Annotated in this window: 44 protein-coding genes and 1 pseudogene (1 of these 45 only partly in view); 31 read left to right on the top strand and 14 right to left on the bottom strand. The window is 27.1% G+C overall.

Annotation, left to right across the window (positions count from 1 at the left end; genetic code table 11):
* From SY27_RS03170 to SY27_RS03290, 25 genes are all read left to right on the top strand, one after another.
* Window positions 1-1,033, top strand: the 3' portion of a protein-coding gene (locus SY27_RS03170; RefSeq protein WP_045967312.1) for a bifunctional UDP-3-O-[3-hydroxymyristoyl] N-acetylglucosamine deacetylase/3-hydroxyacyl-ACP dehydratase. Its footprint begins 359 nt before the window's first position; the window shows 1,033 of its 1,392 coding nt (coding positions 360-1,392); its start codon lies off the left edge, out of view; it ends in the stop codon at window positions 1,031-1,033.
* 4 nt (window positions 1,034-1,037) lie between these two features.
* Window positions 1,038-1,826 carry an acyl-ACP--UDP-N-acetylglucosamine O-acyltransferase gene (lpxA, locus tag SY27_RS03175; RefSeq protein ID WP_045967313.1) on the top strand — a complete coding sequence of 263 codons (789 nt, stop codon included), beginning with the start codon at window positions 1,038-1,040 and terminating at the stop codon, window positions 1,824-1,826.
* A gap of 29 nt (window positions 1,827-1,855) precedes the next feature.
* On the top strand, window positions 1,856-2,416 hold the full coding sequence (gene efp / locus SY27_RS03180; RefSeq protein WP_045967314.1) for an elongation factor P: 561 nt from the start codon (window positions 1,856-1,858) through the stop codon (window positions 2,414-2,416).
* A gap of 71 nt (window positions 2,417-2,487) precedes the next feature.
* Window positions 2,488-3,429 (top strand): UDP-3-O-(3-hydroxymyristoyl)glucosamine N-acyltransferase, encoded by a 942-nt coding sequence (locus tag SY27_RS03185; RefSeq protein WP_045967316.1) that lies wholly within the window; start codon window positions 2,488-2,490, stop codon window positions 3,427-3,429.
* Window positions 3,419-3,781 (top strand): hypothetical protein, encoded by a 363-nt coding sequence (locus SY27_RS03190; protein ID WP_045967317.1) that lies wholly within the window; start codon window positions 3,419-3,421, stop codon window positions 3,779-3,781. The genes SY27_RS03185 and SY27_RS03190 overlap by 11 nt, the downstream gene beginning before the upstream one ends.
* Before the next feature lie 91 nt (window positions 3,782-3,872).
* Window positions 3,873-4,745 (top strand): succinate--CoA ligase subunit alpha, encoded by an 873-nt coding sequence (gene sucD, locus SY27_RS03195; RefSeq protein ID WP_045967319.1) that lies wholly within the window; start codon window positions 3,873-3,875, stop codon window positions 4,743-4,745.
* 211 nt (window positions 4,746-4,956) lie between these two features.
* Window positions 4,957-5,703 carry a 3-oxoacyl-[acyl-carrier-protein] reductase gene (gene fabG / locus SY27_RS03200; RefSeq protein WP_045967321.1) on the top strand — a complete coding sequence of 249 codons (747 nt, stop codon included), beginning with the start codon at window positions 4,957-4,959 and terminating at the stop codon, window positions 5,701-5,703.
* A 31-nt stretch (window positions 5,704-5,734) separates the two neighbouring features.
* Window positions 5,735-7,762 carry a hypothetical protein gene (locus SY27_RS03205; RefSeq protein ID WP_045967323.1) on the top strand — a complete coding sequence of 676 codons (2,028 nt, stop codon included), beginning with the start codon at window positions 5,735-5,737 and terminating at the stop codon, window positions 7,760-7,762.
* 681 nt (window positions 7,763-8,443) lie between these two features.
* Entirely contained in the window at window positions 8,444-8,875 is a 432-nt protein-coding gene (locus SY27_RS03210) for a thioredoxin family protein (RefSeq protein WP_045967325.1), read from the top strand.
* A gap of 48 nt (window positions 8,876-8,923) precedes the next feature.
* Window positions 8,924-9,928, top strand: a complete 1,005-nt coding sequence (locus SY27_RS03215) for an FAD:protein FMN transferase (protein WP_045967327.1) — start codon at window positions 8,924-8,926, stop codon at window positions 9,926-9,928.
* A gap of 2 nt (window positions 9,929-9,930) precedes the next feature.
* Window positions 9,931-10,140, top strand: a complete 210-nt coding sequence (locus SY27_RS03220; RefSeq protein ID WP_045967330.1) for a DUF4266 domain-containing protein — start codon at window positions 9,931-9,933, stop codon at window positions 10,138-10,140.
* Between the two features lie 8 nt (window positions 10,141-10,148).
* A complete protein-coding gene (locus SY27_RS03225) occupies window positions 10,149-11,462 on the top strand; it encodes a DUF3570 domain-containing protein (RefSeq protein WP_045967332.1) in 1,314 nt (437 codons plus the stop codon).
* 10 nt (window positions 11,463-11,472) lie between these two features.
* Window positions 11,473-12,135 (top strand): response regulator transcription factor, encoded by a 663-nt coding sequence (locus tag SY27_RS03230; protein ID WP_045967333.1) that lies wholly within the window; start codon window positions 11,473-11,475, stop codon window positions 12,133-12,135.
* Window positions 12,128-13,516, top strand: coding sequence for a HAMP domain-containing sensor histidine kinase (locus SY27_RS03235; RefSeq protein WP_045967334.1), 1,389 nt, complete (start codon window positions 12,128-12,130; stop codon window positions 13,514-13,516). Before SY27_RS03230 ends, SY27_RS03235 begins: the two co-directional genes overlap by 8 nt.
* Window positions 13,517-13,520: 4 nt before the next feature.
* Window positions 13,521-13,982, top strand: coding sequence for a hypothetical protein (locus SY27_RS03240; protein ID WP_045967335.1), 462 nt, complete (start codon window positions 13,521-13,523; stop codon window positions 13,980-13,982).
* Entirely contained in the window at window positions 13,975-14,682 is a 708-nt protein-coding gene (locus SY27_RS03245) for a VIT family protein (RefSeq protein ID WP_045967472.1), read from the top strand. The genes SY27_RS03240 and SY27_RS03245 overlap by 8 nt, the downstream gene beginning before the upstream one ends.
* A 269-nt stretch (window positions 14,683-14,951) precedes the next feature.
* Window positions 14,952-15,809 carry an ATP phosphoribosyltransferase gene (gene hisG, locus SY27_RS03250; protein WP_045967336.1) on the top strand — a complete coding sequence of 286 codons (858 nt, stop codon included), beginning with the start codon at window positions 14,952-14,954 and terminating at the stop codon, window positions 15,807-15,809.
* Window positions 15,810-15,831: 22 nt separating this feature from the next.
* Complete coding sequence (gene hisD, locus SY27_RS03255; protein WP_045967338.1) at window positions 15,832-17,133, top strand: histidinol dehydrogenase; 1,302 nt, start codon at window positions 15,832-15,834, stop codon at window positions 17,131-17,133.
* Window positions 17,134-17,144: 11 nt separating this feature from the next.
* Window positions 17,145-18,185, top strand: coding sequence for a histidinol-phosphate transaminase (gene hisC / locus SY27_RS03260; protein WP_045967339.1), 1,041 nt, complete (start codon window positions 17,145-17,147; stop codon window positions 18,183-18,185).
* Window positions 18,178-19,314 carry a bifunctional histidinol-phosphatase/imidazoleglycerol-phosphate dehydratase HisB gene (hisB, locus tag SY27_RS03265; protein WP_045967340.1) on the top strand — a complete coding sequence of 379 codons (1,137 nt, stop codon included), beginning with the start codon at window positions 18,178-18,180 and terminating at the stop codon, window positions 19,312-19,314. Before hisC ends, hisB begins: the two co-directional genes overlap by 8 nt.
* A 58-nt stretch (window positions 19,315-19,372) precedes the next feature.
* A complete protein-coding gene (hisH, locus tag SY27_RS03270; protein WP_045967341.1) occupies window positions 19,373-19,954 on the top strand; it encodes an imidazole glycerol phosphate synthase subunit HisH in 582 nt (193 codons plus the stop codon).
* Window positions 19,955-19,983: 29 nt separating this feature from the next.
* Window positions 19,984-20,727 carry a 1-(5-phosphoribosyl)-5-[(5-phosphoribosylamino)methylideneamino]imidazole-4-carboxamide isomerase gene (gene hisA / locus SY27_RS03275; RefSeq protein ID WP_045967342.1) on the top strand — a complete coding sequence of 248 codons (744 nt, stop codon included), beginning with the start codon at window positions 19,984-19,986 and terminating at the stop codon, window positions 20,725-20,727.
* 42 nt (window positions 20,728-20,769) lie between these two features.
* A complete protein-coding gene (gene hisF / locus SY27_RS03280) occupies window positions 20,770-21,525 on the top strand; it encodes an imidazole glycerol phosphate synthase subunit HisF (protein ID WP_045967343.1) in 756 nt (251 codons plus the stop codon).
* Window positions 21,526-21,554: 29 nt separating this feature from the next.
* Window positions 21,555-22,142, top strand: a complete 588-nt coding sequence (hisIE, locus tag SY27_RS03285) for a bifunctional phosphoribosyl-AMP cyclohydrolase/phosphoribosyl-ATP diphosphatase HisIE (protein ID WP_045967344.1) — start codon at window positions 21,555-21,557, stop codon at window positions 22,140-22,142.
* Window positions 22,143-22,193: 51 nt separating this feature from the next.
* A complete protein-coding gene (locus tag SY27_RS03290) occupies window positions 22,194-22,865 on the top strand; it encodes a DUF2461 domain-containing protein (protein ID WP_045967345.1) in 672 nt (223 codons plus the stop codon).
* On the opposite strand, the gene SY27_RS03295 is transcribed toward SY27_RS03290, so the two are convergent.
* Together SY27_RS03295 and SY27_RS03300 are read right to left on the bottom strand one after the other, a co-directional pair.
* Window positions 22,858-23,352 (bottom strand): MepB family protein, encoded by a 495-nt coding sequence (locus tag SY27_RS03295; protein WP_045967346.1) that lies wholly within the window; start codon window positions 23,350-23,352, stop codon window positions 22,858-22,860. The genes SY27_RS03290 and SY27_RS03295 overlap by 8 nt on opposite strands.
* Window positions 23,353-23,362: 10 nt before the next feature.
* Entirely contained in the window at window positions 23,363-23,755 is a 393-nt protein-coding gene (locus SY27_RS03300; protein ID WP_045967347.1) for a hypothetical protein, read from the bottom strand.
* Between the two features lie 161 nt (window positions 23,756-23,916).
* Here SY27_RS03300 and SY27_RS03305 point away from each other — a divergent pair, with 161 nt between their 5' ends.
* Window positions 23,917-24,309 (top strand): acyl-CoA thioesterase, encoded by a 393-nt coding sequence (locus SY27_RS03305; RefSeq protein WP_045967348.1) that lies wholly within the window; start codon window positions 23,917-23,919, stop codon window positions 24,307-24,309.
* Here SY27_RS03305 and SY27_RS03310 read toward each other — a convergent pair.
* The 7 genes from SY27_RS03310 to SY27_RS03340 form a co-directional block, all read right to left on the bottom strand.
* Complete coding sequence (locus tag SY27_RS03310) at window positions 24,306-25,547, bottom strand: mechanosensitive ion channel family protein (RefSeq protein ID WP_045967349.1); 1,242 nt, start codon at window positions 25,545-25,547, stop codon at window positions 24,306-24,308. The genes SY27_RS03305 and SY27_RS03310 overlap by 4 nt on opposite strands.
* Window positions 25,548-25,560: 13 nt before the next feature.
* A complete protein-coding gene (locus tag SY27_RS03315; RefSeq protein ID WP_045967350.1) occupies window positions 25,561-25,830 on the bottom strand; it encodes a DUF3817 domain-containing protein in 270 nt (89 codons plus the stop codon).
* Complete coding sequence (locus tag SY27_RS03320) at window positions 25,827-26,435, bottom strand: YqaA family protein (protein WP_045967351.1); 609 nt, start codon at window positions 26,433-26,435, stop codon at window positions 25,827-25,829. The genes SY27_RS03315 and SY27_RS03320 overlap by 4 nt, the downstream gene beginning before the upstream one ends.
* 130 nt (window positions 26,436-26,565) lie before the next feature.
* Complete coding sequence (locus SY27_RS03325; protein ID WP_045967352.1) at window positions 26,566-26,931, bottom strand: hypothetical protein; 366 nt, start codon at window positions 26,929-26,931, stop codon at window positions 26,566-26,568.
* Between the two features lie 341 nt (window positions 26,932-27,272).
* Window positions 27,273-27,956, bottom strand: coding sequence for an aquaporin Z (gene aqpZ, locus SY27_RS03330; protein ID WP_045967353.1), 684 nt, complete (start codon window positions 27,954-27,956; stop codon window positions 27,273-27,275).
* A gap of 248 nt (window positions 27,957-28,204) precedes the next feature.
* On the bottom strand, window positions 28,205-28,855 hold the full coding sequence (locus SY27_RS03335; protein WP_045967354.1) for a response regulator transcription factor: 651 nt from the start codon (window positions 28,853-28,855) through the stop codon (window positions 28,205-28,207).
* Window positions 28,856-28,862: 7 nt separating this feature from the next.
* Complete coding sequence (locus SY27_RS03340) at window positions 28,863-30,599, bottom strand: HAMP domain-containing sensor histidine kinase (protein WP_161794111.1); 1,737 nt, start codon at window positions 30,597-30,599, stop codon at window positions 28,863-28,865.
* A gap of 347 nt (window positions 30,600-30,946) precedes the next feature.
* Here SY27_RS03340 and SY27_RS03345 point away from each other — a divergent pair, with 347 nt between their 5' ends.
* Window positions 30,947-32,866: a DUF294 nucleotidyltransferase-like domain-containing protein gene (locus SY27_RS03345; protein WP_045967355.1), complete on the top strand. Its 1,920-nt coding sequence runs from the start codon at window positions 30,947-30,949 to the stop codon at window positions 32,864-32,866.
* A 30-nt stretch (window positions 32,867-32,896) separates the two neighbouring features.
* On the top strand, window positions 32,897-33,478 hold the full coding sequence (locus SY27_RS03350) for a PolC-type DNA polymerase III (RefSeq protein WP_235270880.1): 582 nt from the start codon (window positions 32,897-32,899) through the stop codon (window positions 33,476-33,478).
* A gap of 75 nt (window positions 33,479-33,553) precedes the next feature.
* Here SY27_RS03350 and SY27_RS03355 read toward each other — a convergent pair whose 3' ends face one another.
* Window positions 33,554-34,438 (bottom strand): hypothetical protein, encoded by an 885-nt coding sequence (locus SY27_RS03355; RefSeq protein WP_045967357.1) that lies wholly within the window; start codon window positions 34,436-34,438, stop codon window positions 33,554-33,556.
* Window positions 34,439-34,555: 117 nt separating this feature from the next.
* Here SY27_RS03355 and SY27_RS03360 point away from each other — a divergent pair, with 117 nt between their 5' ends.
* Together SY27_RS03360 and SY27_RS03365 are read left to right on the top strand one after the other, a co-directional pair.
* Entirely contained in the window at window positions 34,556-35,587 is a 1,032-nt protein-coding gene (locus SY27_RS03360) for a formimidoylglutamase (RefSeq protein ID WP_045967358.1), read from the top strand.
* A 28-nt stretch (window positions 35,588-35,615) separates the two neighbouring features.
* Window positions 35,616-36,866 (top strand): DEAD/DEAH box helicase, encoded by a 1,251-nt coding sequence (locus SY27_RS03365; protein WP_045967359.1) that lies wholly within the window; start codon window positions 35,616-35,618, stop codon window positions 36,864-36,866.
* Between the two features lie 9 nt (window positions 36,867-36,875).
* Here SY27_RS03365 and SY27_RS03370 read toward each other — a convergent pair whose 3' ends face one another.
* The 4 genes from SY27_RS03370 to SY27_RS03385 all read right to left on the bottom strand — a co-directional run bounded on the left by SY27_RS03370 (window position 36,876) and on the right by SY27_RS03385 (window position 42,797).
* Window positions 36,876-39,083, bottom strand: coding sequence for a response regulator (locus tag SY27_RS03370; protein WP_052705110.1), 2,208 nt, complete (start codon window positions 39,081-39,083; stop codon window positions 36,876-36,878).
* A gap of 144 nt (window positions 39,084-39,227) precedes the next feature.
* Window positions 39,228-40,922, bottom strand: a complete 1,695-nt coding sequence (gene ettA / locus SY27_RS03375; RefSeq protein ID WP_045967360.1) for an energy-dependent translational throttle protein EttA — start codon at window positions 40,920-40,922, stop codon at window positions 39,228-39,230.
* A 284-nt stretch (window positions 40,923-41,206) separates the two neighbouring features.
* Window positions 41,207-42,397 (bottom strand): T9SS type A sorting domain-containing protein, encoded by a 1,191-nt coding sequence (locus tag SY27_RS03380; RefSeq protein ID WP_045967361.1) that lies wholly within the window; start codon window positions 42,395-42,397, stop codon window positions 41,207-41,209.
* Between the two features lie 217 nt (window positions 42,398-42,614).
* Complete coding sequence (locus SY27_RS03385; RefSeq protein ID WP_045967362.1) at window positions 42,615-42,797, bottom strand: CAL67264 family membrane protein; 183 nt, start codon at window positions 42,795-42,797, stop codon at window positions 42,615-42,617.
* Between the two features lie 414 nt (window positions 42,798-43,211).
* Here SY27_RS03385 and SY27_RS18760 point away from each other — a divergent pair.
* Window positions 43,212-44,887 (top strand): annotated as a pseudogene (locus SY27_RS18760) (gliding motility-associated C-terminal domain-containing protein); the annotation flags it as partial.

Raw genomic sequence — 44,887 nt, forward strand, 5'->3', positions numbered from 1 at the left:
TGAGCAAGATGCCGAACGTAAAGTATTTGTTATAAAAGATGTTATTTCTTATACAGATGAAGTTACAGGTAGTGAGATTACAATTATTCCAAGTGATAACTACAGCGTTACTGCTATGGTAGACTTTGGAACAAAAGTATTAGGAACTCAAAACGCTAGTATTAAAAATATTAGTGAATTCAAATCTGAAATTTCTAATAGTAGAACATTTAGTTTTCTACATGAATTAGAAATGTTATTAAATAATGGTTTAATAAAAGGAGGAGATTTAAATAATGCAATTGTGTATGTAGATAAAGACATCTCTACAGAAACAATGGAAAATCTAAAAAAAGCTTTTAATAAAGAATCAATATCTGTAAAACAAAATGGAATTTTAGACAATCTAACATTACATCATCCTAATGAAGCTGCAAGGCATAAACTTTTAGATGTAATAGGTGATTTAGCATTAATTGGTACAAGAATACAAGGAAAGGTTATTGCTAATAAACCAGGTCATTTTGTAAATACTCAATTTGCGAAAAAATTATCTAAAATTATTAAAATCGAAGAAAGAAATCAAGTTCCAGTTTATGATTTAAACAAAGAACCTTTGATGGATATTCATCAAATAATGAAAATGTTGCCACATAGACCACCATTTTTATTAATTGATAAAATTTTAGAATTGACAGATAATGGAGTAGTTGGTTTAAAAAATGTTACAATGAATGAGCCATTCTTTGTAGGACACTTTCCAGATGCACCAGTGATGCCAGGTGTTTTAATAGTTGAAGCTATGGCTCAAACAGGAGGAATTTTAGTTTTAAGTACAGTTCCAGATCCAGAGAATTATTTAACATATTTCATGAAAATTGATAATGTTAAATTTAAACAAAAAGTATTACCTGGAGATACTTTAATTTTTAAATGTGATTTAATTACTTCTATAAGAAGGGGAATTTGTCACATGCAAGCAAATGCTTATGCAAACGGAAAATTGGTTGCAGAAGCAGAATTAATGGCACAAATAGTTAAAAAACAACAATAAGATTATGAATCAACCACTAGCATACGTTCATCCTGGAGCAAAAATTGCAAGAAATGTAGTTATAGATCCATTTACAACTATTCATAATAATGTAGTAATTGGAGAAGGAACATGGATAGGATCAAATGTAACTATCATGGAAGGTGCAAGAATTGGTAAAAACTGTAATATTTTTCCTGGAGCTGTAATTTCTGCTGTACCACAAGATTTAAAATTTGGAGGAGAAGATTCACTAGCTATTATTGGTGATAATACAACTATTAGAGAATGTGTTACTATTAATAGAGGTACAATTGCATCTGGTCAAACAAAAATAGGAGATAATTGTTTAATTATGGCAACAGCACATATTGCTCATGATTGTCAAATAGGAAATAACGCAATTATTGTAAATGGTGTAGCATTAGCAGGACACGTAACTGTTGGTAATTATGCAATTATAGGTGGATTAGCTGCTATTCATCAATTTATATCAGTAGGTGAACATGCAATGGTTTCTGGAGGTTCTTTAGTAAGAAAAGATGTACCACCATTCACAAAAGCAGCAAAAGAACCGTTATCTTATGTAGGTATTAATTCTGTAGGATTAAGAAGAAGAGGGTTTTCAACTGAAAAAATTAGAGAAATTCAAGATATTTATAGAATTTTATATCAAAAGAATTTTAATACAACACAAGCTTTAAGTATTATTGAAGCAGAAATGGAAGCAACACCAGAAAGAGATGATATTATTCAATTTATCAGAAACTCATCTCGAGGAGTAATGAAGGGTTATACTGGTAGCACAATTTAAAATTAAAAAAATAAACATAAAAAAATAAAATGGCAAGTACATCAGATATCAGAAACGGACTTTGTATCAAACACAATCACGACATTTATAAAATTATTGAATTTTTACATGTTAAACCAGGAAAAGGACCTGCTTTTGTGAGAACAAAGTTGAAATCATTAACAAACGGTAAAGTATTAGATAATACCTTTTCTGCTGGACATAAAATTGATATTGTTCGTGTAGAAACACATACTTTTCAATATTTATATGCTGAAGGTCAGGATTTTCATTTTATGAATACTGAAAGTTTTGAACAAATTACTTTAAATAGAGATGTATTAGACGCTCCAGATTTATTAAAAGAAGGTGAAAACGTAATGATTCAAATCAATACAGAAACTGATTTACCATTATCAGTAGATATGGCTGCTTCAGTTATTTTAGAAGTTACATATACTGAGCCAGGTGTTAAAGGAAATACAGCAACAAATGCTACTAAACCTGCTACAGTTGAAACAGGAGCTTCTGTAAATGTACCATTATTTATAAATGAAGGAGACAAAATTAAAATTGATACTGCTTCAGGTAAATACATGGAACGTGTATAAAAAAATATAATAGTAAAAGTGATTAATTTGTATACAGTTAATCACTTTTTACTAATCACTAATCACTCTTTATGAAGTTTAACAGGGAATATAACCTAAAAGAAATTGCGACATTAATAGATGCTAAGTTTGTTGGTGATGAAAATTTTTCTGTTCTAGGGATGAATGAAATTCACGTAGTTGAATCTGGAGATATTGTATTTGTAGATCACCCTAAATATTATGATAAAGCATTAGAATCGGCTGCAACTATTATTTTGATAAATAAAGAAGTTGAATGTCCAAAAGGAAAAGCATTATTAATATCAGATGACCCTTTTCGCGATTTTAATAAATTAACAAGGCATTTTAGACCTTTTAAACATACAAATACTTCAATATCTGATTCTGCTATAATTGGAAAAAATACTATAATTCAACCGAATTGTTTTATTGGAAATAACGTTCAAATAGGTAACGATTGTATTATACATTCAAATGTATCTATTTATGACAATACAATTATAGGAAACAATGTTATAATTAGTGCAGGAACTATATTAGGTGCTGATGCTTTTTATTATAAAAAGCGTCCTGAAGGATTTGATCAATTATTATCATCTGGAAGAGTAGTAGTGGAAGATAATGTAGGAATTGGAGCATTATGTACAATTGATAAAGGAGTAACAGGTGATACAACCATAGGAGAAGGTACAAAAATTGATAATCAAGTACATGTCGGACATGATACAATTATTGGTAAAAAATGCTTAATTGCAGCTCAAACAGGTATTGCAGGTTGTGTAATTATTGAAGACGAAGTTACATTATGGGGACAAGTAGGAACAACTAGTGGAATAACTATTGGATCTAAAGCTGTTGTAATGGGACAAACTGGAGTTACTAAATCAATTGATGGAGGGAAAACCTATTTTGGAACACCTATTGAAGAGTCACGTGAAAAACTGAAGCAATTAGCTAATATAAAAAAGATACCTCAAATTTTAGATAAATTAAAAGGTAATGAAAAATAAAGAACTTATAAATATATTATACCTTCAAGACGGTATTAGAGATGCTAAAATTCTAAAGCAACTACTTAATGATGAAGTTGTATTAGAATGGATTAGTTCTGATGGTATTTTAATTTTTAAAAAGGATGATATTATTACGCTAGCAAATGAGTTAAAGGCAAATTATAAAAAATCAATTATAGAAATAACTCATCAAGTTGAAGAAGGAAATCAAATAGCCATAAAATACGACCATAAAGTATCAACTATTGAAAATCCTGACGAAATAATGTTAATCGCTAAGTTCTTTGTTATTTGGGAATTTAAAGAGAATAAACTTTTTAAAGGCTCTCAAATAAGTCAACCTGTATAAAGTTGAAAAATAAAATCAAAAAAGTTCCTGTTTTTTTTACAAAAAACTTACTTTTGCAACACAATTTAAAAAATAATATAATAATCATATCATGAGTGTTTTAGTAAATAAAGATTCAAAAATAATAGTTCAAGGATTTACAGGAAGCGAAGGAACTTTTCATGCTTCTCAAATGATTGAATACGGTACAAATGTTGTTGGAGGTGTTACACCAGGTAAAGGAGGAACGACTCATTTAGACAGACCTGTTTTTAATACAGTAGAAGAAGCTGTAGTTAAAGCAGAAGCAAATACTTCAATTATTTTTGTACCACCTGCATTTGCTGCAGATGCAATTATGGAAGCTGCTGATGCAGGAATAAAAGTAATTATTTGTATTACAGAAGGAATTCCTGTTGCAGATATGATTAAAGCTTATGATTATATCAAATCAAGAGATTGTCGTTTAGTAGGACCAAACTGTCCAGGAGTTATTACACCAGAAGAAGCAAAAGTTGGAATTATGCCAGGTTTTGTATTCAAAAAAGGAAAAGTTGGAATTGTTTCTAAATCAGGAACATTAACTTATGAAGCAGCTGACCAAGTTGTAAAACAAGGTTTAGGTATTACTACAGCCATCGGAATTGGTGGAGATCCAATTATTGGAACAACTACAAAAGAAGCAGTTGAATTATTAATGAATGATCCAGAAACAGAATGTATCATCATGATTGGTGAAATCGGTGGACAATTAGAAGCAGATGCTGCTCGTTGGGTAAAAGCTGATGGTAACCGTAAGCCAGTTGTTGGTTTTATCGCTGGAGAAACAGCGCCTAAAGGAAGAACAATGGGACATGCTGGTGCAATTGTAGGTGGTGCTGATGATACTGCGGAAGCTAAAAAACGTATCATGAGAGAAAATGGAATTCACGTTGTAGATTCCCCTGCTGAAATTGGTAAAAAAGTGAAAGAAGTTTTAGGATAATTATAAAACTGATTTTAAATATAAAAAAAACCTGTTTATAAACAGGTTTTTTTTATGTCTAATTTTATCCCTTATATGTTTTAAGAACTAAAAAGCAAATTAAATATATCATTATCATAACATAAAAAGATTAAGTGTTAACTATTTCATTATTCTGTTTTATAAACTTTAAATTATTAATATATTTGGCTTTCATTAATAACAAACTAAAATGAGACTATTAGAAGGAAAAGTAGTTATAATTACTGGTGCTAGTCGTGGTATTGGTAAAGGAATAGCAGAAATTTTTGCTAAGAATGGTGCAAATGTAGCTTTTACATATAGTTCTTCAGCTTCATCAGCGCAAGAACTAGAAAATGAATTAACCTCTTTAGGTGTTAAAGCAAAAGGGTATCAATCAAATGCTGCAAATTTTGATGAATCACAAAAATTAGTTGAAGATGTTCTAACAGATTTTGGAACAATCGATATTTTGATTAATAATGCAGGTATCACAAAAGATAACCTGTTAATGAGAATGAGCGAAGAAGATTTCGATAAAGTAGTTGAAATCAACTTAAAATCTGTTTTTAATATGACAAAAGCTGTTCAAAAAACAATGTTAAAAAATAGAGCAGGTTCTATCATAAATATGAGTAGTGTTGTAGGAGTAAAAGGAAATGCAGGTCAAGCAAACTATGCTGCTTCAAAAGCAGGTATGATTGGTTTTACTAAATCTATTGCTCTAGAATTAGGCTCTCGTAATATTCGTTGTAATGCAATTGCTCCTGGATTTATTGAAACAGAAATGACAGCTAAATTAAACGAAGATGTTGTTAAAGGTTGGAGAGAATCAATTCCATTAAAAAGAGGTGGTTCGCCTGAAGATGTTGCAAATGTATGTGTATTTTTAGCATCAGATATGAGTGCTTACGTAACAGGGCAAGTTATTAATGTAGATGGAGGAATGTTAACATAAAAGTTAGACTCTACAATAATAGAAACATTATATGACCACAAGCACTATTTTACTTCTTATTTTATCAGTATTTATAGCTGCTGGTTTGTCTTATTTCCAATATTATTATAAAGCTAGAAATAAATCAAAATTGAGTTTATTTCTAGCTTTTTTACGTTTTTTAGCCTTATTTGGAGTTCTTTTACTATTGATAAATCCAATTATAACTAGAAAATCGTTTGAAATTAAAAAAACACCATTACCCATTGTTATTGATAATTCTGAATCAATAAAAGAATTGAATGATTCTAATCTTAAAACTGATTTTTATACTAAGATAAGTGAAGATAAAGCCTTAAATCAAAAATATGATATTCAATTATATTCTTTTGATGAAGAATTTAAAAACTTAGAAAAATTAGATTTTTTAGGAAAGCAAACTTACATTGATAATGTGGCTAAAAATCTAAAACAACTTTACAGAAACACAAATTATCCAGTAATTTTATTCACCGATGGAAATCAAACAAAAGGGAATGATTATGTATATAGTTTTCAAGATAATTCATCTGTTTTCCCTGTTGTTTTAGGAGATACAACTTCTGTTTTTGACTTAAAAATCAATCAAATCAATGTAAATAAGTATGCATTTTTAAAAAATAAATTTCCTGTAGAAGTATTTCTACAATATAATGGAAATGAATCCTTAACAACAACTTTTTCAATTCAAAATGGAAACCAAATTATACATAAACAAAATGTTTCCTTTTCAGCTAAAGAAAAAGCAAAATCAATTCAAGTATTATTAGATGCTTCAAGTATTGGAGTTCAAAAATATAAAGCATCAATAACTTCATCAATACAAGAAAAAAACAAAATTAATAACAGTAAAAATTTTGCTGTAGAAATCATTGATCAAAGAACTGAAATCGCTATTATATCAGATAATAATCATCCTGATTTAGGAACTTTAAAAAGAAGTATAGAAGTTAATGAACAACGTAAGGTAAACATACTTAAACCTAACGAAATTAAAAGTTTACTAGATTATAATATCTTGATTTTATACCAACCCAATTCTACTTTTAAAGGAATTATTGAGCAAAATAAATCCGTTCAATTAAGTACATTTATTATAACAGGAACAAATACAGATTTTAATTTTTTAAACCAAAATCAATCTGATTTTACTTATAAAATGTTAAGGAAAAAAGAAAACTATTTTGCCAAATACAATTCTGGATTTAATCTTTTTTCACAAGATAATATTGGTTTTAGCTCTTTTTCACCACTAGAAAATAGTTTTGGAACGATTACTCCAAAAACAACAATTACAACTTTTTTAGATGCAACTATTCGAAATATTGAAACAGGAAACCCATTATTAGCCTTTGTTGAAAACGGAAAACAAAGAAAAGCATATTTGTTTGGTGAAAATATTTGGAAATGGAGAATGGAAACATATCTGAAGAAAAAATCTTTTAATGATTTTGATTTATTTATAGATAAATTAATTCAATATTTAAACTCAAATTCATCCAAAAAATCCTTGGTTGTTGACTATGAAAGTTTTTATAATTCAGGTGAATTAATAGAAATAACAGCTCAATATTTCAATAAAAATTATGAATTAGATGAAAATGCTCAATTAACAATACAACTTACTAATAAAGAAACGAAAGCTACAAAATCATATAATTTTTTAAAATCAAACTTAGATTACAAAGTAGCATTTGATAATTTAGAAAAAGGAACTTATAATTTCACTGTTAAAGAAAAAGAATCAAATAGCTCTTTTTCAGGTAGTTTCGAAATATTAGAATTTGATTTTGAAAAACAATTTGTAAACCCTGATAAAACAAGACTAGAACAATTGGCTATAAATACAGCAGGAAAAGTCTATTACCCAAATCAATTAGATACGCTAATTAAATCATTAAAAGATACTGATAAGTATCTACCTATTGAAAAAGAAATAATTAAAAAAACACCATTAATTGATTGGAAATGGTTATTAATTTTTATTGTAGCTTTACTTTCAATAGAATGGTTTACGAGAAAATATAACGGATTGTTATAATTCTTGATACAGTTTGTTTTTTAATGAATAAGTTGCAGTTTGATAAAAAGAAGTACATTCTTTAATTAAATTATTATTGCTAGATTTCATTAATTTCTCTTCATAATATATATTATAATTTGAAGAAACTTTAGAATTCTCAAGTTGTTTTAAGCTAAATTGTTTAGATTGTTTTACAGGAGAAATAATAGTTAAAACATCATTCTTTATATAACCTAAATCCTGACAAGTTGCAATAAAAGTAATTAAACCAATACTAATGAAACAACTCGATAAGATTCCATTATATTTCCAATTACAGTATTAGTATAAATTGAATAATCTACTGCAATAAAATTATAACGCACACCTAATTTATTCCAAAAGAAAAATTAACTAACCGTATTTTGAATCATTATTAAAACAAATAGTTATTGAATTTAAAATTTGATAAAAATAATAAGTACAACCATAGAAAAATCCTCAAGATAAAATTAATTATTAAATAAAGTATAAGAAGATTTTTAAATGGTGTAAGATATTTATACATAGTAATTTAAATATAGATTCAAATTTATTATTGTATTTTTATAACTATCTTAAGAGTCACTTAATACATTCTTAAGTTTCGCTTAATTTATGTTTTTCAAAGCAACAAAGTCTTAAAAAAAGAGTTTAATTTGTGTAAATAAATTATAGTATATGAAAAAGATAGTATTAATTTTAATCATGCTTATTTCAAGTTTTAGTTTTTCTCAAGATTGGAAGTATAATTTTGAAGAAGCAAAAAAAATTGCTGAAACTGAAGGTAAAGATATTGTAATGGTATTTTCAGGATCAGACTGGTGTGCTCCTTGTATAAAACTAGATAAGCAAATATGGCAATCTGAAGAATTTAAAAAAGAATCTTCTGAAAAATGGATTTTAGTAAAGGTAAATTTCCCAAGAAAAACAGCAAATAAATTATCTGAGGAACAAATGAATCATAATAGAGAATTAGCTCAAAAGTATAATAACGAAGGAAGTTTCCCACTAGTAATTTTATTAAACTCAAAAGGGAAAGTTTTAGGAAAGGTAGGATATAAAAATGTAAGTCCAAATGAATATATTAAAATAATTGAATCCTTAAAATAAATTATAGTATTGATTTCTTTTTATCATTTTTAATGCTTTACACAAAATATGGATACAATACGAGGCAACCTTAAAAGTAAAACTATTTTTTTATTCTTAATTCTCATTTCTAACTACTTGAGTGGACAAATAGTGCATAAAAAGAAAGCTTCTCTATTAGGAAGTCCTTTTGAAATTATTGTAGTTGCAATGGACTCCGTTGAAGGAAATCAATACTGTGATTTAGCTATTAACGAAGTTAAAAGAATTGAAAATTTAATTTCAGATTGGATTCCATCATCTCAAATATCAAGAGTAAATCAAAATGCAGGAATACAACCTATTAAAGTTGACAATGAAGTCTATGATTTAGTTGAAAGAGCAGTAAAAGTTTCTAAACTAACAAACGGTGCCTTTGACATAAGTTATGCCTCAATGGATAAAATTTGGAAATTTGATGGAACAATGAAAGAAATGCCTATAAGTGACGAAATAAAGAAATCAGTTGAACGTGTAGGATATCATAAAATCATTTTAGATAATAACCATAAAACTATCTTTTTGAAAGATAAAGGCATGAAATTAGGACTTGGTGGAATAGGTCAAGGTTATATCGCTGATAAAATTAAATTTTTACTACAAGAAAAAGGATGTACATCTGGAATTGTAAATGTTTCTGGAGACATTAATACTTGGGGGCATCAATTAGATGGAAAACCATGGACTGTAGCTATTGTGAATCCTTTAAACAAAAATAAAGTTTTTGCTACTTTTCCTCTCATTGATAGCGCAGTAGAGACCTCTGGAAATTATGAAAAATATGTTACCTTTAATAAGAAAAGATACTCGCATATTATAGATCCAAGAACAGGTTATCCAGCTTCAGGAATTATAAGTGTATCCGTTTTTGCAAAGCAAACTGAAATAGCTGATGCAATTGCAACGGGAGTTTTTGTTCTAGGAGTAGAAGTAGGCTTAAACCTAATTAATCAAATTAATGGAATTGAATGTATCATTATAGATGATCAAGGAAACATACATTATTCAAAAAACATTGATTTAAAACAACAATAAAAATGAAAAAGATAATAATCATTATAATTTTTGGAATATCTAGTTATTCATGTAACACAGTCAAAGAATATGATAAACAATATATCAATGACCCAGATATGAAACTGTCAGCAAAAATAACCGAAAGATTTGAAACTAACTTTCAAGTATATCGTGAAGCTGCGGCTGGAGCCAATGGAGGAAAAACAGGTGGAGGTTGTGGATGTAATTAATAACACATATGAAAAATAAAATTGTATTATTTTTGTGCTTAATCAGCTTATTTTCTTTTTCGCAAGAAAAAGACTCTACTGAAATAACTTATAAAAAACGAGTATTAGAAAGTATTGAAGTTGATTTCTTAGCTAGCTATTATAAGCAAGATGGAATACATTCGGCTGTTTCTGGAGGAAAAGGTATGGAAGATTTAACAGATATTACTCCTACAATTGTAGTAGCTATTCCATTAAATGATGATGATGTCTTAACTGTCGATGTAGGAATCTCTGCTTATTCATCAGCATCTTCAGGAAATATTAACCCTTTTGATAGTAATACACCTAGTCCATGGCAAGCTTCCTCAGGAGCATCTGCGCAAGACGCTCTAACTACATTGGTTCTTAATTATAGCCATAGCTCAGATGATAGGAATACTATTTGGAATGGACATATTTCAGGTTCTATTGAATATGATTATTCATCAATAGGTTTTGGAGGTGGATTAACTAAACTTTTTAATGATAAAAATACAGAAGTAAATCTATCTGCAAATGTTTATTTAGATACATGGAGTCCAATTTATCCAAAAGAACTACAAGATTTTGTATCAAACGGAAATAATTTAAATGGCGGGATTTTTAATAATTTTACTATTACAGGGAACACTATTTATAATCCAGAAAAATTCTCATTTCATGAAAAGAAAAACAGAAATTCTTATGCAGTTTCACTAAGTTTCTCTCAAATATTAACCAGAAAACTCCAATTTTCATTATTTTTGGATGTATTACAGCAGCAAGGATTATTATCAACACCATATCAAAGAATTTATTTTTCAGATATTGCCGATTCTTTTATAAATGAATTTCAATTAGCCGATGACATTGAACGCTTACCAGATACTCGTTTTAAACTACCAATAGGAACAAGATTAAATTATTATATTAATGAGCGTTTGGTTATCCGAACATATTATCGTTATTATACAGACAATTGGGATATAAAATCACATACCGCATCTATAGAATTACCAGTTAAATTGTCAGATAGATTTACAGTGTTTCCAATGTATCGCTATTACACACAAAATCAATCTAAATATTTTGCACCTTATGAAGCACATTTATCAACAGAAAAATATTATACTTCTGATTATGATTTATCTACTTTTGATGCTAATCAATATGGATTTGGAGTAAACTATACAGACATTTTTACAAGCGCTAAAATTTGGAAATTTGGAATTAAAAATATCGATTTGAGATATAATTATTATAAAAGAAGTGATGGTTTAGATGCTAATATTATTTCTTTTGGGATAAAATTTGTTCAATAATAACTTTTATATGCATATTTTAATCATTGAAGACGAAAAAGGAATTGTTAATTTTCTAAAGCAAGGTTTAGAAGAAGAAGATTATACTGTTTCTTACGCAATGAATGGGAAAGAGGGACTTGAAAAAGCACTTTCTTTACCAGTTGATCTAATTCTTTTAGATTGGATGTTGCCAATGATGAACGGAATTGATGTTTGCAAAGCAATACGTATTGAAAATTCAACAGTACCAATTATTTTTTTAACAGCAAAAGATACAGTTCAAGAAACAATAGAAGGTTTAAAATCAGGAGCTAATGATTATATTAAAAAACCATTTAGTTTTGAAGAACTATTAGAAAGAATTAAAATTCATTTTAGAGATAAAAAAGAACTTAAAAATCTTACTCTCGGAAATATTACATTAAATAAGAATAAATTTCAGGTTTTTGTTGATAATACAGAAGTGTATTTAACCCAAAGAGAATTTGAATTATTAGAATATTTAATTAAAAATAAAGGAACTGTTTGTGCTAGAAATAAAATTATAGAAGATGTTTGGAACATCCATTTTGAATATGATACTGGAGTTATAGATGTTTTTATGAATGCTATTCGTAAAAAACTAAACCTTACTAAAGATCAAGAACTTATAAAAACAATTAGAGGTGTTGGATATATAGCAAATGAATAATATTTTTCCTTTTTCTTTTAAAAATAGAATAGCCTTTAATTATTTAGTAAGTGGCTCTTTTTTAATTGCAATTGTTTTTCTGTTTATTTATTCTATAGTAAGATATAGTGTAAACCAACATATAAATGATGAAATTAAGGACGAACTCTATAAACATTTAGATGACGTTAAAATAGATATTAATAATACTTACTTAATACAAGTTGATCAATGGAGAGCTCGCGAACATAACTCTATTAAAGTTAATCCCGTTTTTGTTGAATTCTATGATAATAATAAACAAGTGATTGATAAATCACCAAATCTCAATAATTCAAACCTTAAACTTTTAAACGAATCATTTAATGACCAATTTATAAACTCTTCTTTAAATGGAGTTCCTTTAAGACAAACACAAAAAGAAATATTAAACAAAAATGAAAAAGTAGGATATATTGTTATTGCAATGTCTTTAGAAGACTTTGAAATTGTTGAAATTCTTAAAGATATTTTACTCATTTCATTTCCTATAATTCTTATAGTTCTGTTCTTAATTGCACGATTTTTTGCAGGAAAAAGTATAAAACCAGTAAGCGCAATCATTAAAACTTCAAAAGAAATAACAAAAGATAATTTAAAAACAAGAATACCATTACCTCAAAATAAAGATGAATTATACATACTTTCTGAAGACATTAATAACCTATTAGATCGAATTGAAAATGCAGTTGAACGAGAAAAACAATTTACTTCAGATGCATCTCATGAATTGAGAACACCTTTAGCTGTTATAAAAGGAACCATGGAAGTTTTAATTCGAAAACCTAGAAATCAAAGTGAATATGAATCAAAAATTAATTTTTGCATTTCAGAAGTTGATCGATTAAATCACATGGTAGATCAATTATTACTTTTAGCCCGATTTGAAAATCAAAAACAAAATTTAAAAGTAGAAAAAATCTACCTTAATGCGCTGGTTTTAGATATTTTATCACGATTTTCAGACGATATCAAAGAAAAAGATATCTCAATTAAGACAAAATTTAAAGAAAATTTCTATATAAAATCAGATAGTTATTCATTAGATATTATTTTTAGTAATTTAATCTCAAATGCAATCAAATATTCACCAAAAAAGTCTAATTTGGAGATTCTTTTATTAAAAGAAAACAACACTATAAATTGTGTTATTAATGATTCTGGAATAGGAATAGATGAAACAGATTTAGATAAAATTTATAACTCATTCTATAGAGCTAATGCAACATCACATCCTGAAATAAAAGGAACTGGTATTGGTCTTTCAATTGTAAAAAGATTATGCGATTTATTAAATATTAAAATTACAATTAGCAGTAAAAAAAATATTGGAACATCAATTATATTAACATTTATAAAATAAAAATATGAATCAAGCACATTTACACATGTTATTCAATCATTTTCCTATAATTGGATTATTTTTTGGAATTGGAATTTTAACTTATGGAATTATTAAAAAACAAACTATACTGATTAATACTGCTTATGTCATTTTTATTATTTGTATGATAATGGGAAAAGCAACAATGATGACAGGTGAAGGAGCTGAAGATATTGTAGAAGAATTAGGTATTTCACATAAAATTATCCATGAACACGAAGAACTAGCTGAAGGATTTATGAAAGTACTTTATGGATTAGGATTATTCTCAATTGTAGGTTTAGTTTTAAATAAAAGAAAACATCCAAAAACAATTTATATTACATATATAGTACTTGTTCTATCAATAATTGCAGCTTTTTTGTCAAAATCTGTTGGAACTTCTGGAGGAGAAATTCGTCATACCGAAATTCGTGAAAATAATACTAATGATAACAATGAATAAATCTAAAGACGATTACCTAGATAATCATTACATTCATAGAAGTAATTGGCTTAGAGCTGCTGTTTTAGGAGCCAATGATGGTATTTTATCAACTTCAAGCATAGCAATAGGTATCGCAGCAGCTAGTACAACAAGAGAGTCTATTATTTTAGCAACCTTAGCAGGTTTAGTAGCTGGAGCTTTGTCAATGTCCGCAGGTGAATATGTATCTGTTTGTTCTCAAACAGACGTTGAAAAAGCAGATATTGAAAGAGAAAAATTAGAGTTAAAAGAAATGCCTGAAGAAGAATTACAAAGACTTGCAGAAATTTATCAAAATAGAGGATTAAAAAAAGAAACAGCATTACTTGTAGCTAAAGAATTAACAGAGTATGATGCATTAGGGACTCATGTTAGGGATGAATTAGGTATTAATGAAATCAATCAGGCAAATCCATTACAAGCAGCATTAGCTTCTGGTGCAGCTTTCACTTTAGGAGGTATTTTACCCTTCTTAGTAACACTTTTTCTCCCTTTAAAAGGTATGGAATATTATCTCTATGGTTTTGCAATATTTTTCTTAATTATTTTAGGAGCTTTGTCAGCAAAAACAGGTGGATCAAGTATTACTAAAGCTGTTTTAAGAGTCACTTTTTGGGGAACAATTGCAATGGGATTAACAGCAATGGTTGGATATTTATTTGGTGTAAATTTAGCATAAAGCTCATTTTAAATTATACCAATTAAAATAAAAATTTTATAAAACGCTTGTTTTTAATAAATTAATGTCTTTATATTTGCACTGTTATAAAACAACAAAAATGTTTACAAATAAATTACATCATCATCATCATTTAAACCACGCTCGAGCGAGGCAATGATGATTTTGTAATAATTCAAAATAATTATAAACCCGTTTGAGTATATCAAACGGGTTTTTTATTTCAAAAAGCAATAGTACGATATACTCAAATTATTTAAAAACAAACCATGAGTATCTTAAAAATTGCAATTCAAAAATCAGGTAGACTTTACGAAGAAAGTATCCAACTCTTAAGAGATTCAGGAATCTCTATTTACAATGGCAATGACCAACTAAAAGTAACGGCTTCAAACTTTCCTCTTGAAGTTTATTTTCTACGAAATTCTGATATTCCTCAATATTTAATAGATGGAGTAGTAGATGTTGCTATTGTAGGTGATAATTTATTAGTTGAAAAAGCAAAAAACATTAAAGTAGCTGAAAGATTAGGATTTTCAAAATGCAAAGTTTCTGTTGCAGTTCCTAAATCGTTTAATTATCAATCAATTAATGATTTAAACGGATTAAGAGTTGCAACTTCATATCCAAATACAGTAATCGATTATTTTAATGATAAAGGATTAAATGTAGATATACACCAAATCTCTGGTTCTGTCGAAATTGCTCCAAACATTGGTTTGTCTGATGCAATTGTAGACATTGTTTCAAGTGGAAGTACTTTATTTAAAAATGGATTAAAAGAAGTAGAAATTATTCTTAAAAGTGAGGCTGTTTTAGCCATTTCACCAGAAATATCATTTGAAGCGTCACAATTATTAAATAAACTACAATTTAGAATTCAAGCTGTATTAAGATCAAGAAAATCAAAATATATTTTGATGAATGTGCCAAATAATAGAATAGAAAAAGTAAGTTCTATTTTACCTGTTTTAAAAAGTCCAACAATTATGCCTTTAAGTGAAGAAGGTTGGAGTAGTCTTCATTCCGTTATTGAAGAAGATACTTTTTGGGAAGTAATCGATCAATTAAAAGAAGCTGGGGCGGAAGGAATACTAGTTTGTCCAATAGAAAAAATGGTACTTTAAAAATATTAAAAACTTAAAAATAATGAATAAAATATACAATCCACAACCTGAAACTTGGTCATCAATATTAAAAAGACCAACTCAAACATTTGATGATATTGAAACAACTGTCAAAGGAATTTTTAAAGAAGTTCAACAAAAAGGAGATCAAGCCGTTCTAAAATATACATCGCTTTTTGATGGTATTGTTTTAGAAAACAATATTGTAACTAATGAAGAAATAGAAAATAGTTTAAATCTAGTTTCAGAAGACTTAAAAGAAGCTATTAAGTTAGCAAAATCTAATATTGAAAAATTTCATACAGCTCAAATATCAAGTAAAATCGAAATAGAAACAACAGAAGGAGTAATTTGTTGGCAAGAAAAAAGACCTATACAAAAAGTAGGATTATACATTCCTGGTGGTTCAGCACCATTGTTTTCAACTGTATTAATGTTAGCAATTCCTGCAAAAATAGCAGGTTGCAAAGAAATTATTTTATGCACTCCTCCTGATAAACAAGGAAAAATTAATCCAGCTATTTTATTTGCTGCTCAATTATGTGGTGTTACTAAAATATATAAAATAGGAGGCATACAAGCCATTGCAGCAATGACTTTTGGAACCAAATCTGTAGACAAAGTCTATAAAATTTTTGGACCAGGAAATCAATTTGTAACTATTGCAAAACAATATGCTACACAACTTGGCGTTGCTATAGATATGCCAGCCGGACCAAGTGAATTGTTAGTCTTTGCAGATGATTCAGCAGTGCCAAGTTTTGTGGCATCAGATTTATTAAGTCAGGCCGAACATGGAAAAGACAGTCAAGTTATTTTAGTTACAACATCACAAAATATTTTAAATGAAGTAGAAAAAGAAATATATAAACAATTAAAAAAATTACCTAGAAAAGAAATTGCAGAAATTGCAATAAATAATTCTGTACTAATTTTTTTAGGTTCTGATAAAAATGCCTTAGATTTAATAAATGAATATAGTCCAGAACATTTTATCATTTGCTCAAATAATGAAGATTACTTTATAAATGGTATAGAAAATGCAGGATCTATTTTTATAGGCAATTATACACCAGAAAGTGCAGGAGATTATGCTTCAGGAACCAATCATACATTACCTACTAATGGATATTCAAAAAGTTATAGTGGTGTAAATTTGGATAGTTTCTTAAAAGCAATGACTTTTCAAAAAATTACTGAAAAAGGGATAAGTAATATAGGGAAAAGTATAGAAATAATGGCAGAAGCAGAAGGACTACTAGCACATAAAATGGCTGTAAATCTAAGATTGAACAAACAAAAAACAAACAAATATCAACCTTAAATTTCAATTAAATGAATTTAGAAAATCTTGTTAGAAATAACATTAAGAGTATGAAACCATATTCATCTGCCAGACATGAATTTAATGATGTAAAAGACAATTTAATCTTTTTAGACGCAAATGAAAACCCTTTTGAGAATGGAATGAATCGTTATCCAGATCCTAATCAGAGTATTTTAAAAAAAATATTATCCAAAATTAAAAATATCGATTCAAAAAACATCCTTATTGGTAATGGTAGTGATGAAGTATTAGACTTATTATTCAGAGCTTTTTGTGAACCTAATATAGATAATGTAATTACATTACCACCAACGTATGGAATGTATGGTGTTTTAGCCAATTTAAATGCAATTGAAAATAAAAAAATAATACTAGATGACTGTTTTCAACCCAATGTAAGTTCCATTTTAAATAGAGTAAATAAAAACTCAAAGATAATTTTTCTTTGTTCACCAAATAACCCAACAGGTAATACTTTTTCAGATGAAAGCATCTACACATTACTCAAAGAATTTAAAGGATTGGTAGTAATTGATGAAGCTTATATTGAATTTTCAGAAAAAGAAAGTTGGTTAAATCGTCTCTCTAAATTTCCAAACTTAGTTATTGTTCAAACGTTGTCTAAAGCCTATGGAATGGCAGGTTTAAGGCTAGGATTATTATATGCTTCTACAGAAATTATTGCTGTTTTAGAAAAAATAAAACCACCTTATAATATAAATATCGCTTCACAAAATTTAGCCATTGAAACCTTATTAAGTCCAAAATTTGAAGAAAGACTATCCATTATAAAATCAGAAAGAGAAAAAATAATGAAAGCGCTTGTTCGCTGCAAAATTGTTACTGAAATATTACCATCAGAAACCAACTTCATTTTGTTCAAAGTTGATAATGCGGCTTTTCAATACAATCAATTTTTAGAGAATGGAATTGTTGTCAGAAACAGATCTAGTGAATCATTATGTAGAAACTGTTTAAGAATTACCATTGGAACAGAAAAAGAAAATAAAAAAGTAATAGAGTTATTAAAAAATCTAAAAAATGTCTAAAAAAGTATTATTTATTGATAGAGATGGAACAATTATAAAAGAAACAATAGATGAACAAATTGATTCTTTTGAAAAAATGATTTTTTATCCTAAATGTATTCCTTATTTAAGTAAAATAGCAAAAGAATTAGATTATGAATTAGTCATGATTACAAATCAAGATGGATTAGGAACTTCCACATTTCCAGAAGATACATTTTGGCCTGTTCATAATTTTATTATGAAAACCTATGAAAATGAAGGTGTTATATTTAAAAAGGTGTTTTTAGATAAAACATTTCCTTATGAAAATGCAAATACTCGAAAACCAGGAATAGGATTGTTAACAGACTATTTTTCAAAAGAATATGATTTAGTAAACTCATTCGTAATTGGAGATCGCCTAACAGATGTAGAATTAGCTAAAAATTTAGGATCTAAAGCAATCTTTATAAATGATAATACAAATCTTGGCGTAGGAGAAATTTCTGTAAAAAGAGAAGAATTAGATCAGGTAATAGCTTTAGAAACAAATGATTGGCAGAAAATTTATGAGTTTTTAAAATTAGAAAACAGAACAGCTTCAATTACACGTAAAACAAATGAAACTAATATTTCAATCTATTTAAACTTAGATGGAACAGGTAAGAGTCAAAATAATACGGGTTTACCCTTTTTTGATCACATGTTAGATCAAATTGCTCGTCATGGCCAAATGGATTTAACTATCAATGTAACAGGAGATTTAGAAGTTGATGAACATCATACAATTGAAGATACAGCAATAGTATTAGGAGAAGTTTTTGCAAAAGCACTAGGGAATAAATTAGGTATTGAAAGATATGGATTCTGTTTACCAATGGATGATTGTTTAGCACAAGTAGCAATTGATTTTGGTGGACGAAATTGGATAGTTTGGGATGCTAAATTTAAACGTGAAAAAATAGGAGAAATGCCTACTGAAATGTTTTTTCATTTTTTCAAATCATTTACAGATGGTGCAAAAGCTAATTTAAACATTAGAGCAGAAGGAACAAATGAACATCATAAGATTGAAGCTATTTTTAAAGCATTTGCAAAAGCAATAAAAGCAGCAGTAAAACAAGATACTGAAAAAATGATATTACCAAGTACTAAAGGAATGTTATAAAATAATACTAGAAATAAGTAGATAGTTTTTGCTTATTTCTAGTACAAAAAAAGAAATCATGAAAATAGCCATTATAGATTATGGTGCTGGAAACCTTCAAAGCATTCTTTTTGCAATAGAAAGAATAGGATTTACTGCATTTGTAACAAAAGATTGGAATTTAATAAAAACAGCAGATAAAGTTATTTTTCCAGGAGTAGGAGAAGCAAGTAGCGCTATGGAAAAATTAAAAGAAAGCGGACTTCATATCTTAATCCCTACATTAAAACAACCTGTTTTAGGAATTTGTTTAGGCATGCAGTTAATGTGTAGAACTTCAGAAGAAGGAAATACAACAGGATTAGGAATTTTTGATGTAGATATTATAAAATTTTCAAAAGAAGTAAAAGTACCACAAATGGGTTGGAATACAATTTACAATCTAAAAACAACTCTTTTTCAAGGAATTAAAGAAAAAGAATATATGTATTTAGTTCATAGTTTTTACGCTTCAAAATGCTCAAATACTATTGCAAATACTGATTATGATACTGAGTATTCTTCAGCATTACGAAAAGATAATTTTTATGGAGTACAATTTCATCCTGAAAAAAGTGGCGTTTTTGGAGAAAAAATTTTACTTAATTTTTTAAATCTATAACTCTCTCAATTTTTTAAAATATAAAAACAATGCGAATTATTCCAGCAATAGATATTATAGAAGGAAAATGTGTACGTCTTTCCAAAGGAGATTATAATACAAAAAAAATATACAATGAAAACCCTTTAGAAGTTGCGAAATCATTTGAAAATCATGGTATTCAGTATTTACACCTAGTAGATTTAGATGGTGCAAAATCTAACAGAATTATAAATTATAAGATTTTAGAACAGATTGCAACTAAAACTTCTTTAAAAATTGATTTTGGAGGTGGTTTAAAATCTAATGATGATTTACGAATTGCTTTTGAAAATGGAGCTAATCAAGTAACAGGAGGAAGTATTGCAATTAAAAATGCTGAACTTTTTAAAAGTTGGATCCATCAATATGGAACTGATAGAATTATTCTTGGTGCTGATACTACTAATAAAAAAATAGCTATTTCTGGCTGGTTAGAAGAAAGTGAAGAAGAAGTAATTCCATTTATTCAAAATTATCAAAAAGAAGGTATTTCCTATATCATCTGTACAGATATTGCAAAAGATGGCATGCTTGAAGGACCAAGTTTTGAATTATACCAAGATATTTTATCAAAATGTACTACTTCCAATGAAGTTGGAAAAATAAAATTAATAGCTTCCGGAGGAATTTCAACTTTTGAAGAACTACCAAAATTAGCTAAAATGGGATGTGAAGGAACCATTATAGGAAAAGCTATTTATGAAGGTAGAATCGCTCTAAAACAAATAGAAAACTATATAAGTAACTTGTAAAATGAGATGTTATTACTTAGACTTCTTTAAATAACTAAAAAAATGCTTACAAAACGGATAATTCCTTGTTTAGATATAAAAAATGGACGTACAGTAAAAGGGATAAACTTTATCGATTTAAAAGATGCTGGTGATCCAGTAGAATTAGCCCAAAAATATTCAAGAGAAGGAGCTGATGAATTGGTTTTCTTAGATATTTCTGCTACAGAAGAAAGAAGAAAAACATTAATTGAACTTGTTCGAAAAGTTGCACAAACTATTAATATTCCATTTACAGTAGGAGGAGGAATAGCTTCTATTGAGGATGTAGCTACATTATTAAAAAACGGAGCAGATAAAATTTCAATTAATTCATCTGCTGTAAAGCAACCTGAATTAATAAATGAATTAGCCTTAAAATTTGGAAGTCAATGCATCGTTGTAGCTATTGATGCAAAACAAATTAATGGAAAATGGATCGTTCACTTAGTAGGTGGAAAAGTTCCTACAGAAATTTGTTTATTTGACTGGGCAAAAGAAGTAGAAAAAAGAGGTGCTGGAGAAATTCTATTTACTTCAATGGATAATGATGGTACAAAAAACGGATTTGCAAATGAAGCTTTATCTAAATTATCAACTTTAGTAAATATTCCAATAATTGCCTCTGGTGGAGCTGGTTCAATACAACATTTTACAGATGCATTTATTCAAGGAAAAGCAGATGCTGCACTTGCTGCTAGTGTTTTTCATTTCAAAGAAATTGAGATTATAGCATTAAAGGAAGAATTAAAAAAGAATCATATTCCAATACGATTATAGAATGTTAACAAAAATTAAATTGCAAAACAATGAAACTGAATATTAAAGGACTAATTCCAGCCATAATACAAGATAATGAAACCAAAAATGTGCTAATGTTAGGTTATATGAATCAAGAAGCATTAGATAAAACATTAGAATTAAATAAAGTTACTTTCTTTAGTCGTTCTAAAAATAGATTATGGACAAAAGGAGAGGAGAGTGGTCATTTTTTAAATTTAGTTTCTATTAAAAATGATTGCGATAATGATACACTTTTAATTAAAGTAAATCCTGTTGGCTCAACTTGTCATACAGGTTTAGATACATGTTGGCAAGAACTTAACAATCAAGAGTTTGGGTTTATTTCGAAATTAGAAGAGACTATTAAAGATAGAAAAGAAAACGCTGATTCAAATAAAAGTTATGTAGCTAGTTTATTTGCCAAAGGAATCAATAAAATAGCCCAAAAAGTAGGAGAGGAAGCTGTAGAAGTTGTTATAGAAGCAAAAGACACTAATGATGATTTATTTCTGTCCGAAAGTGCTGATTTATTATTTCATTATTTGATTCTATTACAGGCAAAAGGCTATCAATTAAATGATGTAGTAAATATTTTAAAAAGTAGGGAGAAATAAACTATTTAATAAAAGTGCTTTTAAATTTTCTAATCTTTTGTACCTTTAAAAATAAAAATGATTACACAAAATACTTTCGATTTTCTCAATCAACTTAACGAAAATAACAATAGAGATTGGTTTGCAGATCATAAAAGTGAATTTCAAAAAATAGATAAAGAAGCAAAATCTTTTTTCAATGAAATATATACCGATTTTCAAAAAGATGATAGTTTAGAAAAAATACAATTTTATCGTATTTATAGAGATGTACGATTTTCAAAAGATAAAACACCTTATAACAAACATTTAAGTGCTTCTTACGCTAGAACAAAACCAATGTTAAGAGGTGGTTATTATATTCGAATTGAAAATAATGCTAGTTTTGTAGGTGGTGGATTTTGGGAACCCAATACAGAAGATTTACTTAGAATTAGAAAAGAAATTGAATTAGATGCTTCAGAACTAAGAGAAATAATAAACGAATCTACTTTTAAACATTTTTTTGGAAAACTTGAAGGTGAAGAACTAAAGTCAGCTCCTAGAAATTTTGATAAAAACCATCCTGATATCGATTTGATTCGAAAAAAACAGTTTTTAGTATCGAGAAGCTTTACGAATGAAGAGGTTTTAGCTTCTAATTTTAAAGAAGAAATTATTGCTACTTTTAAAGCTATGCGACCTTTTTTTAATTATATGAGTGATGTATTAACTACCAATTTAAATGGTGAAAGTATTATTTAGTATACATTTCTTTTAATTTGTGAATATCTAAATCATTTGTAATAAATGAAAAGTAGTTTTTTTGCCAAGATTGTGTTTTTTCTGCTTGTTTACTTGTAACATTTTCCCAAGGAGGATAAACTCTAAAAGCTCTTTTTCCTTCTTTTTCTCCATTTGAAATAATTTTTTTTTGGATTAAGATTGATTTTGGAAAAACAAACTGACCAAAATGTTCTTTATTGTAAGAATTAACAACAAAAAAATCAAACATATCATTTTCATGATAAGGTATAATCGGACCTAAATCACTTCTTTTCCAAAAAGTAACAAATTGTCCAACTTTTTTAGGAGTTATTTTAGATTTCCTAAAAATAATTTTACTTTCATTTAAATGAAAAGAACAAGCTAAATATTCTACACTTTCATTATGAACTTCAATAGTATCAATTTGAAATAAACATTTATTATAAATTTGTTCTTTTAAAAACAATAATTCAGATTCAATCATTTAATAAATTTTAAACCTCATATAATTGAATTTGGCTTTTAAGGCGTTCAATTAATAAGTTCATCATTCTTTTATTTAAGTTTGATGAATTAAGAATATACTCATTATATTCTGTAATTGTAAACATTCCAATAATTATACCTTTTAAAGAGTTTCTAAACTTAATATCACGCTGAATTGCATTTTCAATATAGTGCATTTTTTTTTCAGGTGAAAGTGTGAAGAATACACCTTTTTGTTTAGTAGCATAATTTCGGAAAACTTCGATACATAAATCATTTTGAAATTTAAGAATTGGTCTCAAAGTTAAATTTTGAAACTTTTCTTCATTACTAGAGCTTTCAGTTACTATTCCAATTGACTCACCTCTAATTTCAAGAATTGCTTCATCTTTAGTTTTCATAACAGTAATTTTAGTAGTTAAATATAAAGTTAAAGAAAATAGTACATTAATAATTACTAGATAGCTATAAGTTATTAAGATAGATTTGTTAATTACTATCCAAACTATTTAATTAATATACACGCTATTTTTTCCTTATTTTTGCATTAAATTAAATAACCATGAATTTTAATACTCGAAAATGGGTAAAACCAGAAGATCTTAATCCTAATGAATCACTATTTGGAGGAAAATTATTAGCTTGGATTGATGAAGAAGCAGCACTTTATACCATTATTCAACTTGAAAACCCTAGAGTAGTTACCAAACACATGACGGAGATAAATTTTATGAGTTCTGCTAAACAAGGAGATATAATTGAACTAGGAATTGAGGTTATAAAATTTGGAAGAACATCTTTAGTCTTAAAATGCGAAGCTAGAAATAAAATGACTAGAGAAACTATCCTTACAATTGATTCTATTACAATGGTAAATCTTGATGAGAATGGAAAGCCAAAACCACATGGAAAAACTAAAATAGAATATGTACAAGATAGAATTAAAAGAGATTAATTTTCACTAGTAATAACACTTTCTAATTCAAATAATTCTAAATCAAAATATTGCACAGATGAAATAATATGATCAAATATATCGGCCATAATGTATTCATAATTTGTCCAAGTTTTGTCTCTGGAAAAGCAATAAACTTCTAAAGGGATACCTTTTTCTGTAGGTTGTAAATGTCTTACCATTAATAACATATCTTTATTTACGCCTGAATGGTTTTGAATATATTTTTCAATATACTTTCTAAATAACCCTAAATTAGTTAGATTTCTACCATTAACAATTAAAGATTTATCAATATTATTTTGAGTATTATATTTAATAATATCATTTTGACGATGATCAATATAACTATCTAAATGATGTATTTTTTTATAGTAACTTAACTCTTCATCTTTTAAAAACTTAACTGATTTAGACTTTATTAAAATATGTCTTTTAATTCTTCTACCATCAGATTTCAACATCCCTCTCCAGTTTTTAAAACTATCAGAAATTAAACTATATGTTGGAATTGTTGTAGTCGTATTGTCAAAATTTCTAACTTTTACTGTAGCCAAATTAATTTCAATCACATCTCCATCGGCTCCGAATTTCTCCATAGTAATCCAATCTCCAATACGAACCATATCATTAACTGAAACTGAAATACTAGCTACAAAACCTAAGATAGTATCTCTAAAAACTAAAATAACAACTGCTGAAATAGAACCAAGAGCTGTTAAAAATACAGGTCTACTAATTTCAAAAAGAATAGAAAAAAATGAAAAAGCACCAAATCCCCAAAGGAAAATCATAATTACTTGAATGTAACTATCAATTGGCTTATCACTATATCTAGGCTTATTTTTTAAGTAGTCCTTTAATGAATTAAAAACACTTCTTATTATCCAAAGCGATAAAATTATAATATAAATTTTGACACCTTTTTCAAAGAAATTTTCCCAAGAAGTAAAATCTATTAAAATAACAGGAACTGTTTTGTATATAAAGATTAATGGGACTAAATGTGCAATGTATTTTGCAGTTTTATTTGCTACTAAAAAATCATCAAAAGTTGATTTAGTTCGAGCTGCAATAATTGCTAAAATAATAATCAATATTTTCTTGAAAATATAATCTAATAGATAAGCAACAATACTAAGTACAATAATATTTACAAAAAGATTAATGTATTGCGAAAGACTTTCATTAAAATCTAGATTTTTAAGTATGTTGTATACCCAATTAAATATTTTCATTAAATATTATATTTTATAAATATTTTTTTTCAACATAGAAAGTTCCAAAAGGTATTATTGAAGCTACACAAATGATTAAAAACTTTTTCATTTCCCATTTTTGCTCTATTTTCAATACTACAGCTAATGCAATGTATAAAAGAAATAATATTCCGTGTGCCATTCCTACATGTTTAACAAATACTGGATTGTTAAAAATATATTTCATAGGCATAGCAAAAAATAATAATGCTAATAGCGATACACCTTCTAATAAGGCAATAGTTTTAAAAAATTTTATCATGATAAAGCAGAGTAAATTGCATATCCATATATAACAAAGCGAAATACACGTAATGATGCAAAAATATAGAATTGTTTTTGAGGAAATTTAATCATACCGGCTGCCAAACAAGCCATTGCAAAGGGTAATGGAAGTAATGCTCCTACAGCAATTAAAAATCCGCCCCATTTTTGCATATTTTTAATATGCTTAGTCATTTTTCCTTCTAAATAATTGTTTATTTTAGGAACCAATAACAAAGTTCTTCCTTTATAATAAGAAAAAACACCACCAGCATAAGATAATACGGCTAAGATTGCTAAATAGAGAAGAGGAGAGTCCGTATTTTTTGTCCATGCAATAAAAATATCTGGAGGTAAGAGTCCTAAAAAGCTTTCAGAAACTAAAAATAATGAGAAAATTGAAAAATCACTAAAATTTTTAGTGACATACAGTAACATATCATTAATACTCATCACTTTATAATTAATATAAAGTAATATCCCAATAATTATTGCAAGTGGCAATAAAGCTTTTTTAGTATTGTCCCATATAAATGAGTAAAAACCAGTATACTTATAGTATTGATGAAGTAATTTAACCCTAGATTTTTTTTGTTTTTGCATGAAATTAATAGATTATAGGAATGCAAATTTACTAAGAAATTTATACCTTTATTGTTAAAGTATAGATAAAAAAATCGGTATTATTATAAATACCGATTTTATATTATGTAAAATAGAAATGAACTAAAACTTAAAAAGCTAAAAATGCTTTATTATATTCTTTCAAATCTAATAAATTGTTCTTTTTAGTTAAATCAAACAATATTGATAAGAAATATTCAAAACTTTCTATATCATTTTCTTCAGAGACATTTTTGGTTGATTCACTTTCAGATTCTAAAGGTTCATCATCAGGAATTCCAATTAAAAAAGCATTATTATTTTCCAAATGCTCATAAGCCAAACGTAATGATTTTGTAACCACAGGATTTTGCTCTTCAAGAGAATATTCTCTAATCTTCTTTAAATCAGTTATAATTGAAGCTAATTCAAATTTATCTTGTAGAATTTCTTTTTGAATTTTTTCAATTAATTTTTGTGCATATTTATTTTCCATCTGAATGATATAATTAAGGTTCGCAAATCTATGATTTTATTCAGTTTTATACAATTATTTAAAGAGATATAATAAATAAAGTTATAATCATATACTTTTGTTTTATAGTAATTATATCTAGATTATTAAGTTGTAATAGATTTTTGAATACTTTTAATGTGTATTTTTTGAACTATAATTTATATTATGTAAAATAGAAAATATTAAACTATGTTTAACTCTATTTAGTCATTAATTCGTATGCATAAAAAAAAGCTAGAAACCACTCTAGCTTTTTACTCTAAAAAACAAACTAAATTAAAACATTTCTACTCAAAAAATGTACCGTGAAATACTGTATATCAAACTGTATTAAATTTTCTATAGACTAATCCTGCAATTATTCCTCCAGATAAAGGTGCTAACCAAAAAAGCCATAATTGTTCAAGTGGCCAAATTAAATCTGTAAAAATTGCTTGCGATGTGCTTCTAGCAGGATTTACTGATGTATTCGTTATTGGAATGCTAACTAAATGTATTAAGGTTAGCGATAATCCTATTATTAATCCAGATAAATTCGAATTCTTAGTTTTTAATGTAACTCTCAAAAATATAAATACAAAAAAAAATGTCATTATAAATTCTGTTATAAAACATGCTATAACTCCAAATCCTAATGGTGAATGCTTTCCAAAACCATTTGAAGCAAAACTTCCTATTTCCATAAATTCATTATCTGTCACAATTAAGTATAATATTCCAGCTCCTAAAGTTGCTCCTAATAACTGAAAAGCAATATATTTTATTCCTTCATTAATACCTGTTCTCTTGGCTGCAATAGCTCCTATTGTTACTGCTGGATTCAAATGACAACCTAAAACACCTCCAACGGCATAATATATTGTTAAAATGGAAAACCCAAATGCTAATGCAACTCCAACATAACTAATTCCAAATTCAGGAAAAGCTACTGTTATTATTGAACTTCCACAACCCGTAAATATTAACCAAAATGTTCCTATTAACTCAACTATATATCTTTTCATAATTATTCTTAAATACTTTTATTGAGTTAGATTATAAAAAGCATTTATTTTATTTAAACTATTAAACAAATATATCATGAAGTAATAATATATATTGTGGTTAATACACACACGCCATGTAGAACTTTATCTACATAGTATGCATTAAAAATGAAGTATTATTTGTGGTAATTTAAGATTTATAGATAATCTTATATATAGATATATAGAATATATAAGCCCAATTTTAAAAATAAACTATGAATATATTATTCACTATCTCCATATAAGTTAAAAAGTTCAATTAATGAAGGTAGATTATTAATTTCAAGTTTTTGAAAAATTCTATTTTTTAATGTACTAATGGTATTCTGCTTGATATTAAGCATATATGATATTTCTAAATTGCCATATCCTTTAACTAATAAAATGGCAACTTCCATTTCTCTATCTGATAATCCTTCTAGCGGGTTCAATGGCTTTTTTGAAATAAAAGATTCTAAAATTTTATCCTGTATACTTTGTGAAATATGTTTTCCTTTTATAATAATATTATTAATGGCTAATTTAATTTCTTCTTCACTACTTAACTTATTTAAATATCCAGAAGCTCCTGCTTTTATATATCTTAATGCATAAAACTCTTCATCATACGCTGTGAAGATTAACACTTTAGTTTTAGGTTTAATTTTAATTATTTCACTTATTATACTTAGGCTATTTCCTTCTGGAAAACTAATATCTAAAATTAACACATCAACATTTAAATTGGAAACAAGAGAGAATGTTTCGGTAAGATTATTAGCATGATTAACAGTTGCATTTAAAAATAATTCTTTTATAATTATTTCTAAACCTTGTCTAATTATACTATGATCATCTGCTAATAAAAAAAGAAGTTTATCTTGTGTTTTTTCCATGAATTGTTTACTTATTTAAATGAAGATACAGATTAAAATTAACATTTGTTCCTTTATTAACTTCGCTATCTATCATGATTTTTCCATTAAACAATTCTACTATTTCTTTGCAAAGATTTAATCCTAATCCTGCTCCTAAATTTTCCACTTCTTCTGATAGAATTCCTTGATAATATGGATTAAAAATATTTTTTAAATCACTTTTAGATATTCCTATTCCTGTATCTTTTACATCTACAATAAAATCTAATTTATTATCTTTTAATAACTTAACTTGTGTTGTTACTTCAATAATTCCATTATTTGTAAATTTATTTGCATTGCCAATTATATTTAAAAATAATTGATGAATTTTTATATTATCTGTAAATACTGTATAATCATCACTTATATCATTTGTTATTTTAAAATTATTTCCTTTACTTTCAACATAAGGTTTAATTGCATTAAAAATATGATCTAATTCATTTTTTAAATTAAAAGTCTTATGCTTTAATTCTGGTTTTTTATCTTGGTCTTTAGTATATTCTAAAATTTGATTTGCTTGTAATAATAGTGAATTAGAGGTAAATTGTATTGCATTCAAACTTTCCTTAATAGATGAATCTTGAGTCGATTTTATTATTTTATTAGTAAAGATTGTTATAATATTCAATGGTGATCTTAATTCATGACTAAGCATACCTAAAACTCTATTTTTAAAATTTAAGTTTTGTTCAATCTGTAGGTTTGCAGTTTTTAATTTTTCCTCATAATCAAATGCAAATCGGGTTAAATATAATATAGCAATTGAAATTAAAATCATCAATACAACTAATCCTATAACTGAAAAATTTCTAATAGATTTATTAGTAGAATATTGATTTTTAAAGTTATTTTCTAAATCGGAATGAAAATCATTAATAGCTTGCTCATAATTATTTAAAATTGAATTACAATATAATATAAGCTCTAGATTTTTTTTAATAAAAGCACTTTCTCTATCTTTAATAAATAATAAATTCTTTTTAATATTTGAAAATTCATCTAAATAGTAATTATTTGTGTTTTTAAAAGCATTTGCAAGTTGTTCTTCAATATTTCCTTTTGTTACTTTTTTGCCATACTTCATCGTAACAATTACATTTAATTTCTCTTTTTGTACATCAACTTTTCCTGAAATTGCATCACCTAATCTTGAGAAAAGACCTTTACGTGCCACACTGTCAACTAATATATATGATTCAATATCAATACTATTTAAAACATTTTTATAGTTATATTGATTTACAGTTATAAAATCTAAATCATTTTTAGCTGTTGGTATTAATGATTGTGAATTTAAAAGAGAATCTATTTTATATCTTAATTTTTCATCATTAATCTCCGAAGAATTTTGAGTTCTAACATGATTTTTAAAATTAGCGTTAGAATCTGAAAATGATTGGATTGAATCAAAACTATCTATCATTTGCTTTAATGAACTAGTATAATTTTGAAGAGATAAATCTTCTTTTGATATTATAAAATTTTGAAAATTATTTTGTGCATTTATAAATTCTAACTGTGCTAATCTTGAATGCAATTTCATGTTTTTGCTTTTAGCAATTTCATTTTCAATTTCATCTAATTTAGCCTCATTAAAAATTTCATTATAAAAGAAAATAATTAATAAAATTTGAAGAAAAAAAGCGCTTGCCAAAAGTGTATAGTGAACTATTTTTCTATACTTAAAGTCAAGATTTTTAATATTATAAATTTTCAATCTCAAGATATTTTTTATTAAATTATAGAATATAAATTTTAAAACTAACATCTAGTTTTAAAATGCTATTTTATGCTTTTAATAATTTAAATTTTAGGGCTTGATTTAAAATTATTAATATAAAATTGATGCAAAAATATGGATATTTAATGAAACCTCATGTAGGTTTATATCTACAATTATGTAGATATAAATCTACAAAAATTATATCAATTTTTGTACTAAAAAAATATATATAATTTTAATTTTTTTTGACTATTTTATAGATTAAAATTGCAATATTTTTTAATTAAAAAATGTTTTGAATAATCTATTTATTTGTAAATTCGTTGTAATTATCATTAATAATGAAGAATCCTATTGCAGAACGTATTTCAGACTTTTTAAAGCGATATCATCCGTTTACAAGTATAAAACATAGTGATTTATTTGAAATTGCTAAGAATATACATGTTCTTTATCTTGAAAAAAATGATTATTTATTTAAAGTAAATGATCAAACTCATGATACTTTCTATGTAGTTGCTTCTGGAGCAATAGGACTTACTATTACATCTGATTCTGATGATATTTTGGTTGACAAATGTGATGAAGGAGATATTTTAGGATTAAGGCCCTTTTTTGCAAAAGATAATTATCTAATGAATGCCAAAGCTAGAGAAGAAAGTATTGTATATTCAATCCCTATTGCTGTTTTTAAGCCAATAGCAATGCAAAACACAAATGTTTTAAATTTTTTGCTTCAAAGTTTTGCTTCAAATACAAGAAATCCATTAGATAAGAATCATAAAGGAAAACTGCTATCCGAAAATGTGATTTATAGTGAAGGAACAAATGAAATTCAATATTATCAACCTATTCATTATACTAAAAATCCAATAATAACAACTTCTACAGACATTGTTAAACATGTTGCTCAAATGATGTCTAGTAGAAAAATTGGTAGTATTCTTGTGCATGAAAATCGTTTACCCATTGGTATTATAACAGATAAAGATTTACGATCAAAAATTGCAACAGGCCTATTTACAATAGATACTCCTATAAATAAAATTATGTCATCTCCAGTAATAACTGTAGCCGAAAACATTTCAATTGTTGAAGCTCAAATGATGATGTTAAAATATAATATAGGTCATTTATGTGTCACTAAAGACGGAACAACATTATCTGAAATAACAGGTATAATATCAGAGCATGATATTGTTGTAGCACAAGCAAATAATCCTGGAGTATTATTAAAACAAACAAAACGAGCACAAAATACACGTGATTTAAAGATTGTCAGAGAAAAAGTTTCAAATTTAATTCAACATTCTATTGATAAAAATATTCCTATTAAACATATTTGTTCCATTGTTGGAGAAATTAATATTGCCATAACTAAAAGAGCAATTGAACAAGCAATTGAAAAAATAGGTACTCCTCCTCCGTCGTCGTTTTCTTGGATTAATATTGGTAGTCAAGGAAGAAAAGAACAATTATTATTATCTGATCAGGATAATGCAATTATTTTTGAAGATGTTAGTGACGAAAGATATGATGAAGTAAAAAAATACTTTTTAGTATTAGGTAAAATAGTCACAAATAAATTAAATAAAATTGGCTACGAATATTGTAAAGATGATATGATGGCTAATAATCCTTTATGGTGTAAATCTTTAACCGATTGGAAAAACCAATTTAAAAGTTGGATATTAAATCCTAGAGAGAAAAAGGCCGTAATAAGCACTGTCTTTTTTGATTATGATTTTGTATATGGAGATGAAAATTTAATTCACGATATAACGGATACTATTTTTGAAAATATTATTGACAATCAATTATTTTTAGCCTATTTAGGAGCTGATGCTTTGAAAAATCCGCCTCCATTAGGGTTTTTTAGGCAATTTTTAGTAGAAAGTGATGGTGAACATAAAGACACTTTTGATATTAAAAGTAGAGCTTTATTACAGCTTATTGATGCTGCTCGAATAATGATTTTAAGTCATGGTATACGAAATATAAATAATACCGCTTCTCGATTTGCTAAATTAGCAGAAATTGAACCTGCAAATGCTAGTATTTATGAGGCTTGCGAAGAAGCGTTCTTAGAATTAATTAAATTTAGAACAGAAGAAGGATTATTATATAATTCAGATGGTAATTATCTTAATTTGAAAGATTTATCAAAACTAGATAAAGTAAAACTCAAAAACTCTTTTCAACCTATAACTCATGTTCAAGAGCTTATAAAAAATAAATTTAAACTCACTTATTTTACTTAATTAGTAATGGAAATTCCTTTTTTTAAAAATATGCTAAAAGATTATCCTAAATTCTGGGAAGAATACCTTTCGCATTTTGAAAATAAGCAAGATTTAAATAGATATGTTATTTTTGATTTAGAAATTACAGGTTTAGATGTAGAAAATGATAGAATTTTATCTATAAGTGCAATTGGAGCTAATGAAAATACTGTACTAATAAGCGATTTTATAGAATTGTTTATAGAACAAAGTATTTTTAATCCTGAAAGTGTTCCATATCATGGTATTTTAAAAGAAGGTAAAGAAGAAAAAGTAGTTGAAGCTGAAGCTATTATTCAATTTTTAAATTTTATCAAAAATGCAACACTCGTTGGTCATAATATTGATTCTGATATAGAAATGATAAATCATGCTCTTGGCAGATTAAATGTTGGAAAGCTTAAAAATCAATACATGGATATAAATATCATGTATCAAAAATTAAAAGATTTACCTGAAAATCATTATACTTCACTTGATGAACTATGTGATATCTATAAAATTAGAAAAACAGAAAGACACACTTCTAGTGGAGATAGCTATATAATGTCTTTGATTTTTTTAAAATTGAAAAGAAAATTAGGTATCTAAATATTTTAAAAATTGTATAAAAAAAATGGATGTGTATTTAACACATCCATTTTTTATGTTTATTCTTTTTGTTAATTATCTTAATACAAAACTTGTTTTAGATACATTTTCTCCATTAGGACTAAATATATTTACAAAATAAGTTCCTGCTTCAAAGTTTTCACCTGCAAGTTCTTGATTCACTTGAACAGATTTATTTTCATATTTTACAGTTGAAACAAAACTATATGTTAATGATTGTCCTTCAGTTCCCATATCAATAGTTGTTTTTTCTCCTAAAATATTATTTTTACTATCAATTATTTGAACGTAATATTTTCTATCTCCAGACTGAGCAATTTGGTTTTCAGCAATTAAGAAACTAACTTTTAATTTATTAGCTCTACTTGCTTTACTTGTTTCAACTTGTTTTCCTGAACTTCTTTCTTTTAATGCTAAAACATTTAAATTTAAAACTGCAAGTTTAGAAGCTTTTTCAATAGTTTTAGTCAAGTTATTGTTTTGAACTAAAAGAGTGTCTGTAAATTTTCTTGACTCATCTAAAGCAGTACTTGTACTGTCTAAGCTAGATGTTAAAGAAACATTTTGTTCTTTTAATAACTTATTTTCTGCAACAAGATTATCCATTTCTCTTTTTAAACGAAAATATTCATTTTTATATCTAGTCATGGCAGCTACATCACCTTTAGATTTTTCTAACTCATCTAAAAGTTTTGTCATTTCTTCTTTTTGAGCATCAATATCCCCTTTTAAAGCTGTATTTTCACTAGACATGCTTTCTAACTCAGCAATTCTAGATCTAATATCATCTTCTAATGATGCTTTTTCTGTTGTTAATAATGTTAACTGTTCTTTATTATCTGAGGATAATTTATAGATATAACCTATACTTCCCAATAATAATAATGCTAATACAACGATTGCTGCTTTTAAACCTGAATTATTTCCCTTATTTTCCATAAATGTTTGTTTACTTTTTTAATTTATTTTAACAAATGTACAATTTCTAAAGTATTTTACAATGTAACAACGAAAGTTATTTTAAAATAGTATTTTTGGAGTGAAATTTTTTAAGAAATGGAAAACATTAAATTATTAACTATTAAAGATTTGGCTGAAATTACAAACCATAGAAGTGGTGAAGTAAAGTTTGGAGAGAAGGTATTAACAGTTCCAGTAGGTGAAAATGCTATTGACTTTATGACTTCATGTGATGCCAATTTTGTTATTTTTGGTATTCCAGAAGATATTGGTGTTAAAGCAAATTTAGGAAGAGCTGGTACGGCTTCCGCTTATGAAAGCGCATTAAAAAGTCTTGTAAATATTCAACATAATAAGTTTTGTAAAGGAACTAACTTATTAATATTAGGACAACTCGATGTCATTAAAGAAATGAATGAAGCAAGAGAGTTGAAACCATCTATTAAAGATCACAAAAAAAGGCTTTTCCAAATTGTTGAAAAAATTGATAAAGAAGTATCTCACATAATTCATCAAATAATTAAAGCAGGAAAAACACCTATAATTATTGGTGGTGGACATAATAATGCTTACGGAAATATAAAAGGATTAGCTCTTGCAAAAGGAAAACCTGTAAATGCTATAAATTTTGATGCGCATACCGATTTTAGAATTTTAGAGGGAAGACATTCTGGAAATGGCTTTAGTTATGCTTTTGAAGAAGGATTTTTAAAAAAATATTTTGTTTTTGGTTTGCATGAAAATTTTGTATCAAAAAGCGTCTTTAATACCTTAAAAGAGTTAGATTCTAGAGTAAAATATGTATCTTACGAAGAAATTGAGGTTAGAAAACAAAAAACTTTTTCTTCACAATTAGAAGAAGCATTCCAATTTATAAAGCAAGATCCATACGGAATAGAGTTAGATTTAGATGCTATTCCAAATATTTATTCAAGTGCTATGACATTAAGTGGTTTTAGTGTTCAACAAGCTCGTGAATATGTTCATTTTTTTGGAAAGCATAAAAACGCTTCATACTTACATATATGCGAAGGTGCTCCTGAATTAGATTTAACAAACAACAGCCATTTAACTGGCAAATTAATTGCTTATTTAATAACCGATTTTATTAAAAGCAAAACATTATAATTTAAAAAATCATCTGAAACAGATAATTATGACATTTAAAGACCTACATTTAATTAGCAATATACAAGAAGCTCTAAAAGAAGAAGGATATGAAAACCCAACACCTATTCAAGAGCAAGCTATTCCTGAAATATTAGCAGAACAAGATTTAGTTGCTTGTGCGCAAACAGGAACAGGAAAAACAGCCGCTTTTGCGATACCAATTATACAGTTAATACACAAAATTGTTGGTTCAGCAAAAAAAGTAAAAAGAATTAGAACTTTAGTTATTACACCTACTCGTGAATTAGCTATACAAATAGGAGAAAGTTTTAATACTTATGGAAAATATACTAATATAAAGTCTTTAGTTATTTTTGGTGGTGTTAATCAAATTCCTCAAGTTGATCAATTAAAAAAAGGTGTAGATATTTTAATAGCTACTCCAGGAAGATTATTAGATTTATACAAGCAAGGATTTATAGATTTAAATCACATGCATCAATTAGTTTTAGATGAAGCAGATCAAATGCTTGATATGGGATTTATTAATGATGTAAAAAAGATAATTAAACTTACTCCTGATAATAGACAAACATTATTATTTTCTGCAACAATGCCTTTTGCAATAAGAGAATTAGCAGATAGTTTTTTAACTAATCCTAAGTATGTTTCAGTAGCTCCAATTTCTAGTACAGCAGAAAATGTTAGTCAAAAAGTATATTTTGTTGATAAATCTGATAAAAGAAACTTACTCTATTATTTAATTAGAAATGATGAAATTAAAAACGTGTTAGTATTTACAAGAACAAAGCATGGTGCTGACAATGTTGTTAAAGCTTTAAAAAAGAACGGTGTTGAATCTGGAGCTATTCATGGAGATAAATCTCAAAATGCAAGACAACGTGTTTTAGAAAGCTTTAAAAATCAAGAAATTCCTGTTTTAGTTGCTACAGATATTGCGGCTCGTGGAATTGATATTGAAAATTTACCTTTTGTAATTAACTTTGATATTCCAAATATATCTGAAACTTATGTTCATAGAATTGGACGAACAGGAAGAGCTGGAAACTCTGGTTTAGCCATTTCTTTTTGTGGAAAAGATGAAAAAGCATATTGGCAAGATATTGAAAAGCTAATTAGAATGAAAATCAAAGTGGTTGAAGATCATCCATATCCTTGGAAAGAAGAAGAAAAAAAGGAAGGTCAGAAACCTGATTTGAGAAATAAAAATAAATCTTCTAATAATAAATCTAGAAAATCAGATAATTCTAAAAAGAACAAGAAACGTTGGTATTAAAATACTAATTTATTTTGATCTAATATTTATATTTAATTTTATCATTTGAAATAATTGCTTTGCATCAAAGGGTTTTGCAATGATATCGTTTATACCTGAACTTTTTGCTTTTTCTTCAACTTCTTCTTTTTCAAAAGCAGTTACAGCAATTATAGGTAATGTATACCCTTTTTGTCTGATGAGTTTTGTAGTTTCAAATCCATTAATTTTTGGCATATTAATATCCATTAATATAATGTCAAATTTTTGATGCTCTAATAATTCTAATGCTACAAAGCCATCTTCAGCAATTTGACAAGCTAGTTTATAATTTTCAAGTAGTTTTTTTGTTACAATTTGATTGATTTTATTGTCTTCAACAATTAAAACATTATAAATCTTAGGTTGGCTTAAATCAACATTAATATTTTTTATGAATTCATTTTTCTCTTTTTCACCAGATTCAAATGGAATTGTGAATGTAAATGTAGTTCCAATATTTTCTTCACTTTCTAATTTTATTTCTCCTTTAAATAAGTCTATAAGTCTTTTAACAATCGTAAGTCCTAAACCTGTTCCTTGATAATCATCTTCTCTCCTATCGATTTGAACAAATTTTTCAAAAACTTTATCTTGATACTTTTTAGGAATTCCTATACCTGTATCAATTACTTTAAATTCAATATAAAATACATCTTCAACAACTTTAGCTAATTGAGCCTTAATTTCTATTTTTCCATTATTTGTAAACTTTAAAGAATTACTCATTAAGTTTATAATAATTTGTGATAATCTTATACTATCTCCTATTATATATTCAGGTATTTTTTCATCTACACTAATTATAATTTTATTATTGTGTTTTAATGCAATATTATTAATTGAATCTTTAATTGTCTCTAATCTATCTTGTAAGTGAAATAAATTATTTTCTAAAAAAACTTGATTTTCTTCAAACTTATAAACCTTTAAAATATCATTTACAAGCGACAATAAATATTTTGCAGAAAATTTTAATGCTCTTAAATGTTGGCTGTTTTCTAATTCTTTATGCTCTAGTTCGATTATATCGGTAATACCAATAACTCCATATAAAGGTGTTCTTAATTCATGGCTTACAGTTGATACAAACTGAGATTTTAATTTTGAAGCTTCTTCTGCTTTTTCTTTAGCAATTTTTAATTCTTCATTTGCTTTTTTAAGTTCAATATTTGATTTTGTTCGAATCTTATTAATCTTAAATTGTGAGTATAAAATGATTAATGTAGCTAAAAAAATTAAACAGATAAGAATTATAAAAATTTTAATATTTAGAAGTTTTTGATCTTGAATTTTTTTCTCTGCTTCTACTTTTAATAATTCTCTTTCTATTTCTTCCTGCTCTATTTGCTGACCTAAAAGTTTAACTTTTCTGTTTTTACTATCATCATAATTTACTTCTTTTAATGAATCAGAAATATTTAAATAATAATAGGCTTTTTCATACTGTTTCAGTTTAGAATAAAAATCTGAAAGACTTTCATTTATGTCAATTTCATGTTGAATGTAAAAATCTTTAGGTTTTGGTGAACAAATACTCAATGCCTTTAAATAATTTTGTTCTGCAAGTTTTAAATTATTTTTCTCCAAATAATAATCTGCATTTAAACTATAATATAAAAATTGTGCTTCATACTCTTTTTTCAAAGGAGTAATATCTAATTTTATACTATTTAAATATTTTTTCCCTTTTTCAAACTCATTAATTTCAAAATAAGTACCTGCAATATTAATTTTATTATAGGTCAGTTCAACAATACTAACTTTTTTAGCATATTTTAATGATAATAAATAATATTTAATAGCTTTTTCATATTCGTTCTTATTGTAAGAATATAAATTTCCTAAATTATTATATATCCAACTTTTTATAGTATCATTTTTTGTTTTATTAGCATAAAAAATACCTTTTTTGAAATATTCAATCGCTTTTTCATAATCACTATGTTCTACAATATTTAAACCTATATAATTATATGATTTAGCTATTGATACGTTATCTTCAATATTTATAGCAAGTGCAAGTGCTTTTTTAGCATTTTGCAATGATAAATCCGTTTCTAATGTATTTAATTGTTTTCCAGCAGTTTGTAGGAGTTTGTGAATTTCTTTATTTGAAGAGATTGTATCTTGAGAAAAAACTACAATTGAAAAAACTAAACTGAAGAATATAAGTATAGTTTTTAAATAGTTTTTCATTTGAGAAGATTTTTAAGATACTTAACTGCTTATTTTTTATTTAAATATAATAAATATCATACTAATATCTATATTCAAAAATAAAAAAACCATCAATTACTGTTTAAATAACTAGATTGATGGCTTTTTTTATCATTTTAAATATTAGTTTCGTATTAACTTTTTATATTTAATTCTTGTAGGTGTAACTTCTTTACCTAATCGCTTTTTCTTATTTTCTTCATAATCAGAAAAACTTCCTTCGAAATAATACACTTGTGATTCTCCTTCAAAAGCTAAAATATGTGTACATACTCTATCTAAAAACCATCTATCGTGAGAGATTATTACAGCACAACCAGCAAAATTTTCTAAACCTTCTTCTAAAGCTCTTAAAGTATTAATGTCCAAATCATTTGTTGGCTCATCTAATAATAAAACATTACCTTCTTCTTTTAGTGTCATGGCTAAATGTAAACGATTTCGTTCACCTCCAGAAAGTGTTGCTACTTTTTTATTTTGATCACTTCCTCCGAAATTAAAACGTGATAAGTAAGCTCTAGAGTTCACTTGCCTTCCTCCCATCATCATTAATTCTTGTCCATCACAAAAGTTTTCATAAATTGATTTATCTGGGTCAATATCGGAATGTGATTGATCTACGTAAGCTATTTTAACTGTATCACCAATTAAAAATTCTCCTCCATCTGGTTGTTGTTCTCCCATAATCATTTTAAAAATAGTAGATTTACCAGCTCCATTTGGCCCTATGATTCCAACAATTCCAGCTTGAGGAAGTGTAAAATTTAAATCATCATACAATAATTTATCTCCAAATGCTTTAGCTACATTTTTTGCTTCTATTACATTTGTTCCTAAACGAGGTCCATTTGGTATGTAAATTTCTAATTTCTCATCTAATACTTTTTGATCTTCATTTAAAAGTTTATCATAGTTTTGAAGACGAGCTTTTTGTTTTGTTTGTCTTCCTTTTGCACCTTGTCGAACCCAATCTAATTCTCGTTCTAGTGTTTTTCTACGTTTTGAAGCTGTTTTTTCTTCTTGCTCCATTCTTTTTGATTTTTGATCTAACCAAGAAGAATAGTTTCCTTTCCATGGAATACCTTCACCTCTATCTAATTCCAATATCCATCCAGCAACATTATCTAAGAAATATCTATCGTGAGTTACTGCAATTACTGTTCCTGCATATTGTTGTAAATGTTGCTCTAACCAAAGTACTGATTCCGCATCTAAGTGGTTAGTTGGCTCATCTAATAGTAATACATCTGGTTGTTGTAATAACAGCCTACATAAAGCCACACGACGTTTTTCTCCTCCTGAAAGAACATTAATTGGTGTATCACTATCAGGTGTTCGAAGCGCATCCATTGCTACTTCTAGTTTATTATCAATTTCCCATGCTCCTGCTGCATCAATCTTATCTTGTAGTTCTGCTTGACGATCCATAAGCTTCTGCATTTTATCAGCATCTTCATAAACTTCTGGTAAGCCAAAACTATCATTAATTTTATTAAATTCGTCTAAAAGCGCATAAATTTCTGCGGCTCCTTCTCTAACAATCTCAATTACTGTTTTTGTTTCATCTAATTGTGGTTCTTGTTCTAAATAACCAACAGTATAGTTTGGAGCAAATACAACATCTCCTTGATAATTTTTATCTAAACCTGCTATAATTTTTAATAACGAAGATTTTCCAGATCCATTTAGACCAAGAATACCTATTTTAGCTCCATAAAAAAAGCTTAAATAAATATCTTTTAAAACTTGTTTATTAGTACTAGAGTAAATTTTGTTTACTTTAGACATTGAAAAAATCACTTTTTTATCGTCTGACATTGTTTTTTTATTAATTTAAAATATTAATATGAGTGTTCTTTTAAATTAAGATATTTAATAAAAATTAGAATCATCCTCAACTATTTAAAAAATACTTAATACGTGTACAAATATAGGCTTAAAATTTAAAAAAATCAATGGCTATATTGCGTTAAATTTAGAGCAAAACGAAGAAGATGCCTGAAAAAACAGACATCTTCTTTTTGAATAGTAAACGTTATTATTCGTTTAAAATAATTGAATTTAGAATCGCTTTATGAAATTAATCTGATCTAAAACTATTTCTATTTTTTTATAATAATTTTTTTATTGATAGTAGTTCCATCTCTGAATTTAATTTTAGCGATATATATACCTGCGTCTTCTTTAGATAAATCTATATTAACAGAAGTTGTTTGTGGCTTAATCAATTTAACTAATCCATTATTAGTCAAGTTATCAATAGTAATACTTTCAATCAATACTTCATTATTAGATTGAATCGTAAATATTCCTGTATTTGGGTTTGGGAATAATTGAACATCATCATTTTTAAATAATTCTTCAATGTTTTTTTCTTTCAATTCTTCTGGGAATGGATTATAATCTTTAATTTTTGTTTTAGTTGAAATTATGTTTTCTACTTCATTTGTTGATAATTTATCCTTTTCATACCATTTACCAATACAGAAATCGAAACATTTTGTACACTTAACACCACTCTTTAAAGTTAATGTCATACATATTGTATAGTTACCTGGTGTTCCAATATAGCTGATTGGTAATCCATTATATACACTTGAACCATTTTTGATTATATTCATAGTAACTACACCACCTAAAGGAATTGGATCTGATTGAACTGTTATGGCTGTATCTCCTCCTCCTTGTTCGCTTAAACCAATTTTAAACTTAATAGCACAAGGTTCTGGAGTTACATCACAAATAATTAATCTTTTAAGAGTTAATTCTACAACAGGCATTGTACTTGAATATGGATAAATCCATAAATTATCGAAATTATTTGTAGCTGTAAAAGTATATGTATAAGAATTTGTACTTGGAGGTCCTGTTGCATTCCAATTTTCATTAGCTATTAGTTGATTTGGTGAAGGTAAAGCTGGTAGAGCTGTGTCTCCACCACCTATAACATCACCTTGAGTGGCAATCATTTTAAAATATGCATTAGGATCGGCTAAACCTCCTCCTCTGACAACTGTTGTTGCTACTATTGTTATGCAATATTGACGACCTGCAACAAAATTATAGGAATGATAGTTGATTCCTTCTCCAATTCCGTTTGCAGACCACATCCATGCATTATTTGGACTCACAGATGGTGTTCCATGCGACGCTTGCCAATCGGCATTACTCACAAAATAAGCATTAGGTTCAAAATCCATATTTGCAGTGCTACAATCTCCATTTGCACACTGAGAGAAACTTACTTGTTGCACAAAAAGGAACAAGATTAAAAAGGTTGATAATTTTTTCATTTTTATTATTTGTTTGTTTACCCTACTCTATTTTTAAATTGGCTTTTCAGGATACTCCATTTAGATCGATCTACTGATATGTATTCGATTCTAAAATTCATTACCCAATAAAACAACACATATAATTAAAAAAATCATTTTAAAAACTCTCCTCTTAGCTATTAAAATAAAAAAGTCGGTTATTTATAACCGACTTCATATTTGTTTCTCTAAAAAATTATACTCTTCCCTTTAAGGCATTAAATACCCATGCTATGGCAAAAAAGCCTACTCCCACAGCAGAAAAACCCCAACCTGCAATATCAGCATATCTATAAATACCTAACCCTATTAAAAGTAATCCCATTAAAATCATTATAAAGGTTGCCCAAGCTAATACCGTATTTTTATTCATTCCCATAATTTAAGTTTAAAAATTTGAGTAAAGCAAATATACAAATTCTATTAATATTTTAGGAGTAGACTTATTCTTTCATTAAGAGTTTTAAAAATGAAGGTTATTAATTTTAAAATAATGTGTTTGTATACAATAATAATATTAAGAATATTGTTATTAAATTAATGTTCTAATAGTAAATTTATTATAAATTAATTAAAAAATTAACTTTAATTATAATAAAAGTGTAAATGTTTTAACATAAAAATACGTAAATTTACATATCAAGAACAAACAAAACTAATAAAAGAGCTTATGTCAGATAGGTTTAGTATAATTATTTTAATAATAAATATTTCAAACCTTGTTAGGCATTTTTTTTACCTTTTTCTTATAAAGGACAACTCTATTTTTTATTAACTTAAACAATATTTTTTTATGGAAAATTTTTACTTCAAAAATTGTTTTGAAAAATGGAAAGTTATTGCGCTGCTTTTTTTTCTGATTAAATTTAGCTATTCTGAAGCTCAAACTTTAGTTTACGCTCAATCAATTATTTCAGAAAGTGAAGTTGACAATAGTGGAAATGCTGCTGACTTAGACCAAACTACATTTGCAGTAGTAAGAGCAAGTACAGGAATTGCAGTAGGAATAGGAAGTTACTCGGGGCACCTTGAACTTGAATTCCCAACTACTTTACCTGCAAACACAACATCTTATGTGAAAATTGAATCAGATGACAACTTGCTAGAAGTTCTTTTAGGAGGAAGTTTAGGAAATATTCTTTCTGATGTGCTTGGAATTGTATTAATTGGTAATCAAGAATTTACTATTCAGGCAAAAATGAACAATTCTATTATTAACGTAGGATCTGGAAGTTCTCAAATACCAAATGCTTTTGCTACACCTAGTTTAAGAGTTGTAATTAATGAATTAGGTGAGTACTTTCTTGCAGTTACACCCAATCAACCTTATAATAGAATTCGATTAACTAATAGAGTTGGATCACTCTTAGGATTAAATAACACTAAAAATTTAAAAGTTTATAGTGCTCATTATATATCACAATCCAATGAATGTGGAAATACTTTATATACTTCATTTAATGGAAGTGGATTAACAGTAGATCTTATTGAATTAGGCGGTGCGGGTGTAAATAACCCAGAAAATGTAATTGATTCTGATTTAAATTCATATTCTGAATTAAGTTTAGGAATTTTAAATGTAGCAGCATCAATTGAACAAACAGTATATTTTGATGGATTATCAAATCCAAATGATGTTTTTAATATAAGGTTAAGATTAGATCCATCTTTAGTTACTCTTGGAGTTGCTAATAATATAACTATTAGTTCATACAATGGAGCCAATGTAGCTAATTCAATATCACTAAATGGATTACTAAATTTAGACTTACTAACTCTTTTACAAAATAATGAGATTGTAAGCATACCATATTCTCCAGGAATGGCAGTGGATAGAATCACTATTCAATATTCTGCTTTATTAAATGTTTCTGCTTTTCAAAAATTAGACTTATTTGATATTACAAGAACGCCTCCAGCACCTACTATTGATGTTAGTTCTCAAAACTTAGTTGTTTGTTCTGGTAGTTCAGCTAGTTTAATTGCACATGCTGATCCTTCAACTTTACAAATTTACTGGTATGATGTGCCTTCTGGAGGAACTCCAATAGGAATGGTTAATTCTGGAGAAGCATTTATTACTCCAGCAATTACAACAGCCACAACTTTTTATGCTGCTGCAAAAAATCCAAACTGTCCGGATGAATCTGTAAGAACTGAAGTGACTGTAAATGTTAATACAGCACCTACAGGAAATAATTTATCTGTAACAGGAAATGAAAATCCAATATGCGCAATTAATAGTGTTGTAATAACTCCTTCTTCAAGTACAATTACAGGAACTTTTCATTGGTATTTTGATGCAAATGCAACAAATGAAATTACTGACGGATTGATTAATGGAAATATTACATATTCTATCGATTCAAATGGTGTTCTAACTATAAACGGATTGACAACTAATGATAGTCCTGTTTCTTATTATTTAAGTATTACTGATTCTAACACCCAATGTTCAAATAACCCTGG

The organism is Flavobacterium sp. 316 (genome assembly GCF_000967805.1).
GTDB classification, from domain to species: domain Bacteria; phylum Bacteroidota; class Bacteroidia; order Flavobacteriales; family Flavobacteriaceae; genus Flavobacterium; species Flavobacterium sediminilitoris.

Bases quoted from the DNA above. Each gene is read 5' to 3' on its own strand.
- lpxA (WP_045967313.1), top strand. From the start codon at position 1,038: ATGAATCAACCACTAGCATACGTTCATCCTGGAGCAAAAATTGCAAGA.
- efp (WP_045967314.1), top strand. From the start codon at position 1,856: ATGGCAAGTACATCAGATATCAGAAACGGACTTTGTATCAAACACAAT.
- SY27_RS03185 (WP_045967316.1), top strand. From the start codon at position 2,488: ATGAAGTTTAACAGGGAATATAACCTAAAAGAAATTGCGACATTAATA.
- SY27_RS03190 (WP_045967317.1), top strand. From the start codon at position 3,419: ATGAAAAATAAAGAACTTATAAATATATTATACCTTCAAGACGGTATT.
- sucD (WP_045967319.1), top strand. From the start codon at position 3,873: ATGAGTGTTTTAGTAAATAAAGATTCAAAAATAATAGTTCAAGGATTT.
- fabG (WP_045967321.1), top strand. From the start codon at position 4,957: ATGAGACTATTAGAAGGAAAAGTAGTTATAATTACTGGTGCTAGTCGT.
- SY27_RS03205 (WP_045967323.1), top strand. From the start codon at position 5,735: ATGACCACAAGCACTATTTTACTTCTTATTTTATCAGTATTTATAGCT.
- SY27_RS03210 (WP_045967325.1), top strand. From the start codon at position 8,444: ATGAAAAAGATAGTATTAATTTTAATCATGCTTATTTCAAGTTTTAGT.
- SY27_RS03215 (WP_045967327.1), top strand. From the start codon at position 8,924: ATGGATACAATACGAGGCAACCTTAAAAGTAAAACTATTTTTTTATTC.
- SY27_RS03220 (WP_045967330.1), top strand. From the start codon at position 9,931: ATGAAAAAGATAATAATCATTATAATTTTTGGAATATCTAGTTATTCA.
- SY27_RS03225 (WP_045967332.1), top strand. From the start codon at position 10,149: ATGAAAAATAAAATTGTATTATTTTTGTGCTTAATCAGCTTATTTTCT.
- SY27_RS03230 (WP_045967333.1), top strand. From the start codon at position 11,473: ATGCATATTTTAATCATTGAAGACGAAAAAGGAATTGTTAATTTTCTA.
- SY27_RS03235 (WP_045967334.1), top strand. From the start codon at position 12,128: ATGAATAATATTTTTCCTTTTTCTTTTAAAAATAGAATAGCCTTTAAT.
- SY27_RS03240 (WP_045967335.1), top strand. From the start codon at position 13,521: ATGAATCAAGCACATTTACACATGTTATTCAATCATTTTCCTATAATT.
- SY27_RS03245 (WP_045967472.1), top strand. From the start codon at position 13,975: ATGAATAAATCTAAAGACGATTACCTAGATAATCATTACATTCATAGA.
- hisG (WP_045967336.1), top strand. From the start codon at position 14,952: ATGAGTATCTTAAAAATTGCAATTCAAAAATCAGGTAGACTTTACGAA.
- hisD (WP_045967338.1), top strand. From the start codon at position 15,832: ATGAATAAAATATACAATCCACAACCTGAAACTTGGTCATCAATATTA.
- hisC (WP_045967339.1), top strand. From the start codon at position 17,145: ATGAATTTAGAAAATCTTGTTAGAAATAACATTAAGAGTATGAAACCA.
- hisB (WP_045967340.1), top strand. From the start codon at position 18,178: ATGTCTAAAAAAGTATTATTTATTGATAGAGATGGAACAATTATAAAA.
- hisH (WP_045967341.1), top strand. From the start codon at position 19,373: ATGAAAATAGCCATTATAGATTATGGTGCTGGAAACCTTCAAAGCATT.
- hisA (WP_045967342.1), top strand. From the start codon at position 19,984: ATGCGAATTATTCCAGCAATAGATATTATAGAAGGAAAATGTGTACGT.
- hisF (WP_045967343.1), top strand. From the start codon at position 20,770: ATGCTTACAAAACGGATAATTCCTTGTTTAGATATAAAAAATGGACGT.
- hisIE (WP_045967344.1), top strand. From the start codon at position 21,555: ATGAAACTGAATATTAAAGGACTAATTCCAGCCATAATACAAGATAAT.
- SY27_RS03295 (WP_045967346.1), bottom strand. From the start codon at position 23,352: ATGATTGAATCTGAATTATTGTTTTTAAAAGAACAAATTTATAATAAA.
- SY27_RS03300 (WP_045967347.1), bottom strand. From the start codon at position 23,755: ATGAAAACTAAAGATGAAGCAATTCTTGAAATTAGAGGTGAGTCAATT.
- SY27_RS03305 (WP_045967348.1), top strand. From the start codon at position 23,917: ATGAATTTTAATACTCGAAAATGGGTAAAACCAGAAGATCTTAATCCT.
- SY27_RS03310 (WP_045967349.1), bottom strand. From the start codon at position 25,547: ATGAAAATATTTAATTGGGTATACAACATACTTAAAAATCTAGATTTT.
- SY27_RS03315 (WP_045967350.1), bottom strand. From the start codon at position 25,830: ATGATAAAATTTTTTAAAACTATTGCCTTATTAGAAGGTGTATCGCTA.
- SY27_RS03320 (WP_045967351.1), bottom strand. From the start codon at position 26,435: ATGCAAAAACAAAAAAAATCTAGGGTTAAATTACTTCATCAATACTAT.
- SY27_RS03325 (WP_045967352.1), bottom strand. From the start codon at position 26,931: ATGGAAAATAAATATGCACAAAAATTAATTGAAAAAATTCAAAAAGAA.
- aqpZ (WP_045967353.1), bottom strand. From the start codon at position 27,956: ATGAAAAGATATATAGTTGAGTTAATAGGAACATTTTGGTTAATATTT.
- SY27_RS03335 (WP_045967354.1), bottom strand. From the start codon at position 28,855: ATGGAAAAAACACAAGATAAACTTCTTTTTTTATTAGCAGATGATCAT.
- SY27_RS03345 (WP_045967355.1), top strand. From the start codon at position 30,947: ATGAAGAATCCTATTGCAGAACGTATTTCAGACTTTTTAAAGCGATAT.
- SY27_RS03350 (WP_235270880.1), top strand. From the start codon at position 32,897: ATGCTAAAAGATTATCCTAAATTCTGGGAAGAATACCTTTCGCATTTT.
- SY27_RS03355 (WP_045967357.1), bottom strand. From the start codon at position 34,438: ATGGAAAATAAGGGAAATAATTCAGGTTTAAAAGCAGCAATCGTTGTA.
- SY27_RS03360 (WP_045967358.1), top strand. From the start codon at position 34,556: ATGGAAAACATTAAATTATTAACTATTAAAGATTTGGCTGAAATTACA.
- SY27_RS03365 (WP_045967359.1), top strand. From the start codon at position 35,616: ATGACATTTAAAGACCTACATTTAATTAGCAATATACAAGAAGCTCTA.
- SY27_RS03370 (WP_052705110.1), bottom strand. From the start codon at position 39,083: ATGAAAAACTATTTAAAAACTATACTTATATTCTTCAGTTTAGTTTTT.
- ettA (WP_045967360.1), bottom strand. From the start codon at position 40,922: ATGTCAGACGATAAAAAAGTGATTTTTTCAATGTCTAAAGTAAACAAA.
- SY27_RS03380 (WP_045967361.1), bottom strand. From the start codon at position 42,397: ATGAAAAAATTATCAACCTTTTTAATCTTGTTCCTTTTTGTGCAACAA.
- SY27_RS03385 (WP_045967362.1), bottom strand. From the start codon at position 42,797: ATGGGAATGAATAAAAATACGGTATTAGCTTGGGCAACCTTTATAATG.